General features: G+C 44.0%; 51 protein-coding genes (1 of these 51 running past the window's edge). 20 read left to right on the top strand and 31 right to left on the bottom strand.

The window, feature by feature from the left end; translation table 11 throughout:
• On the top strand, positions 1-373 hold a 373-nt coding region (locus tag GJS45_RS23870), incomplete at its 5' end, for a hypothetical protein (RefSeq protein WP_235954916.1).
• Positions 374-674: 301 nt separating this feature from the next.
• Here the strand turns inward: GJS45_RS23870 and GJS45_RS21565 are convergent.
• Positions 675-1,616, bottom strand: coding sequence for a 3-keto-disaccharide hydrolase (locus GJS45_RS21565; RefSeq protein ID WP_162343963.1), 942 nt, complete (start codon positions 1,614-1,616; stop codon positions 675-677).
• Between the two features lie 91 nt (positions 1,617-1,707).
• On the bottom strand, positions 1,708-2,283 hold the full coding sequence (locus GJS45_RS21570; protein WP_162343964.1) for a hypothetical protein: 576 nt from the start codon (positions 2,281-2,283) through the stop codon (positions 1,708-1,710).
• Positions 2,284-2,505: 222 nt separating this feature from the next.
• Here GJS45_RS21570 and hisH point away from each other — a divergent pair, with 222 nt between their 5' ends.
• From hisH to GJS45_RS21605, 7 genes are all read left to right on the top strand, one after another.
• The gene (gene hisH, locus GJS45_RS21575; protein ID WP_162343965.1) at positions 2,506-3,090 is read left to right on the top strand and encodes an imidazole glycerol phosphate synthase subunit HisH; all 585 of its coding nucleotides are present in this window, start codon (positions 2,506-2,508) and stop codon (positions 3,088-3,090) included.
• Positions 3,090-3,812 carry a 1-(5-phosphoribosyl)-5-[(5-phosphoribosylamino)methylideneamino]imidazole-4-carboxamide isomerase gene (gene hisA, locus GJS45_RS21580; protein WP_162343966.1) on the top strand — a complete coding sequence of 241 codons (723 nt, stop codon included), beginning with the start codon at positions 3,090-3,092 and terminating at the stop codon, positions 3,810-3,812. Before hisH ends, hisA begins: the two co-directional genes overlap by 1 nt.
• Before the next feature lies 1 nt (position 3,813).
• A complete protein-coding gene (gene hisF, locus GJS45_RS21585) occupies positions 3,814-4,569 on the top strand; it encodes an imidazole glycerol phosphate synthase subunit HisF (RefSeq protein ID WP_162343967.1) in 756 nt (251 codons plus the stop codon).
• A gap of 55 nt (positions 4,570-4,624) precedes the next feature.
• Positions 4,625-5,230 (top strand): bifunctional phosphoribosyl-AMP cyclohydrolase/phosphoribosyl-ATP diphosphatase HisIE, encoded by a 606-nt coding sequence (gene hisIE, locus GJS45_RS21590; protein WP_162343968.1) that lies wholly within the window; start codon positions 4,625-4,627, stop codon positions 5,228-5,230.
• Between the two features lie 5 nt (positions 5,231-5,235).
• Entirely contained in the window at positions 5,236-5,646 is a 411-nt protein-coding gene (locus GJS45_RS21595) for a gamma-glutamylcyclotransferase family protein (protein ID WP_162343969.1), read from the top strand.
• Between the two features lie 86 nt (positions 5,647-5,732).
• Positions 5,733-6,269, top strand: coding sequence for an SRPBCC family protein (locus GJS45_RS21600; RefSeq protein ID WP_162343970.1), 537 nt, complete (start codon positions 5,733-5,735; stop codon positions 6,267-6,269).
• Positions 6,270-6,486: 217 nt separating this feature from the next.
• Positions 6,487-6,996 carry a fasciclin domain-containing protein gene (locus GJS45_RS21605; RefSeq protein WP_162343971.1) on the top strand — a complete coding sequence of 170 codons (510 nt, stop codon included), beginning with the start codon at positions 6,487-6,489 and terminating at the stop codon, positions 6,994-6,996.
• Positions 6,997-7,006: 10 nt separating this feature from the next.
• On the opposite strand, the gene GJS45_RS21610 is transcribed toward GJS45_RS21605, so the two are convergent.
• The 8 genes from GJS45_RS21610 to GJS45_RS21645 form a co-directional block, all read right to left on the bottom strand.
• On the bottom strand, positions 7,007-7,762 hold the full coding sequence (locus GJS45_RS21610) for a 2-phosphosulfolactate phosphatase (RefSeq protein WP_162343972.1): 756 nt from the start codon (positions 7,760-7,762) through the stop codon (positions 7,007-7,009).
• Complete coding sequence (gene gcvT, locus GJS45_RS21615) at positions 7,759-8,853, bottom strand: glycine cleavage system aminomethyltransferase GcvT (RefSeq protein ID WP_162343973.1); 1,095 nt, start codon at positions 8,851-8,853, stop codon at positions 7,759-7,761. The genes GJS45_RS21610 and gcvT overlap by 4 nt, the downstream gene beginning before the upstream one ends.
• 190 nt (positions 8,854-9,043) lie before the next feature.
• The gene (locus tag GJS45_RS21620) at positions 9,044-10,426 is read right to left on the bottom strand and encodes a RagB/SusD family nutrient uptake outer membrane protein (RefSeq protein ID WP_162343974.1); all 1,383 of its coding nucleotides are present in this window, start codon (positions 10,424-10,426) and stop codon (positions 9,044-9,046) included.
• Positions 10,427-10,438: 12 nt separating this feature from the next.
• Entirely contained in the window at positions 10,439-13,507 is a 3,069-nt protein-coding gene (locus tag GJS45_RS21625; RefSeq protein ID WP_162343975.1) for a SusC/RagA family TonB-linked outer membrane protein, read from the bottom strand.
• 287 nt (positions 13,508-13,794) lie between these two features.
• On the bottom strand, positions 13,795-16,137 hold the full coding sequence (locus GJS45_RS21630) for an outer membrane beta-barrel family protein (RefSeq protein ID WP_162343976.1): 2,343 nt from the start codon (positions 16,135-16,137) through the stop codon (positions 13,795-13,797).
• Between the two features lie 42 nt (positions 16,138-16,179).
• The gene (locus tag GJS45_RS21635) at positions 16,180-17,436 is read right to left on the bottom strand and encodes a sensor histidine kinase (RefSeq protein WP_162343977.1); all 1,257 of its coding nucleotides are present in this window, start codon (positions 17,434-17,436) and stop codon (positions 16,180-16,182) included.
• Entirely contained in the window at positions 17,433-18,116 is a 684-nt protein-coding gene (locus GJS45_RS21640) for a response regulator transcription factor (protein WP_162343978.1), read from the bottom strand. Before GJS45_RS21640 ends, GJS45_RS21635 begins: the two co-directional genes overlap by 4 nt.
• Positions 18,117-18,264: 148 nt before the next feature.
• On the bottom strand, positions 18,265-18,591 hold the full coding sequence (locus GJS45_RS21645) for a HesB/IscA family protein (RefSeq protein ID WP_162343979.1): 327 nt from the start codon (positions 18,589-18,591) through the stop codon (positions 18,265-18,267).
• Between the two features lie 340 nt (positions 18,592-18,931).
• On the opposite strand from GJS45_RS21645, the gene thiL reads away from it, so the two are divergent.
• Entirely contained in the window at positions 18,932-19,963 is a 1,032-nt protein-coding gene (gene thiL / locus GJS45_RS21650; protein ID WP_162343980.1) for a thiamine-phosphate kinase, read from the top strand.
• Positions 19,964-19,987: 24 nt separating this feature from the next.
• On the opposite strand, the gene GJS45_RS21655 is transcribed toward thiL, so the two are convergent.
• Together GJS45_RS21655 and rlmD are read right to left on the bottom strand one after the other, a co-directional pair.
• A complete protein-coding gene (locus GJS45_RS21655) occupies positions 19,988-20,365 on the bottom strand; it encodes a hypothetical protein (protein ID WP_162344043.1) in 378 nt (125 codons plus the stop codon).
• Positions 20,355-21,773, bottom strand: coding sequence for a 23S rRNA (uracil(1939)-C(5))-methyltransferase RlmD (rlmD, locus tag GJS45_RS21660; RefSeq protein WP_162343981.1), 1,419 nt, complete (start codon positions 21,771-21,773; stop codon positions 20,355-20,357). The genes GJS45_RS21655 and rlmD overlap by 11 nt, the downstream gene beginning before the upstream one ends.
• An 88-nt stretch (positions 21,774-21,861) precedes the next feature.
• On the opposite strand from rlmD, the gene GJS45_RS21665 reads away from it, so the two are divergent.
• Positions 21,862-22,674, top strand: coding sequence for an SDR family oxidoreductase (locus tag GJS45_RS21665; protein WP_162343982.1), 813 nt, complete (start codon positions 21,862-21,864; stop codon positions 22,672-22,674).
• A 6-nt stretch (positions 22,675-22,680) separates the two neighbouring features.
• A complete protein-coding gene (locus GJS45_RS21670; RefSeq protein ID WP_162343983.1) occupies positions 22,681-26,679 on the top strand; it encodes an AAA domain-containing protein in 3,999 nt (1,332 codons plus the stop codon).
• A gap of 65 nt (positions 26,680-26,744) precedes the next feature.
• Here the strand turns inward: GJS45_RS21670 and GJS45_RS21675 are convergent, their stop codons facing one another.
• Genes GJS45_RS21675 through recQ form a run of 4 tightly spaced genes read right to left on the bottom strand, consistent with a single transcriptional unit; the run spans position 26,745 to position 32,129 of the window.
• Positions 26,745-27,227, bottom strand: a complete 483-nt coding sequence (locus GJS45_RS21675; protein WP_162343984.1) for a gliding motility lipoprotein GldH — start codon at positions 27,225-27,227, stop codon at positions 26,745-26,747.
• A complete protein-coding gene (locus GJS45_RS21680; RefSeq protein ID WP_162343985.1) occupies positions 27,217-28,593 on the bottom strand; it encodes a PSP1 domain-containing protein in 1,377 nt (458 codons plus the stop codon). The genes GJS45_RS21675 and GJS45_RS21680 overlap by 11 nt, the downstream gene beginning before the upstream one ends.
• 51 nt (positions 28,594-28,644) lie before the next feature.
• Positions 28,645-29,940 carry a phosphoribosylamine--glycine ligase gene (purD, locus tag GJS45_RS21685; RefSeq protein WP_162343986.1) on the bottom strand — a complete coding sequence of 432 codons (1,296 nt, stop codon included), beginning with the start codon at positions 29,938-29,940 and terminating at the stop codon, positions 28,645-28,647.
• Positions 29,941-29,951: 11 nt separating this feature from the next.
• Complete coding sequence (recQ, locus tag GJS45_RS21690) at positions 29,952-32,129, bottom strand: DNA helicase RecQ (protein WP_162343987.1); 2,178 nt, start codon at positions 32,127-32,129, stop codon at positions 29,952-29,954.
• A 98-nt stretch (positions 32,130-32,227) separates the two neighbouring features.
• Here recQ and GJS45_RS21695 point away from each other — a divergent pair, with 98 nt between their 5' ends.
• Both GJS45_RS21695 and GJS45_RS21700 read left to right on the top strand, forming a co-directional pair.
• Entirely contained in the window at positions 32,228-33,196 is a 969-nt protein-coding gene (locus GJS45_RS21695; protein WP_162343988.1) for a KpsF/GutQ family sugar-phosphate isomerase, read from the top strand.
• Between the two features lie 2 nt (positions 33,197-33,198).
• On the top strand, positions 33,199-34,275 hold the full coding sequence (locus GJS45_RS21700) for a mannose-1-phosphate guanylyltransferase (protein WP_162343989.1): 1,077 nt from the start codon (positions 33,199-33,201) through the stop codon (positions 34,273-34,275).
• Positions 34,276-34,397: 122 nt separating this feature from the next.
• Here the strand turns inward: GJS45_RS21700 and murQ are convergent, their stop codons facing one another.
• The 7 genes from murQ to GJS45_RS21735 form a co-directional block, all read right to left on the bottom strand.
• On the bottom strand, positions 34,398-35,231 hold the full coding sequence (murQ, locus tag GJS45_RS21705; protein ID WP_162343990.1) for an N-acetylmuramic acid 6-phosphate etherase: 834 nt from the start codon (positions 35,229-35,231) through the stop codon (positions 34,398-34,400).
• A complete protein-coding gene (locus GJS45_RS21710) occupies positions 35,228-36,070 on the bottom strand; it encodes an N-acetylglucosamine kinase (protein WP_162343991.1) in 843 nt (280 codons plus the stop codon). Before GJS45_RS21710 ends, murQ begins: the two co-directional genes overlap by 4 nt.
• Entirely contained in the window at positions 36,071-36,298 is a 228-nt protein-coding gene (locus tag GJS45_RS21715) for a cytochrome b5 domain-containing protein (RefSeq protein ID WP_162343992.1), read from the bottom strand.
• A 51-nt stretch (positions 36,299-36,349) separates the two neighbouring features.
• Positions 36,350-37,507 (bottom strand): formimidoylglutamase, encoded by a 1,158-nt coding sequence (locus GJS45_RS21720; RefSeq protein WP_162343993.1) that lies wholly within the window; start codon positions 37,505-37,507, stop codon positions 36,350-36,352.
• Between the two features lie 86 nt (positions 37,508-37,593).
• The gene (gene nqrF, locus GJS45_RS21725) at positions 37,594-38,898 is read right to left on the bottom strand and encodes an NADH:ubiquinone reductase (Na(+)-transporting) subunit F (RefSeq protein WP_162343994.1); all 1,305 of its coding nucleotides are present in this window, start codon (positions 38,896-38,898) and stop codon (positions 37,594-37,596) included.
• A gap of 126 nt (positions 38,899-39,024) precedes the next feature.
• Positions 39,025-39,867: an acetyl-CoA carboxylase, carboxyltransferase subunit beta gene (accD, locus tag GJS45_RS21730; RefSeq protein ID WP_162343995.1), complete on the bottom strand. Its 843-nt coding sequence runs from the start codon at positions 39,865-39,867 to the stop codon at positions 39,025-39,027.
• 103 nt (positions 39,868-39,970) lie between these two features.
• Positions 39,971-41,023: a mechanosensitive ion channel family protein gene (locus GJS45_RS21735; RefSeq protein ID WP_162343996.1), complete on the bottom strand. Its 1,053-nt coding sequence runs from the start codon at positions 41,021-41,023 to the stop codon at positions 39,971-39,973.
• 165 nt (positions 41,024-41,188) lie between these two features.
• Here GJS45_RS21735 and GJS45_RS21740 point away from each other — a divergent pair, with 165 nt between their 5' ends.
• Positions 41,189-42,820 (top strand): carbon starvation CstA family protein, encoded by a 1,632-nt coding sequence (locus GJS45_RS21740; protein WP_162343997.1) that lies wholly within the window; start codon positions 41,189-41,191, stop codon positions 42,818-42,820.
• A gap of 64 nt (positions 42,821-42,884) precedes the next feature.
• Here GJS45_RS21740 and GJS45_RS21745 read toward each other — a convergent pair whose 3' ends face one another.
• The gene (locus tag GJS45_RS21745; protein WP_162343998.1) at positions 42,885-43,466 is read right to left on the bottom strand and encodes a porin family protein; all 582 of its coding nucleotides are present in this window, start codon (positions 43,464-43,466) and stop codon (positions 42,885-42,887) included.
• 214 nt (positions 43,467-43,680) lie between these two features.
• On the opposite strand from GJS45_RS21745, the gene GJS45_RS21750 reads away from it, so the two are divergent.
• A complete protein-coding gene (locus tag GJS45_RS21750) occupies positions 43,681-44,448 on the top strand; it encodes a hypothetical protein (protein ID WP_162343999.1) in 768 nt (255 codons plus the stop codon).
• A 29-nt stretch (positions 44,449-44,477) separates the two neighbouring features.
• On the opposite strand, the gene GJS45_RS21755 is transcribed toward GJS45_RS21750, so the two are convergent.
• The 4 genes from GJS45_RS21755 to carB form a co-directional block, all read right to left on the bottom strand.
• Positions 44,478-45,605 (bottom strand): hypothetical protein, encoded by a 1,128-nt coding sequence (locus tag GJS45_RS21755; RefSeq protein ID WP_162344000.1) that lies wholly within the window; start codon positions 45,603-45,605, stop codon positions 44,478-44,480.
• A 179-nt stretch (positions 45,606-45,784) separates the two neighbouring features.
• Positions 45,785-46,351, bottom strand: a complete 567-nt coding sequence (locus tag GJS45_RS21760; RefSeq protein ID WP_162344001.1) for a hypothetical protein — start codon at positions 46,349-46,351, stop codon at positions 45,785-45,787.
• 85 nt (positions 46,352-46,436) lie between these two features.
• Complete coding sequence (locus tag GJS45_RS21765) at positions 46,437-46,700, bottom strand: DUF4834 domain-containing protein (protein WP_394366606.1); 264 nt, start codon at positions 46,698-46,700, stop codon at positions 46,437-46,439.
• A 188-nt stretch (positions 46,701-46,888) separates the two neighbouring features.
• Entirely contained in the window at positions 46,889-49,708 is a 2,820-nt protein-coding gene (gene carB, locus GJS45_RS21770; protein WP_162344003.1) for a carbamoyl-phosphate synthase large subunit, read from the bottom strand.
• A 262-nt stretch (positions 49,709-49,970) separates the two neighbouring features.
• Here carB and GJS45_RS21775 point away from each other — a divergent pair, with 262 nt between their 5' ends.
• Complete coding sequence (locus tag GJS45_RS21775; RefSeq protein ID WP_162344004.1) at positions 49,971-50,579, top strand: DUF4202 domain-containing protein; 609 nt, start codon at positions 49,971-49,973, stop codon at positions 50,577-50,579.
• Here GJS45_RS21775 and GJS45_RS21780 read toward each other — a convergent pair whose 3' ends face one another.
• From GJS45_RS21780 to GJS45_RS21790, 3 genes are all read right to left on the bottom strand, one after another.
• Entirely contained in the window at positions 50,580-51,521 is a 942-nt protein-coding gene (locus GJS45_RS21780; protein ID WP_162344005.1) for a sugar phosphate isomerase/epimerase family protein, read from the bottom strand. It abuts the gene before it with no gap.
• Positions 51,522-51,708: 187 nt separating this feature from the next.
• The gene (locus tag GJS45_RS21785) at positions 51,709-51,996 is read right to left on the bottom strand and encodes a hypothetical protein (RefSeq protein WP_162344006.1); all 288 of its coding nucleotides are present in this window, start codon (positions 51,994-51,996) and stop codon (positions 51,709-51,711) included.
• Positions 51,993-53,735 carry a helix-hairpin-helix domain-containing protein gene (locus GJS45_RS21790; protein WP_317165118.1) on the bottom strand — a complete coding sequence of 581 codons (1,743 nt, stop codon included), beginning with the start codon at positions 53,733-53,735 and terminating at the stop codon, positions 51,993-51,995. The genes GJS45_RS21785 and GJS45_RS21790 overlap by 4 nt, the downstream gene beginning before the upstream one ends.
• A 287-nt stretch (positions 53,736-54,022) precedes the next feature.
• Between GJS45_RS21790 and GJS45_RS21795 the strand changes: the two genes are divergently transcribed.
• The 4 genes from GJS45_RS21795 to GJS45_RS21810 form a co-directional block, all read left to right on the top strand.
• Complete coding sequence (locus GJS45_RS21795) at positions 54,023-55,612, top strand: transcriptional regulator (RefSeq protein ID WP_162344007.1); 1,590 nt, start codon at positions 54,023-54,025, stop codon at positions 55,610-55,612.
• A 50-nt stretch (positions 55,613-55,662) separates the two neighbouring features.
• Complete coding sequence (gene pyrR, locus GJS45_RS21800) at positions 55,663-56,208, top strand: bifunctional pyr operon transcriptional regulator/uracil phosphoribosyltransferase PyrR (protein WP_162344008.1); 546 nt, start codon at positions 55,663-55,665, stop codon at positions 56,206-56,208.
• A 7-nt stretch (positions 56,209-56,215) separates the two neighbouring features.
• On the top strand, positions 56,216-57,139 hold the full coding sequence (locus tag GJS45_RS21805) for an aspartate carbamoyltransferase catalytic subunit (protein WP_162344009.1): 924 nt from the start codon (positions 56,216-56,218) through the stop codon (positions 57,137-57,139).
• A 91-nt stretch (positions 57,140-57,230) separates the two neighbouring features.
• Positions 57,231-57,671 carry the 5' portion of a cystathionine beta-synthase gene (locus GJS45_RS21810; RefSeq protein ID WP_162344010.1) on the top strand. The gene runs 927 nt beyond the window's last position, so 441 of the gene's 1,368 nt are visible here — the first part of the coding sequence; the start codon lies at positions 57,231-57,233; its stop codon lies off the right edge, out of view.

The following is a 57,671-nucleotide window of genomic DNA, read 5'->3' on the forward strand; positions in this document are numbered from 1 at the left end:
ACCTGAGGAAAATTGTCTTTTATTAAAAGGGGCTTCCCATCCCGATCCGCGGCGGATAAGCCCTGCAGCGCCGATGGTACTGGTGCGCCGCGGCGCACGGGAGAGTAGAGCCTGTCCCGACTCGTCGGGATCGCCGCCTCATTTATTCAAAAGCCCTTTGGTTTATTCCACAAGGGCTTTTTTTATGCCCAAAGCTGCAGAAATGTTCACCACAGATTACTCGGATCCGCACAGATATTTTGAGGCTCAAAAAACTTATATATTCTTATATAACTTACATGGTTCTTTTTTTAACCATATAAGGGCATTGAAGGGGTCAGGAAAATTCTTATATGCTCTTATATGCCTGATATGGTTCCTTGTTTATTGCTGAAGAAAGTGTGCACCACAGATACCACCGATCCGCACAGATAGTTTAAGGATCAGGGAGCGCCTAATATGTTCTTAAGTACCTTATATGGATTTCTTTTTTTTAACCATATAAGGGATATAAGGACATTGAAGGGGGGTAGGGAAAATCTTATATGCTCTTAAGTACCTTATATGGATTTCTTTTTTTTAGCCATATAAGGGAATATAAGTAGAGGCATCCGGTAGAAACGGATGCCCCTGCGTGGTAAAAAAAGCCCCAGGGCGTTTACCGAGGGGCTTGTTAATGAGTAAGGGATTGCAACTTATCTGGCAGGCGTAACTTCTACTTTTCGAAATTCAATCGCTCCATGATCTCCCTGAAGCATTAGTGGTCCCGGCTGGCCTTCGTTACTGTCTAGAGCATCTCCGGTAATCCCCGGAATAATCTGATCACAAATGATTTCCTTACCGTTTGCAATGATGGTTACTCGTCGCCCTATCAGTGTAATGTCAAACGTCTGCCAAACCCCCGGGGATTTAACCACCATTTCGTTGGGAGTTAAAAACCCATATACACCTCCAAAATAGATGGAAGAGGGAGGGGTGCCTTTGTTATCCTCAATTTGCACTTCGTAACGACCTCTCAGGTAAACCCCACTGTTACTACCCTCGGGATAGCGAAACTCAACATGGAGTTTGAAGTCTTCAAATTTCTGATCTGAAATGAGATTCGCTCCGGCTTCTTTGCTGGTCAGTACTCCATTAATTACTTCCCATTGGTTTGGAGCATTATCGGCATGCCATCCATCCAGATTTGTCCCATTAAATAATTCAATGGTCTTTCCCCATTTTGGTGTGGCATCTTTCAGTAGTAATGGTGCTTTTACAGCTGTAAAGGAGTGGGTTTTACCCATGCTGCTGACGATGCTTCCGGAAAGGCGCTCCCCTTCCAGGTTCCCTTCAAATACCATATCAAGGTCAGAATCATCCCACTGGGGCGGAATGGCAAAATGTACTTTTCCCTGATCGAAATGAACCTGAGAAATGGGCCTTGCACTTCCATTGTGGGCCACAAAATAGCCTACGAGTGTACGGAGACCTGAAAGTTTGACCTCCAGCCAGGAAGGCACTTCCTTTCCATCCATCGTAACTGTGATGTCCCAGCGTCCGAGTAGGTCTTCCTGCTCCTGAGCTTTTAGATTAGGGCTTGCTAGCAGGGAGCAAAAAATAAAAAACACTCCTAATTGGATTTGAAATTTTTTCATATGTTGATATTTGATGGTTAATAATTTTATAAAATTACTGGTTTTTTACTTGCTAATAAAGAGTAGGTACAAATAATGCCCTGATACCTGTTCAGGGAGTAAGGAAAAGAAGCTGAAGTCCACAAATCAATCCCAGAAATGCTCCCCAAATCAATTCTCCAGATCGATGTCTGCCCAGTTGCCAACGGGACCAGGCAATAAGCGGGAGTAGGGTAAAAAGGAAAATGGCCAACCCCAAATTAAGCGGAGAAATAGCGACTGAAATATAGGCAGCGATGGCCAGGTGCAGTGATACTTTAATACGGAAATTGAGCAAAAAGCCAAGGAATATCAGTTGCAGTAGGATCGTACCGCCGGTGAGGATCTCTTCGGGTAGCTTGCTGGCCCATAAAAATAGGGTAATGACCGTAGCTAAAAACAACATCCAGCGGTAAAGGGAATACCTTTGCCGTCGGATAGAAACATCAAAATTGCTGTAGTATCCTTTTCGGGTATGGTATGCGTTCCAGATAATTAAAGGGAAAATCCCAAGGAAGAGGATTCCCGTTAGGGTCCAGATCGCCTTTACAGGTTCGAGTATGGAGAAAAGGGTATACCCTAAAAAGGCCACCAGCAGGCTGATGGGATGGGCAATTCGGGAAATATACAGTGCCAGTCGGTATCTCAATGGATGGGGTAGTCAGTGGCGTAAATTTCCGGTATTATTTTCACTATTGATATCCTATTTCGGATTATTTCCTTTTAATACCAAGCGGTTCAAATAAAGGCGATAAAATCCTTACACCGATAGCCAGCCAAAATTTCCCGATAAGCTTTCCCTCTACGGGTAAAAGGGTTAATTTAGCGGATTCTAAAAAAACACCAGGTAATCCGTAAAGGAACGATAGAAATGGATGTAGCAGTGATCAAATACAATGCAGGTAATGTGCAGTCGGTATTGTATGCCATGGAGCGGCTGGGAGCCAATGCAATACTCACGGATGATTGGGAAACGATTAAGAAATCAGATAAAGTTATTTTTCCCGGACAGGGTGAGGCAAGCACTGCCATGAAATACCTAAAAGAAAGAAAGTTGGATCAGCTTATCAGCAGCCTGGATCAACCTTTTTTTGGGATTTGTCTGGGGTTGCAGTTACTATGTGAACATTCGGAGGAATACGATACCACCTGTCTGGGGGTGTTTCCGATCCGCGTCAAAAAATTTCCACCCAATGAAAAAGTCCCCCACATTGGATGGAATAACCTTCAGCAGTTAAAGTCTCCCCTGTTGGAGGGGTTAACGGATTCGTCCTATGTGTATTATGTACATAGTTACTATGCAGAAGTAGATCCCAGGTATACCATTGCCACCACTCATTACATGCATGATTTTTCCGCCTTACTTCACAAGGATAATTATTATGCCATGCAGGCGCATCCTGAGAAAAGTAGCGAGGTGGGGGAAACTATTCTAACCAATTTTCTGAATTTATAATGGAAATTATTCCAGCAATTGATATCATAGACGGGAAGTGTGTTCGCCTCACGCAGGGGGATTATGCCCGCAAAAAAGAGTACGCCTCCGATCCGGTTGAAGTGGCCAAAAAATTTGAGGAGGCAGGAATTCGCCGGTTGCACCTGGTGGATCTGGACGGCGCGAAGCAAAAAAAAATAGTCAATAAGGAGGTCTTGGAGGGCATCTGTAACGCCACTTCATTGCAGGTGGATTTCGGTGGCGGCATTCAGTCTGATGAAGATTTGGAAATGGCCTTTCGCTTGGGAGCCAAACAGGTGACGGGAGGAAGCATTGCAGTGAAAAATCCAACGTTATTTACGAATTGGTTACACATCCATGGAGGCGAGCGGTTGATTTTGGGAGCAGATGCCAAAAATAGAAAAATAGCCATTTCCGGATGGCAGGAGACTACCGCCATGGATTTAATGGGTTTCATCCGCGAATACGCCAAAAAAGGTGTAAAATACGTCATTTGTACAGATGTGGCGAAAGATGGCCTGCTACAGGGACCATCTCTTGAATTATACCAAGAAATCATGGAGGAAATTCCGGAAATAGAACTTATTGCCAGTGGGGGAGTGGCCTCGGTAAAGGATTTAGAGGATTTAGAGGAGGCCGGAGTCTACGGTGTCATTGTGGGTAAGGCTTTTTACGAAGGTAAAATTAGTTTATCCGAACTCAGGACATTTATAAGAAATTAATATGTTGACCAAAAGAATCATACCCTGCCTGGATGTCATGAATGGCCGTACCGTTAAAGGGGTCAATTTTGTTCAACTTAGAGATGCGGGAGATCCGGTGGAGCTGGGCAGCATCTATGCACAAGAAGGAGCCGATGAGTTGGTATATCTGGATATAACGGCCACCGTAGAGAAGAGAAAAACCCTGGTGGACCTTGTGACCAGGGTGGCGAAAACGGTCAATATACCGTTTACCGTAGGGGGAGGAATTTCCAACGTGGATGATGTCAAAGCCCTACTTAACGCAGGAGCTGATAAGATCAGTATCAATTCTGCCGCAGTGAAAAACCCCAAAGCGGTGGACGAGATGGCCAGGGAATTTGGCAGTCAGTGTATCGTAGTAGCAATTGATACGAAAAATATTGACGGAATTGATTTCGTGCATACGCATGGCGGAAGAAAGCCCACGGTTTTGCAGACCCGGGAATGGGCCAAAGAAGTTACCGACAGGGGTGCGGGGGAAATTTTACTGACTTCTATGGATCATGATGGTGTCAAAAATGGGTTTGCCAATGAGATTACAGCAGACTTATCTTCCTTACTTGCGATTCCCATCATTGCTTCCGGGGGAGCGGGAAAAATGGAACATTTTAAAGAAGTATTTACGGCAGGAAAAGCAGATGCAGCTCTTGCGGCCAGTATTTTTCATTTTAAGGAAATCTCCATTCCTGAATTAAAGAGGTACCTGGAAAACGAGGGGCTGAGTATAAGAAAGTAGTCTATGTATATTCAGAATAATCTAATAAATGGGAGTTGGGATAAAAAATAAGCCAATGGATACGTTAGCAGTAGATTTTGATAAAGTGAATGGGTTGGTACCTGCCATCGTGCAGGATGAAAACTCGAAGGAGGTGCTTATGCTGGGATACATGAATCAAGAGGCGCTGGACCATTCCCTGGAAAGCGGAAAGGTAACCTTCTTCAGCCGGACCAAGCAAAGGCTTTGGACCAAAGGAGAAACCTCCGGAAACTTTTTATTGATTCGTAAAATTGAACTCGACTGTGATAAAGATACCCTGCTGATACAGGCAAGCCCTCAGGGTCCGGTGTGCCACAAGGGGGACGATACCTGTTTTGCTCATCAAAATCAAAGCAAATCCTTTTTTATCGACGAGTTGCGGAAAGTAATAAAAGACCGGAAAAACAATCCGTCCAACAAATCCTATACGGCTTCCTTGTTTGCATCTGGAATCAATAAAGTAGCACAAAAAGTTGGTGAAGAAGCGGTGGAGATTGTTATAGAAGCCAAAGATGATAACAAAGAGCTGTTTTTAGGCGAAGCTGCCGACCTATTGTTTCATTACCTGGTATTGCTGGAAGCGAAGGGTTATGAACTGGACGAAGTAATGGAAGTACTGATCAGCAGGCACCAAAAATAACTAGCATGGCTGCTCCCGCAACCTTGTTTGTATATGGCACACTTAGAAAGGGATTTGACCATCCCATGTCTAAAATTCTGGCTGATTCAGCCAAGTACATGGGAAAAGGAACCTTTCAGGGAATACTATTTGACAGAGGACCTTATCCCGCAGCGGTAGTCTCCAACGACAAAGACTGCCTGGTTCATGGTGATGTTTATAAGCTACAAAAGCCAATCAAGGTGCTGGAACTAATGGATGAATACGAAGGAGTAGGAGAGCTACTGGAAACGGGCGTTACTTTTGAAAGGAAGCAAGTAAAAATTCAGCTGGAGGACGGTTCGAAACGGTTGGCCTGGGTTTATTTGCATTGCGGATATACGGATCATTTCATTCCTATTGAAGGTGGAGATTATTTACACTTCAAAAAATCGTGATTTTTTTGAAACGGAAGGTAAAAATCTCATTATTTTATTGACTTTCAGGTGTTTGTAGCGTATTTTAACTGAAAAATTCGGGCTCAATGAAAATAGTTAAGATTATTCTAATTGTTCTGCTGGCAGTGATCGCCATTCCATTGGTATTAGCCTTGATTGTTCCGAAGGAGTATTCTGTGGAGCGAGAGGTGCTTATTGATAAGCCCCGACAGGAAGTCTATGACTACATTAAGTATCTGAAACACCAGGATAATTTTTCCTCCTGGTCTCAAATGGATCCGGAAATGAAGAAAACCTTTTCCGGAACGGACGGGCAGGTCGGCTTTGTATCTGCATGGGAAAGCGAAAACCCAGATGTAGGAGTGGGGGAACAAGAAATTATTGATATGGAAGAAGGTCGCAGGATAGAATATGCCCTCCGTTTTAAAGAACCTTTTGAAGCGTCAGATAAAGCTTATTTTCAATTGGAGTCTGTTGATGCAGATCAGACTAAAGTAGTTTGGGGATTTGAAGGTTACATGGCTTATCCTATGAATAGCATGTTGTTGGTAATGGATATGGAAAGCCTGATCGGAAACGATTTTTCGGAGGGTCTCGACCGGCTAAAAGCCATTTTGGAGTAAGACTCAATCGTTAAACAACTTGTTTCTGTTATATTTTTTGATCCTAAATTTATTTTTTATTTAAAAAAGTTAGTTTATTGGATTGAATGTTGGTATGTGGTGTATCAACTCCATTATTGTGTTTATCAAATTTTTTATTTCATTTTTCCTTTAAACTATTTCAAACAATTTGGTTTGGTACGGGTTCCTCTACCATAAACTACTAAATCAACACACCATGAAAAAATTAATGAGTATTTTCCTAATGGCCACTTTTATTGTGGTCAGTTCATTTGCTAACGATGACAAAAAAGATCCGATCCCGGCTGTGGCAGATAAGGATATTGTGGACTTAGCAGCCGGAACAGATTTCTTGTCTACTCTGGTGGCTGCTGTTAAAGCCGGAGGTCTGGTAGACGTGTTGAAAGGCGATGGCCCTTTTACCGTTTTCGCGCCTACTGACGAAGCGTTTGCTAACTTACCTGAAGGTACGTTGGAAAGTTTGTTGAAGCCTGAAAACAAAGATCAGCTGGTAAAAATCCTTACCTATCACGTTGTTCCAGGTTCTATCAAATCTTCGGATTTGAAAAATGGGATGGAAGTAGAAACGGTCCAGGGTCAAAAAGTCAAGGTAATGTTGGCAGATGGAAAAGCCATGATTAATGATGCAACCGTCACTGCGGCGGATATTGAAGCAACCAATGGAATGGTTCACGTCATTGATACGGTTATTCTTCCGGAAATGTAAATTTAGAATCTTATAAATTGAGGCTGTTCCTTTGATGGGACAGCCTTTTTTTATTGTTTCTGCCAGGTTTCACTTTCAGGTAACCCTTATCCAGGTAGATTACGGAATGATAAGTATTCAAATTCAGGCAAAAATCAATGTCTTTTTCTAATTGGTGATTTTGCAGCCTTTTGGTATGGGATGCTTTTTGTAAAAAACCGGTCAAATCCTGCTTCGCTTTTTGAAAAAGTGCTTCCATGGCCAGGGTGGCATCGCAATCGTGCTTCCAGCCCAATTCCAGCGAAAGAGCCCCTGCAAAAAGGGAGTCTTCAAGATTAAATCTGCCTTTCCAACCTGCGCAGAGGACCAGAACGTCATTGGTGGTACTTTTTAAATAATCTACCGTAGCTTGCAGGTTCAGGAAAGCACCGATAAGAATTTCATTGCAGTCACTTTCAGCCAGAGAAATGGCCCTCGTACCGTTGGTAGTGGTCATGGCTAGTTTTTTTCCGGCGAAGGCATTATCAAGAAAAGAAAGTGGGCTGTTCCCCAGATCAAACCCTTCCGCTTGCTTTCCATCTCGTTCTCCAGCAATTAGCCAATCCTGGTCTTTGTAGTTTCGGCATTCATCCAGCTCTTTTAGGGGTTTGATACACTGTATCCCATTTGAAAGGGCAGTGACCATGGTAGAGCTTGCCCTGAAAATATCTACCACCACTACTGTTTTTCCCTCTAAATCATGAAGGTGTATCAGGTCAGGACTGATGCAGGTTTCTATTTTCTTCATTTTGCAAGTAACGGGAATTTTTTAACGGTGGCTTTAATTCGTTTTCTACGAACTTCAATTTCAACCGGTGTTCCCGGTTTGGAATAGGCCATGTCTACATACCCCATTCCTATACCCATGCCCATACTAGGAGAAAGACTTCCCGAAGTTACCACTCCTACTGCATCAGCATCTGAATTTAAAATCGAATATCCAGACCGGGGGATACCCTTTTCCGAAAGGATGAACCCGACCAACTTTCTGTTGACTCCCTCCAGCTTTTGCTTTTTAAGTGCCTCGTGGTTAATAAAATCTTTGGTGAATTTGGTGATCCACCCCAATCCGGCTTCTATGGGCGAGGTCTCGTCCGTAATGTCATTTCCATAAAGGCAGAAACCCATCTCCAGGCGAAGGGTATCCCTCGCTCCAAGCCCGATGGGTTGGATTCCCAAGTGCTTTCCAGTTTCAAAAATCGCTTGCCAGACCTTATGGGCATCCTTGTTTTTTACGTATAATTCAAAGCCTCCTGCCCCGGTATAGCCGGTAGCAGATAGGATTACATCTTCAGCTCCCGCAAATTGACCGGTTTGGAAATGATAAAACGGCAAGTCGGCAAGAGGAATGGATGTGAGCGGCTGCAGGGCCTCAGTAGCTTTAGGACCTTGCACCGCAAATAGGGAATAGTCATCCGAGCCATCTTCCATGATGGCTCCCATGGTATTGTGTTTTTGGATCCAATCCCAATCTTTACTGATGTTGGAAGCATTGACGACCAGCATGTAGCTGGTTTCATCCAGTTTATAAACCAACAGGTCATCCACTATTCCTCCGGTTTCGTTGGGAAGGCAGGAATATTGTGCCTGCCCGATGGAAAGTTTGGAAGCATCGTTAGAGGTAACTTTCTGGATCAAGTCCAGTGCATTCGGTCCCTTAATGAAAAATTCACCCATATGCGAAACATCAAATACGCCGACATTTTCTCTTACCGCCAGGTGTTCGGCAATATCAGAATGGTACCTTACCGGCATGTAAAATCCGGCGAAAGGAATCATTTTCGCACCCAATGATTCATGGATATCATGTAACGTAATCTTTTTTATCAATTCGGACATTAGTTGGCGATTTGGAAAGCCTAAAGGTAAGCAAAGTCCGGAGTTTTTCAGAAACAGGATACAAAAAAAGACCACTTCCCTAGGAGAGTGGCCTTTACTGGTTTTATTGTGAAAATACCCTGGAACGAATTATCCTCAGGTTACTTCCAGCGGGCATGAACCCGTATCCTAATTTGTCTTTTGCAGAGACTTATCCTCCATAACCTGGGTTTTGAACCAATTCAGGATTGGCATCCATTTCCCTTTGAGGAACTGGGAGCACCATTCTGGGGTCATCGTAGCTGTATTGCAAGGAACTGGTATTGTTGTCCTGTATTTCTCCACGAGTTCTTTTTATGTCATGGATAAAGTGTCCCTCATGAGCCAATTCCAGTTTTCGCTCCAGCAGGATAGCTTCCAGGCTCAGACTGGATTTAGGAGTTAAACTCACCCGGGTTCGAATCCGATTAATGTCCTCAAGTGGCGTGGCCCCAATAGCGGTCCCTTCGCGGAAATTTGCTTCTGCTCTGGTGAGGTACATTTCGGCCAGGCGAATTACTTTTACGTTGCGGAATTGGTCTCTCCATTTATCGGTACGTCTTTCGCCCGCTCTGACGACAAACTGTTCCAGCCTTTCATCTTCTTCCTCGTATTGATTGATGTGTGCGTCCAAAATGGTGATATCGCCATCCCTGCCACCAAAATCCGGTGTGGAATAAAACAGGTGCATGTTATTTTCCGGATCCTGGGCATTCACCTGAATGGTAAATAAATCTTCCTGCGTATCCGCCTCATTATTAAATGCTTCCATGTAGTTATTCACCAAACTTTTTCCATTTTCCGTCGCTTTGGTGATGGCCCGATCGGCTGCATCTCTGGCATCACCAAAGCGTTCCATCTGTAAGTAAACTCTTGAGAGTAGTGCAGAAGCTACATAGTTTCGGGCAAAAAAGCCATTACTCTCAGGGAGAAGTTCTTCCGCGGTAGTCAAATCATTCAACACTTGTTGATACACCTCCTCTACGGTATTTCGGGGCACCAGGTCCTCTTCGGTCACTTCTCTGGTTGGATTCATTACCAGCGGTACTGCAAGGTTTGTATCGGTATTACCTGCTGTATAGGGAAGTCCGTAAAGTTTAGCTAATTCAAAATAAATAGCCCCTCTGATAAATAAGGCTTCCCCTTGTATCCTGTCCCGGTCTTCCTCATTCACCAGGTTTATAACCTCCAAGATATTATTGACGGTATTAATGGCACCGTATGCCCGAAGCCAGGTGTCGGTGACGAATGAATTGTTGGTGAAAATGCTCTTGTTGTAAACCTCTCTGGGTTGATTAAAAGTACCCTCCCATCGTATTTCATTGTTTGCACCAAGCATTTCTGCGTAGAGGATCGTTCTTCCTCCCCAAAGGTCCTCATTTCTAAGGTCTGCGTAGGCCCCTATCAAAACACGCTTGATATTAGCATCGCTATTCAGGGCAATTTCCTGATCCACACTTTGAGCAGGTTTCAGATCTAACTGATCCGTACATGAACTGATTATTCCGATTGCGCTTACGATAAACGAAAGCTGTAATATATAGTTAAATTTCATTGTTCTCCGTTATTAAAATCCTACATTAAGGCCTAAAGAAAACGTTTTGGCTTGCGGGGCAGAATAAAAATCATTTCCCTGGAAAACGTTCGAATCTGAAGTAGTGCTTCCCAAATAATCCGCGTTTACCTCCGGATCCCAGCCCATATAGTCAGTAAAGGTTAACAGGTTTTGTGCCATCAAAAAGATCCGGGCACTATTGATATTCATTTTCTCTATCAAATTGGAGGGAAGGTTGTAGCCCAGGGAAAGCGTTTTCAAGCGGACATAGCTTCCGTCTGAAATATATCGGCTGGAAGCATTACAGCCATTGCATTCACCAAGCCGGGCTTGCGGTATATTGGTGATGTCTCCGGGATTCTGCCACCGGTCGAATTGGATGGCGGTACTATTGTCAAACCAATCGCCATTGGCGGCATAAAAACCGCCGCCCCCTTCGTAGATATCGTTTCCAAATACCCCCTGAAAGAGAAACGAAAGTTGGATATTTTTATAGGTAATATCATTGGTGATGCCCGCAATAAAATCAGGGTTAGGATCTCCAACAACCATTCTGGGTGCTTCATTGAAATCGTTCGTTGTTTCAGTCAGTTCCTCATTGTTGTAATAAAGCGCGTCGCCATTCGCTGGATCTACGCCAGCATACCGAGCTCCGTAAAATACCCCGATCGATTCCCCAATAAATATTCCATTTAAGAACCGGGAAGAGGAGGGAGGGATGGAATTTTGTCCCTCAGAAAGTTCACGGACCCGATTGATATTTCGCGCAAAATTAAGGGAGGTATTCCAGCTGAAGTTTTGATCGGCATAATTTGCGGAATTCAATACTACTTCAAATCCGTAATTTTGCATTTTCCCGATATTTTGTCTTTGAGTTGCGAATCCGGTAGTGCCAGGAATCGGAACTAAAAGCAATAAATCACTGGTTTGCTTATCGTAGAAGTCTAATTCGCCTGTTAATCGATCGTTAAACAAACCAAATTCAATTCCGACGTTAAATTGCGCGGTGGTTTCCCAGGTTAGGTTTGGATTTGGAATCTGGGTAGGTTGCAGACCGGGTTGCAATCCGTAGGATACCGGACCGAAGAGGCCCAGGTGATCGAAGTTGCCGATTTCGGCATTTCCGGTTAACCCATACGAAGTTCGTAATTTCAGTAGACTGAGTCCTTCCTTCCCTTTCAAAAACTCCTCCTCCGTTAGGATCCAGCCGAGGGATCCAGCAGGAAAGAATCCGTATTGATTGTTTTCTCCAAATCGGGAGGAGGCATCGTAACGGGCACTAAGTGTCATCAGGTAGCGATTGTCCAGCTTGTAATTGATCCTGGAGAAATAGGATAGAAATGTAAAGTTGGTGAAAGTAGAGGTGCCTTCCACAATTTCTGCAGCCGATTCAAGGGTTTTTAGCTCATCCAAGGGAAATTCCTGTCCATCCACCCGGGTGTAGTCCTCTTCGGATTTTTGAAAAGACATTCCCGCTACGGCTTCAATTTGATGCCTTTCTTCAAAGGTATTGGAATAGGTGAAGTAGTTATTGGTGTTGTAATTGAAAATTCTCACCCACCGGGAAGTACCAAAACCATTGGTACCCTGCCCTGTGATGGTACGGGATCCAAAAAAACGATCGTCGTTTTGATTGATGATATCTACCGCAAAATCAGACCGGAACTTCAAATTTTCAGAAAAAGAATATTCTCCGAAAATGTTATTAATATTCCGATAACTCGTAGATAGCCAGTTGGCATTTTCTGAGTCGATCAGGTTATTATAGTAGGTGGTGGTGGGGCGGTCGTAAAGGGCTCCGTTTTCATCCCGTATGGGGGTAATGGGCGCGAGTGCTACCAGTTGAATGGGATTATTGAACTGGTTATCCTCCGGTAATCGGGTAGTTTCGGTTCTGGCCAAACTGAAATTCGCTCCTATGGTGAAACGATCCGATATTTTATGATCCAGGTTTAGCCTGCCGGAAATACGCTCAAATTTATTCCGGATCATGATGCCATCTTGTTTGTCATAGGAGGTGGAAAAGTAAAACCGGGTAGACTCGTTGCCGCCATTTGCGGAAAAGTTCACATTGGTAGTCCCGGCATCCGGGTTGAAAGCCTGTTCCTGCCAATTTGTATTCACCGTCCCATCCCGCCAATCGGTATGTCCCGCATAGCGATCCAGGCGATTTTCTACAAATTCAAGATCCGAATCCGCGTAATCGTCCGGATTGTTAATGGGATCCAAACCATTTGCAAGATCGTTGTTGTATCCGGATTCCCGCATCAGTTCCACGTATTGAGACGCATTTAGAAATTCATTTTTCCGGGTAGGACTACTTACCCCTCGCTGAATCCCCACGTTAAATTTGGTCTTACCAGCGGTACCACTTTTGGTGGTTATCAACACCACTCCATTGGAAGCCCTGGCTCCATAGATCGCTGCAGCAGAGGCATCTTTCAACACTTCAAAGGATTCGATGTCGTTGAAATTAATGTCGGCCATTGGATTGCTTTTTCCGATCGTTCCAGCGGAGGTGACCGGAATCCCATCAATGACGTAAAGCGGTTCATTTCCGCCAGAAATGGACGTGGTACCTCGCACTCTTATTTTGACTCCTTCTCCTACCTTACCACTTGAGGATTCCACAAATACTCCGGACATTCTGCCCTGGATGGCTTCCTGAAAGGTAGGTACCGGAACATTCGCAATCTCCGAGCCTTTTAAAGAGGCGACGTTGCCCGTCAAATCTCCGCGGGTAACGCTTCCATAGCCGACGACCACTACTTCTCCCAGCGTTTTGGCATCCGGTAGCAGGGTGATGTCTATCGTGCTTTGGTTTCCTACCGCCACTTCCTGGTTTAAAAAGCCAATGTAGGAGAATACCAGGGTTTCTTCATTGGCGACATTGATGGAATAACTTCCGTCTATGTCAGTTACTGTTCCCCGGTTTGTTCCTTGAACGCGGACATTTACCCCTGGTAAGGTCATGTTATCCTCACCGGAAATAACCGTGCCCGAAATGGTTTTATTTTGGGACCACCCTGCCATTGGCAAAGCCAATAAGAGTGTCACCAAAAAGAGTACACTTTTTTTCATACTATTAATAGATTAGGTTTTTTAACACTTTTAGGCCAGTTTGGGTGAACTGCTCACAAACACAGAATAATCAGCTGTTGTAATTAATTGCCAAACAGTAAATTGGCATGTGATTAATGTGCAAAGTTAAATTAAAATTGTCAAATAAATAAATCAGGTGTTATTTGCTTACTGTTTTACAAAAAAATAATCTATTTTTCAAGACATTGGTTTTGTTTTTGCCATAAACAAAAAAAAACCGAGCTTCTCTGAAACCCGGATTTCCATCCATTTTTAACCTAATTAAATTAAAATCGATACCTGCCACTTACCATGACGAAGCGGGATTCTCTTTTAGCATAAAAGGTTTGTCTGAAGGTGTTGGTTAGGCTATTTCCTGCAAACCTTCGTGTATCAAATACGTCCCGAAGGCTTATTGAAAGGGCTCCTTTATTCTCCCAAAAGCTTTTTTGAACATTTACGTCCATGTAATATTGAGATAGATCCTTCCCCTGGGCCTCTATTTCCGCAGATTCATAATTACCTACAAGCTGCAGACTAAATCCTCTGGGAAGCTCGAAGCTGTTCATTAACTTCGAATTCCAGGCAAAGCCCTGGTTGACAAATTCCTCCCCGATGTTCGAGCCATCTACTCGTATTTGGAAAGCAGTCACACTTCCATTGATGTTCCACCAAGGACTGATATCGGTAATACCTATAAACTCCACCCCGTAAGATGATGCCGTATTAAGGTTCGCAGGTTGGGAATAAGAGATTCCGTTTTCGATAATGGTAACAAAATCCAACTGCCCATCCACGTGTCGGTAAAATAGATTGGTCGTCAGGCTAGAATTTTCAAAGTTGGCCAGGTGTCCGAATTCAAGTGAATGGATCATTTCGGGCTGCAAATTGGGGTTTCCTCGTCGCACACTAAGGGAGTCAGTGATATCCGGAAAGGGATTTAGCCTCCAGGAAGTGGGCCGGTCTATCCTCCTGCTATACGAGAATTTCAAGGAATTCTCTTCATTTAACTTATATAAGGTTTGCAAACTGGGGAACAAATTAAAATAGTTCTGCTGATTCGATTCCCCTGTGTTGGCCAAATAGGTATCTACATAGGTATATTCCCCCCGCAAACCTGCTGTGTATTCAAAACGCTTTGACGAACCCGAGTAAATCAAATAGCCAGCGTGAATCTGATCGTTGTACACAAAGCGATTACTAATATCCGGGTCGGGAACAAAGTCCTGGATGTTTTCTTCAAAGCGGGTATAAATGTAATCGTTATCAAATTTCCGAATGGTGGACTTCAGCCCTGCCTCTACCTTTGCTCCCGAAGCAAGGGGAGTAGTATAATCCGTCTGAATGACGGTTGTGTATCGTTTTTCATCTGTGAATGCCCGCTCTCTACCATTTAGATTTTCTTCCAGAGGCTCTGAGGTATTCCTGAATATATCAATTCTCTGTATTTTATATTGATTTCGATAGGAATTGCTTGCCATTACTTTGAAACTCTTGTCGGGACTGTCAAAGGTTCGTTCATAGATCAAGGCGTTGTCTATGCCATCATCCGCCTCGGTTTCCCGGTTTCTTCGAACATATTCCAGCACCAGATCGTTGGATTCAACATCCCTCAGATCAGCGTATAAGGTATTCACCTGACTATCGTCACTGGATTGAAAAAAGCCCTCGTAACTGATGATGTTATTTCCAAAGTAATAATCGCCTCCAAAATTGAGATTATGACCGAGGTTTTCACTCGTAGAATTGGTGTTTTGATTGAGTATTTCGCCGTCCTCAAATATTTCCCGTTCGGTTCGCCGCTCCCCAATGGAACGCCACCTTCGGAAGTTGTAACCGCCAAAAACATTGTACTTCAGTGTGCGGTGGTTTATATTGACACCTGCGTTCATCCTACCTCTGGTGCCATAGGTTAACTCCCCATTTCCATGGGTGCCTAAGCTCTGACCCTTTTTCAAAATAATATCGATTACCCCGGCCTCTGCTTCCGCATCATACCTGGCGTTGGGATTGTTGATAATTTTTATCTGTTCGATTGCACTAGCGGGAATTTGATCCAGGTTTTGAGTTAGTGAGGAATTTCTCCCATTGATCAGGACATTTGTCCCTGAGCTTCCTCTCAGGGTAATGGCTCCATCCTCCGAGACACTGACTGATGGGGTATTTCTTAGAATATCCAGCAGGGTGCCACCTAAATTTGACAAATTTTGACTGGGGTTGATGGTAAGCCCCTCTGCATCGGATCGAATCGGAAACTTGGACGATTGGACGACTACTTCTTCCAGATCTTGATTTTCCGGAATCAATTCGATTGGGTCCAATACCCGGTTTTGTTGGAGGTTAATTGTTACTTCCTTTTCATCGAATCCAATTAGAAAAAAGCGAAGAATGTAATCTCCGGTGGGGGCACGTAGGGTAAATTCTCCTTCATCGTTGGAATCGGAAAAGGTAAGCGGTCGTTCTTCACCCGGTTTGTAGAGGGCAACTTGCACAAAGGAAAGCGGATCATTGCTCCCCCCGTCTATCAGACTTCCCTTTACTGAGAATTCTCCGGTTTGTCCATACCCTTTCCCGGCAAGAGCCAGGAAAAGGATACAGAGACTTAGATAATATAGTTGGTTTAATTTCATGGTCGTTACTGTTATGATACAAGTATAAGCAGACAATCTGATTCAATTTTGAAGTTGAATACTTACCCGGTGTTCTTCTTTAATAAATTGATAGTCGAGGATAAAACCATGAATCCTACATATTTGTTGAACAATAGATAATCCCAAGCCAATGGACTCACTGTTTGGGTTTCCTTTTTTGAACCTATCCAAGTATTCAGTAACGTTGGCTTTGGGTGTTTTTCCTTTGTTTCTGAAAGTCAGATGGTTAGGGGTTGCTTCAATCTTTATATAACCCGGCTTTTCATTGTGCTTAATGGCATTACTAAGCAGGTTTTCGATCAGCATCTCGGCCATGTGTGGGTGCATCTCGATTTTTATGCCCGGTTCTATATGGTGATGAAGGGCGATGTTTTTTATAACTACCAATTCTTCATACCCAGCGATGGAATTTTTTAGCAAACCAGATAAATCCACCAACTGGTTTCCTTCAAACTCCTGGTTTTCCAATTTGGCTAGGGTTGCTAACGAATTTACAATTTTACTCATCTTTTGAGTGGATTGGTAAGCCGCTGCTATCCACCTAGCCTGTTGGTCGGTAATGGGGCTATTCAACAAGAGCTCCAGCTTACCAGATGTAATTGCGATGGGTGTTTGTATCTCATGCGAAAGGTTTTCCGAAAATTCCTTCACAATTTTATAATCACCCAGCATGCGTTCAGACATTCTATTGAGAAACTCGTGCAATTTTTCAAATTCTTCTATTCGGCTAGGTTCAAAAACCAGCGGTTGATTCTCTTTAAAAGTAAATTCTCTAATTTTAGTCAAGCTGGAATGAAAGGGTTGAAGGATTTTTTTAGAAACCAGCCTGCTGGTAACGGCAATAAAGATCAATAGCAATAAAAATATGGCAACCATGGTCTGTACAACGGTTTCGGTAATATCGTCAGACTCAACCATGATGTCGTACATAGACATGTAGTAATGCTTGCCATTTATCAGGTAGGACCTACCTGCTTTAACTTGCCGTTCCACCTGTTCCAAAGGTTGGTGCCAAGCCAGCGTGTCACCCAATTGAAAGGGAATCAGTGCTTGGTCCGATGGAAGTTCCTTAATTTCAAGCCTTTCCTTACTCAGACTGGAAGGGTTATCCATGGACTCCATTTTCCGCGCATAGCGGTCGAGGTGTCTCTCCAGTTCCCTACCTTGCTCAAAGTCAATCTCTGACTCCAGTTTATAAAAAATAAGTATTCCCCCGATTAAAAATACAATAACCGATATTCCTAAATACCATATGGTAAACTGGTTAATTAACTTCATTCTTTCGCCGTATTGAACTTATAGCCGATGCCATAGACGGTTTCGATATAATCGGTACCGCCCGCCAGGCAGATTTTTTTCCGGAGGTTTTTTATGTGTTGGTATACAAAATCAAAATTGGCCAGGTCATCGGTATAATCTCCCCATAGGTGCTGGACAATGGCCTGCCTTCCCAGTACACGGTTTTTGTTGGTAAGGAAAAATACCAACAAGTCAAATTCTTTTTTGGTGAGATCAAGAAGGTTTTGATTTACTGTCACTTCCAGGTTTTCGGGATTTACCTGAATTTCATTAAAAATCAATTTATCCGAGCCCCCGAGTTGATTTCTTCTGTACAGTACCTTTAAGCGAGCATGTAGCTCGGCCAAATGAAAGGGTTTTGTCATGTAATCATCTGCACCTAAATCGAGTCCGTCCAATTTATCTTGGAGGGAATTTTTGGCCGAAATGATTAAAATATTACTGCTATCTTGATTTTTTTTAATAAAATCAATCAGGTCCAGTCCATTTCCATCCGGAAGCATGATGTCCAGTATAATACAGTCGTAGGGGTAAACGAGTAGTCTGTCCTGAGCATCGAAACAATTATCGCAGGACTCGCATACAATCCCTTCGGATTCCAGAAATTCCCGAATATTATTCGAGAGTTCCAACTGATCCTCAATAAGCAGAATTTTCATCGATCGAATTTCGTCTTCATTTTTGAAGCAAATTTGAAGTGTCTAATGCCTCTGTAGGTATATGGTATCGGATAAAAGCAATAAAAAATCCCAAAACAAGAAGGGATATCATCCTGTTTTGGGATTAATGGCTACCGGTTAGGCTGGCCTAAATGGAGAAACTTTCCCCGCAACCACAGGTTCTGGAGGCATTGGGATTTACAAATTGAAATCCTTTTCCATTCAAACCGTCAGTAAATTCCAAGGTAGTTCCCGCCAGGTAAAGTAAACTCTTCCTGTCTACAATTATCTTTACACCATTATCTTCGAATACATGGTCTGTTTCTGAAGTACTGCCGTCAAAACCCAAGTCGTACATGAGTCCCGAACAGCCGCCTCCTTTCACAGAAACCCGGATATTTTCTTCCTCTTTTCTATTCTCTTCCTGCTTCAATTCTAGGATTCGATCCCTGGCTTTTTCTGAAACGATGATCATCTCTTTTCAAATTTAAATTGGCGTGCTCATTTAATAATAGTAAACCGAGTGAGCCCAAAATTAATTCCATCACGGTCCATTACAAAGGTAATAAAATCCGGATACAATGTGAATCGCTCTGATTGTCATTTTAGCTTGTATGGAAGAGGGTACAGCCCTGGAAATTCGGAGACGGACCCGCTGGTTTTGATGCCCGTATGAAAGTGATTTGAAACCGTTGTCGCATACCCCTGAAACCAAGATGCACTGGCATCATTGGTTCGGCTGCAAATTAATCGTATTTTTACATTTTGAAAATTAGGCTGAGGTATTTAAATCAGCAGGTCAGCAATAAGACTGTATGGATAAAGAACAAAGAACGGAAATAGAAACAATCGGGGAATTTGGATTAATTGATTTAATCCGTAAAAAAACCTCCCTGAAACACCCAGGGTCATTAAAAGGAATTGGTGACGATGCGGCGGTGTTGGGTCCAACGGATTTGGTTCGTGTGGTGACTACGGACATGCTCTTGGAGGGAGTACATTTTGACTTGTCCTATATTCCGCTCAAGCATCTTGGCTTTAAGGCAGTGGCCGTAAATGTCAGTGATGTAGCGGCCATGAATGCCCTTCCCACCCAAGTTACCATTAGTATCGCCCTTTCTAACCGGTTTTCGGTGGAGGCAGTGGAAACCTTCTACGAGGGGGTTAATCTGGCGGCCGAACATTACAACATCGATGTAGTAGGAGGAGATACCACCGCTTCCAGATCAGGTCTGGTCATCAGCATTACCGCTATAGGGGAAGCTAAAAAAGAGCAAATTAGTTATAGATCAGGAGCAAAGGTTAACGACATCATTTGTGTCACCGGAGATTTGGGAGGGGCATTTATGGGGCTCCAGGTATTGGAAAGAGAAAAGCAGGTTTTCTTATCAGACCCCAACATGCAGCCCAAACTGGATGCCTACCCGTACATTACCGGCAGGCAATTGAAACCGGATGCGCGAATGGATATCATTCACGAACTGCGTGAACTGGGTCTGGTGCCTAGCAGCATGATGGATATCTCCGATGGGTTGGCTTCCGAACTGTTTCACATTTGCAAGGCATCAGATGTAGGGGTAGCGATATATGAAGATAAGCTGCCGATAGATAAGCAAACCTACGATACCGCCCTGGAGTTTAACCTGGATCCCATTACTTGTGTGCTGAATGGGGGAGAGGATTACGAACTCCTGTTTACGATTGATCAGAAAGACTTCCCCAAATTGGAGAAGCATCCCGATATCCACTTTATTGGCCATGTGACGGCTCCCGATGAGGGCAAACTCTTAATTACGAAAAGCCAAACGGCTGTTCCACTAAAAGCACAGGGGTGGAAGCATTTTTGACCCGTATAACCCAGCGAATGGAAGTCATTCGTTAGGGTAAGGGATGTACAGAAAATTGGTGAAGGTCTCATCAACCACGAACAGGCAGCAAAACTCATCAGGATCCTTGTAGGTGGCTTTAAACTGTTCCAAAGCATCCTCTTGAATCAATTTTCGTTGGATAAACTCATCCAGATAGGTAATGTAATAATTCCAGTCTATGGGCTTTTCCCTGTTACTGAGAAAAAGCTGCCCAATGGGTTGTTCTTCCTTGCTGATCGGGAAAATGGGGTATTCAGAAAAGCCCCTTTTTCTCACCTGGTAGGAAGCTTCTTTCAAATTCTCACAGATTTTGATAAAATCACTACTGATGGTTCCGAGATACTTCCCATTGAGTTCCGGATCGTTATCGTTACTGATCATCATTGCTTTTTAATTCTAGTAATACTACGTTTTCTACATGATAGGTTTGCGGAAACATGTCTACCGGCTGAATCCGTTGTACGTGATACTTTCTCGAGAGCAGGGCAATGTCCCTTGCCTGAGTGGCCGGATTACAACTCACGTACACGATTTTCGGAGCTGCTAACCGAAGCAGCATTTCGACCACGTCCTCGTGCATTCCCGCCCGGGGAGGGTCGGTAATAACCACATCCGGTTTCTGATGTTGGCTCACAAAGGTTTCGTTAAGAACCGCTTTCATATCGCCAGCATAGAACAGCGTATTGGTGATGCCATTGAGCAGGGCATTTTCTTTTGCATCGGCTATCGCAGGTTCCACGTATTCAATGCCGATGACCTGCTGCGCATTTCCGGCTACAAAATTTGCAATGGTGCCTGTTCCGGTATATAAATCATAAACCGTTTCTTCTCCCGTTAATCCAGCAAATTCCCTGGCAACCTGATATAAACGATAGGCCTGCTGGGAGTTGGTTTGGTAGAACGATTTTGGCCCGATTTTAAACCGAAGCCCTTCCATGGTTTCTTCGATATGGTCTTTCCCAGCGTACACCTGTACATCCAAGTCCTGAAAAGTTTCGTTTTTCTTGAGATTGACGATGTACAATAAAGAGGTGATCCCTGGAATATTTTCTTTTAAAAAGCGCATGACTTTTTCGATTCCATCCCGGTCATCCTCGCCAAACTGAACAATAACCATCACCTGGTCTTCCTGTGCGGTGCGAATAATGAGATTTCTTAAAAGACCTGTCTGACCGATAATGTCATAAAAAGAAAGGTTTTCTTCCAGGGCGAAATCCCTCAGGCCATTTCGGATTTCATTTGAAAGCGATCCCTGCAGGTAGCAATGTTTTATATCCACGATCTTGTCAAATCGCTTGGGAATGTGGAAACCCAGGGCGTTTCGTTCAAATTCCTCTCCCGAATCGATTTCTTCGCGGGTCAGCCAACGGTTGTTGGAAAAAGTAAAGTCCAGCTTATTCCGGTAATAGCGAGTGTTCCCGGCACCAATAATGGGCATTACCTCAGGCAAGGGAACTTTTGCTATGCGTTGGAATTGGTCCACCACCTGCTGTCGTTTGTAGGCCATTTGGAGTTCGTACGAAATATGTTGCCATTTACAGCCTCCACAAGTGCCAAAATGCTCACAAAAAGGAATGACCCTGTCTGGAGAATGTTCGTGAATGTGAATGGCCTCAGCTTCCATAAAACTACTTCTTCCGCGGGTTACCCGGGCATCCACCAGGTCACCGGGTGCCACATTGCTCACAAATACCACTTTTCCCTCATGATGTCCGACACATTTTCCTTCTGTCGCTATTCGCTCTATTTTAAGGTTATGAAGAACCTTATTTTTCATTTTCCTTGACATAGGTTGCAAAATTAGTCAATTTCGATCAAAGGGATTTACTTTGGATCGCTTGCTTTCATCTTTTTGAGTAACTTGAAACATAAATTTAATGGATGTAAAAAATAAAGTGGTCGTCGTTACGGGTGCTACTTCAGGAATTGGTACTGCTTGTGCCCGGACTTTTGGTAAAGCAGGTGCCCGAATATGGATCACCGGGCGAAGTCAGGTAAAATTAGATGCTACCCTGGTAATGCTTCAGAAAGAAGGCATTACCTGCGCCGGAGCGGTCTGCGATGCCGGCGACCCAGCTCAAAACGAGCAAATGGTACAAGACGTTTGTCAAAAATTTGGGGGAGTGGATGTATTGATCAACAATGCCGGGATCAGTATGAGGGCACTTTTCAGGGACCTTGATTTAGAGGTATTTCACCAGGTGATGGCTAGTAACTTCTGGGGGACCGTTTATGCCACCAAATACTGTATGGAAGAAATCATAAAGAATAAAGGTGCCATTATAGGCGTGTCGTCCATCAATGGTTTCAGGGGAACTCCAGCCAGGACGGCTTACACCGCCAGTAAATTTGCCATGAACGGGTTTCTGGAAGCCCTTCGGACGGAAGTAATGAAGCTGGGTGTACATGTTTTGGTCGTTTGTCCGGGGTTCACCGCTTCCAATATCCGTAATAACGCCCTTACGGCTGATGGAAGTCCTCAGAAAGAATCTCCCAGGGATGAAGAGAAAATGATGACGGCCGAGCAGGTGGCCGAGTCCATTTTGAAAGCGTTGATCAAAAGAAAAAGAGATTTGGTGCTGACCAGGCAAGGAAAACTGGCCTCATTTTTGAATAAATGGGTACCAGGAATCATGGATCAGGTGGTGTACAATCACATGGCAAAAGAAAAGGATTCACCCTTCAAATAAAAACGGATGCTTAAGGATGTTTTTAAGGTATACCTGAACCGTTTGGTTGATCTCTCATCGAATAACCGGTCCATTTTTCTTCCAAAAATCATCCAGTATCAGATGATTGATCTGAAAGATTTTCATTTTTTGAATAATCACCCTTCTTTTTTTTATATCACTGAATTGCTCGGTAGGAAGCGGAGCATACCGCTGATTCAGGTATTGGACTCAAGAGATAAAAACGTAAATCAGCTTTCGCTTCGCTTAAAACGCTTGCAGCATCAGGTTCGCTTTGCCGTCGAGGAAACAGGAGAAAAAAGCCTGTTCGTAGGTTGGCCTTTTGTGGAAGGTAAATTGGGAAATGAGCAACTGATCCGCTGCCCCTTGATTTTTTTCCCGGTCGATTTGGTGCTGGAAGATAAAACATGGTACCTGAAGAAGAGTGTCGGAGAATTACCGTTTCTGAACCCTTCTTTTCTCTTGGCCTATAGCCAGTCTCTTGGCAAACCGTTTGACAAGGAATGGCTGGAGCTTTCCATGGAAGATTTCAGCAAGGATCCCATGGGTTTCCGTACAGATCTTTATCACTATCTGAAAAATCAGGTCGAATTAAACTTCAATCGCGAAATCTATCAGGATAAGTTGGCGTTTTTCCCCGATCAGAATCGGGAGTATTTTGAGCAAACGTTTGACACGGGAATTCTTCGTCTTCAACCTTACGCGGTGGTGGGACAATTTTCGCAGAAAAGTTCTTTTCTGATGGACGACTATGAGCAGTTGATGCGAAGCGTCAGTCATACGGATTTGGAGGAATTATTTTCCGATAAATTCGGGAACCCGGAAAGCTCCCTGCATCAAGCACAGGAAAACAACCTGTACACCACCTTTCCCATGGATGCCAGCCAGGAAGAAGTGATCAAGCATGTAAAATCTGGAAATTCCTGTGTGGTACAAGGGCCTCCAGGTACCGGCAAATCACAACTTATCTGTAATTTGGTCGCTGACTTTACGTCCCGGGGGAAAAAAGTGCTGGTGGTTTCTCAAAAACGAGCCGCATTAGATGTGGTCTATGAGAGGTTGGCATCCCAGGGAATGGCTAATTTTACCGCTTTGATCCATGATTACCGCGGAGACCGAAAAGAACTTTACAAGAAAATTGCTCATCAGATCAGTTCGCTTGAAAATTACCAGGCCTTAAACCGGTCCCTGGATGCCATCCAGTTGGAGCGTACATTTAGCCAAATGTGCCGGAATATAGAGAAGTATTCCGATTTTTTTGACGAATACAAACAGGCACTTTTTGACCTGAAAGATTGTGGTGCTCCGGTTAAAGAACTGTACCTGACCTCCGACTATGGGGAGGAAGGAATAGATTTGACCCAGTTTTACAGGTTTTTCAAGCTGGATGAACAGGATGCGTTTTTGAGTGATTTCGAACAGTACCAATACTACTACCGAAAATTTCAGGTCGCTTCTTCATTCTGGCTCCACCGGGTTAATTTCGCTGAAATGGGTCCTGAGGCTGTGCGGGGAGTTTCCGGGACTTTTCAGGAACTCTCCTCGGTAAAACAGACAGCCAAAAAAGACCTGGATTCCATGCTCGCCGATACGTTTGAATACGGACTTATTTATCAATCTTTTCAGCAAAAAGAAAAGATTGAAACCTTAATGAAAACCATCAACAGTCCGGAGATTTTTGAAAAATTTAAAGTCTTCATGAGCAAAGACCCGGCTGAGCTGGACAGGCTGTGGTTGGAAAATAAAGTGGATATGGTTCGCAAGCTACTTTCAGAGGAGGGAGTGGAATGGGAAATCGGAGATAATGAGGTGGAAGAAGTGCTAAATAAAGCGGTTCAGGCAAGCAAACAGGTAGAATCCTGGTATGGCAGAATGGCGGTAAGTCTGGATGGGAAAAAATATAAAGAGGTACTTTCGCTGCTCGAAAAAAATGACCTGAAACGGGAAAAGAAGGATATCCGGCTTTTAATTCACAAACTGGAGAACCGGATGAATCTGAATCATCAATACACCTTGCTGGCGCAAAAGACCTGGATAAAGCTTCCGGAAAAACCATTTTCCATTCATTCATTTAACCAAATGGCCACCGTACTGGTGAAAGCAATGAACGCCCGATTTATCATGCAGGAGTTAGGGGTGTTGGCATCTTACTTTTTTAAACCGCAATTTTCGTATTCTCATTTCCAAAACCTGTTAGAGGGAGTAACGATCATCAATGATTGGGTGGAGGCACATTTTGATACCTGGAGAAAGTACCTTAGTGAAATCCAGATCAAGCATTTATTGAGTTCAGCAGATGAGGAAAAACTTAATGAGGTAAAGAAAGGCCTTGCCAAAGACGTGGATGAATTGATCCGATTTGACCGGCTGAGAAGTCAGATGGAAGAGGATGCTAAAAAAGTAGCCGAGAAAATCATGGATGAATATCCGCTTGCCGAATTTAGCGAGCTAAAATCCCTCTTTCTTTCCAGTCTCAAAGTAAGTTGGGTAGGACATCTGGAGGCAAAGTACCCGGTATTGAAGGAAATAAATGGTCCTCAGATTAAGAGCTATATTACCGATTTCGAGCATTCGGTAGAGGAAAAGCTGAAAACGGCAAGGTTTATCGTGGAATTGCGTTTGCGAGAAGGGGTTTGTCAGCATCTGGAATATAATCGCCTGAATAACCTTATTACCTACAGAGAGCTGGCCCACCAGGTGGGCAAAAAACGGCAGATTTGGTCCGTAAAGAAATTAATCTCATATTATCGCGACGAAATTTTCAGATTGGTGCCCTGTTGGCTGGCTTCTCCTGAGACGGCCTCGGCCCTTTTTCCCCTGGATCAGGAGTTTGACCTGGTGATTTTTGACGAGGCTAGCCAGTGTTATTTCGAAAGAGGACTTCCGATGATGCTTCGTGGCAAGCAGGTGGTCGTAGCGGGGGATCGGCATCAGCTGCAGCCCTACGACCTTTACCAGACCCGATTCCAAGCGGAGGAGGAGGAACGCATGGAACTGGAAATTGATGCGCTGCTGGACATGGCCTCCAAGTATTTCCCTACCTTTCATTTAAGCACCCATTACCGGAGTGCTACTTTGCCGTTGATTCATTTTTCCAATGAGCACTTTTATGAAGCGAAACTCTACATGTTGCCCGACAGGAAGGTGATAAACAGCGGTCACAAGGGCATACAACTGATCGAAGTCGAAGGTGTATGGGAAAATCAAACGAATCAGGCAGAGGCGGAGGAAGTACTGAATCAGATTCATATTTTGAGGGCCAAATTTCCATTGGAAAGCATTGGAGTTATTACTTTCAATTACTATCAGATGCTATTGATTATTGGATTGATTGAAGGGGATGAAAACCTCTCAGATGCTTCGCGGATACGGGTAAAAAATATAGAGAATGTGCAGGGAGATGAATTTGATCGGGTCGTTTTTTCTACCGGTTATGCAAAAAATCCCGAGGGAAAATTCACGGCCAATTTTGGGCTATTGTCCAGAAAAGGAGGAGAGAACAGGCTTAATGTAGCCATTACAAGAGCCAGAAAGGAAAATATCCTGATAACAAGCCTACGAACCGGATACTTCAATGAACGCCACTTGCAAAACCCTGGAATCCGATTGCTTCGGGAATACATCCGCTACGCCGGTGCCATACAGGAGGGAGAAATGCCAGAGACTACGCTGCAGGTGCCGGGATATAACCGCAGTTGGTCCTTGAAGGATCGACTTATGGGGACCTATGGTAATCATGAAGTGGGGGAAAACCCCTACCTGCGGGTGATGGACCTCGAGGTCCGGGAAGGCCAAAAAGCAGTAGCAGCTATTCTCACGGATGATCAGCGCTTCTTTTCTTCAAAGTCTGCTAAGGAAGCCTTTGTATACCATCCCCAGCTATTGACTTCCCGGAACTGGAATATCGTGTTTCTTTTTAGCCGGCAATATTGGTTGGACAAGGAGGATCTACTGCAGACCAAAATTTCTCAAGGGAGTTTCTCCGGGGAAGACTCTTCCAGCTGATACGGAAATCACTCCACTGTCATGGCTTGGAGGGATCTCTTGGTTTTTCCGAATCCAGGGTTTTACTACTGCGCTGTTCCTCCGGTTATTTTTATTCCAACCGACTCTATCCCTATTAGAGAATCTTTTCTCATATACTGGATTAAATGGAGGCTAGATCCAATGGGAACCTCCTGTCCGGGAAGGGTGTCGTATACGGTCCTTCTGTTTCCAAATCCTTTCCCCAGCGGAACCCCCGTTTTGGAGTCAAACAGTCCTACATTTAACAGTGAGTCCATTAAAACCGTTTGAAGGCTATCTTTGAGAAGGTACCTGACGTAAAGGTTATGGTATTCATAGTTGTCGTTGTACCGTATCCCTACCGAGGCGGTGACTGGAGCGGTTGTTTCCAGGGAATCGACTACAAACGAAACGGTATCCGTCACTATCCAGCGCTGCGAGCTAATATCCTGAAATGACTCGTACAGCCGGTCCTGATTGCAGCCAATTGAGACCGGCAGGGTCAAAAGTAACATCCATAGGATTTGCCTTCTTTCGTTACTTCTCATCAGCGGACCCTTTGTCGGGTTTGTTTTGTCCCCCCCTGTTTCGGTTAGGATTTGGTTTTCTTTTTCGATTACGCGGGTTATTTCCGGCTGCCTTTGAATCAGAACCTCCCGGTTTTTCCTGAGATTGTGAAGGTTTTTCCGGGGAATTTCGGCTTTTATTTCCACGCTTTGGGTTTCGATTGTTTCGACGGGGTTTATTTGGTGGAGTCCCCCCCTCTCCAGCCGACTGTTCCGGGTTGTTAGGGTTGGGTTTTCGGTTTTTCGGTTTTCGTTTCTTTTTTCTTTTGCCCTGTGAGAATTTTTTGTCTAATAACTCTAAATCTTCATTGGTTTTATTCTGGTCATATTCTCCTTCAAATGCCTTATCTTGTTTTAGGCTAAAGGGCGTAATCCCCTTTTCGTTTTGTTCTAGGATTAGCTGTACGCGATCACAGTCTATGGAATGCCAGTTATTGTCGTCGTTATAACTAAACCACATTAACCTTCTGAAGATATCTGTTTTTTGGAGTTTGGCGGGGCCTGCTTCGGTGAGCAGGGGCTTCTCAATTTTTGGAATATCCTTCAAGGCCATCAAATAGCTATCCAGCTCAAAATTAAGACAGCACTTCAACCGGCCACACTGTCCGGAAAGCTTGCTGGGGTTCAGCGACAGGTTTTGGTACCTGGCCGCAGAAGTCGTCACGCTTTTGAAATCATGGATCCAGGTAGAGCAACATAGCTCCCTGCCGCAGACACCGATCCCTCCCAATCTGCCAGCCTCTTGCCTAAGGCTTATCTGCCGCATTTCGACTCGGATTTTAAACTCGGATGCCAGCAGTTTTATCAATTCCCGGAAATCAACCCGGTCATCGGCAGAATAATAAAAAGTAGCCTTGGAATTATCTGCCTGGTACTCCACATCAGAAAGCTTCATAGCAAGCTTGATTTCATCGATAATCTGCTTACTCCGGTAGATGGTGGGGATTTCCCTGTTTTTTGCCTCCTGCCATTTTTCCAGGTCTTTTTGGGTGGCCACCCGGTAAATAGCCGTGATGGTATCGTCATTTTTGACTTTCCTTTTTTGCATCTGTAGCCGGACTAGTTCGCCCTGAAGGGATACATAGCCGATGTGATGTCCATTTGGTACATCCACAACAACGGGGTCACCCGTAGTCAGCTGCAAAAGGTTGGTGTTTCTAAAATAATCCTTTCTTCCTCCTTTAAATTTTACTTCGACAACATCGAATTTATCTACTTCTGGTATTCCCATGTGGGAAAGCCAGTCGAACGTATTCATTTTATTGCAATCCTCTGTACCACAGCTTCCGTTATTCTGGCATCCGCCACCGGCATTGGCATCGGTACTGCAATTGGTGCATCCTGACATAATTCTATCTATTTATAGGGAGTTTCCTCCTCGTGAAAATAGGGAGTCAATTCAATTTCCGAGTTCCAGAATGTCCTGTCCGATATCCCTCCGGAAATTGACCATTTCCCAACTAATTTGGTTTACCCGCTCATAGGCGCTTCCAATGGCTTCTTCTGTGGTTTCACCTAATCCGGTTATTCCCAATACCCTTCCTCCATTTGTAGCCACCGCTCCGGAGCCTGTAGCTAGCGTCCCTGCATGGAAAGTAATGGTTTGGTCAGGCCCTGGTTTTTCCAATCCGGAAATGATTTTACCCTTTTCGTAAGCACCAGGGTATCCGCCAGCGACCATGACAACCGTAGCTGTTTTGGCGGAAGCGGTTTGAAGTTTATAATGATCTAATTTTTTTTCCGCAATGGCTTGCAATAATTCCACGAAATCACTTTCTATTCTTGGAAGAACGGCCTGCGTCTCCGGATCGCCCATGCGTACATTGTATTCGATGACGTAGGGCTCGCCTTTCATATTCATAAGCCCGATAAACAGAAATCCTCTGAAATCGATACCCGCTTTCTTTAGCCCTTTTATGGTGGGTTGGACGACTTTTTCTTCCACCTTTTTCATAAAACCGGCATCGGCGAAAGGTACGGGGCTTATGGCACCCATACCGCCGGTATTGGGGCCGGTATCCTTTTCTCCTATGCGTTTATAATCTTTAGCTTCCGGAAGAATCTTGTAATTTTCCCCATCAGTGGCTACGAAAACAGAAAGTTCAATGCCTTCCAGGAAGGTTTCCACCACTACCTTGGAGGAAGCTTCTCCGAATTTATGACCCACAAGCATCTCCTTTAAGCTGGCCTCAGCCTCAGAAAGGCTGGCACATATCAATACCCCTTTTCCAGCCGCTAATCCATCGGCTTTGAGGACTATGGGCAGGTTTTGAGTTTTCAGGTAGTTGATTCCCTCTTGCAGGCGGTCCTCTGTGAACGTGGCGTAAGAAGCGGTAGGAATACCATTCTCCCTCATGAATTCTTTGGAAAAATCTTTGCTTCCTTCCAATTGTGCCCCTGCTTTGCCAGGCCCAACGATGGGAATGCCAGCTGTTTTTGGATCCCCAGCTAAAAAGTCGCGCAAACCGTTTACCAAAGGCTGCTCGGGACCGACAACCAATAAATGTACCTCCTGTTCCTGACAAAAATTACTGATGCCAGGGAAGTCATCGACAGCAATGGAAATATTTTGTCCAAGCGCATGCGTTCCTGCATTTCCCGGGGCAATCCATAACGTTTTACAATGTGCACTTTTATTTATTTTCCAGGCAAAGGCGTGTTCCCTGCCACCGCTTCCTAAAAGCAATATGTTCATGTATGTATCTGTTAATTGGCGTGATCTGAGATGAATTTGATTCGGTATACCCTTACTTCCTCCTCTGAGAAGTCTTCGTCTTCCAATTCTGCCATGGCTTCCCGAATTTTATCAGATTCTGCCGTCATAAAATAATCATGGAGTGCTTCTTCTCTCTCGTCATCCATGATATTTTGTATGTAATAATTGATATTCAATTTGGTACCGCTGTAGATGATTTGCTCAATCTCGTGAAGCAATTCATTCATGCTAATATTTAAATTAGAGGCGATCTCATCCAAATCTATTTTTCGGTCGATTTGTTGAATGATCGTAATTTTCACCTTGGATCGGGTGCCGGATGTTTTTACCACCACATCGGAGGCGGTAATGATTTCGTTTTCGTCTACGTAATTCTCGATTAGTCGTAGAAAACTGGCCCCGAATTTAGTGACTTTACCCATTCCCACGCCATTGATCTGAGCAAGTTCCTCTTTACTCGTGGGATAGACCGTCGCCATTTCTTCCAGGGATGGATCCTGAAAAACCACGTATGGTGGCAGGTTTTTGGCTTTTGCTACCTTTTTCCGTTCAGCTTTCAGCAGTTCGAAAAGCTTCTCATCATAGGCTTTCCCCATACTATTCATTTCCTCAGCGGATACGGTTTCCGCCATCTCTTCGAAGTTATGGTTCTTACTCAGTTTGACAGGGTAAGGGGCTTTTAAATAGGGTTCACTCTTTTTGGAAAGCAAAATGATGCCGTAATTTTCAATATCTTTTTCGAGTAATCCAAAAATCATCGCCTGGCGAATGACCGTTTTCCAGTGGATCTCATCCTTATCCTTTCCGACTCCAAAAGTGGAAAGTTTATCGTGATCGTAGCTCTTGATGTATTCATCAATTTCACCCCGAATAAGCCCGACGATATGATCCATGCTAAATCGCTGATTGGTTTCCTTTACGGCTTCAATGGCGATGGTGATGTCCTCCTGTCCATCAAAGGTTTCCTTGGTTTTTTTACAATTGTCGCAAAAACCACAATCTTTATCCAGCGTTTCCCCGAAATAATGGAGCAGGAAGCGTCGTCTGCAAACCGAACTTTCGGCATAGGCCGCCATCTCCTGCAGCAGTACTTTTGCGTTTTCCCGCTCGTTGACAGGTTTATCCTTATTGAATTTCTCCAACTTCATGATGTCCTCATAGCGGTAAAACATGAGGCAATGCCCTTCCAGCCCATCCCTGCCGGCTCTCCCGGTTTCCTGGTAGTAGCCTTCCAGTGATTTGGGCACATCGTAGTGGATCACGTATCGGACATCGGGTTTATCAATGCCCATACCAAATGCAATGGTAGCGACAATGACATCCACTTCTTCATTAAGAAAATCATCTTGATTTTTTACCCTCACATGTCCATCCAGACCGGCATGATAGGGGGAAGCTTTGATTCCATTTACCTGTAATAGCTCGGCAATTTCTGCTACTTTTTTTCTGCTCAGGCAATAAATAATTCCAGACTTCCCTTTTTGGGATTTGATGTATTTGATGATTTCTTTTTTGGCCTCATTTTTTACTTTCGGCCGTACCTCGTAATACAGGTTGGTTCGGTTGAAGGAAGATTTAAAAAGATCTGCCTCTTCCATTTGAAGGTTTCGCTGAATATCCTGCTGAACCTTAGGCGTGGCCGTGGCTGTCAGGGCAATAACCGGTAAATTATCTCCTATCTGAGAAATGATGGATTTGATTTTTCGGTATTCAGGCCTGAAATCATGACCCCATTCTGAAATGCAATGGGCCTCATCGATCGCTACAAAACTGATGGAGGCATTTTTTAGAAATTGCACATTTTCTTCCTTTGTAAGGGATTCAGGTGCCACATAGAGTAGTTTGGTAAGCCCTGCAGAGACTTCACGTTTTACCCGGTTGGATTCCGATTTACTTAAGGTCGAATTAAGAAAGTGGGCATTTATACCAAAGGTGTTGAGTTGATCCACCTGGTTTTTCATCAATGCTATCAAGGGGGAAATGACGATAGCGGTACCGTCTTTGGAAACAGCGGGCAGTTGGTAGCAGAGAGATTTCCCTGCTCCTGTTGGCATGATTACAAATGTATTATTTCCCTTGAGTATGTTTTCAACGATGAGTTGTTGGTTTCCTCGAAACTGATTGAAACCAAATATTTTTTTTAGATTATCTTTTACTGCGTTATCCACTACACGAATAGTTTAATGAGTTGCTACATGCCAATCATTAAAGTTTAAGGTAAATCTTTTCTACCTTTATACAAAAATAACAATTAACAACTCTAAAATTGAATTTACTAAAAAATATTAAAAACAAGGCAATTAAAGTGCTTCAAAACGAAGCCGATGCGCTATTAAATCTGATCCCTCATATTGGGGGTGATTTTGAGGCCTGCGTGCAGGATTTATTGCAGGCATCCGGTAGGGTGGTGGTCACCGGAATTGGGAAAAGTGCCATTGTGTCAAACAAAATTGTGGCGACGTTGAATTCTACAGGGACTCCTTCTTTATTTATGCATGCAGCCGATGCAATTCATGGTGATTTAGGTATGATAAAAAAAGAAGATTTTGTAATATGCGTATCCCAAAGTGGTAGTACACCGGAGATAAAAGTCTTGGTCCCTCTACTTAAGCAGCTGGGAAATAAGTTGATAGCACTGGTGGGTAACCGGGACAGCTACCTGGCGAAACAAGCAGATTATGTTTTATTTACCGGGATCGAGGAGGAAGCCTGTCCCAATAATCTGGCACCGACCACCAGTACCACGGTTCAGATGGCCATGGGCGATGCACTGGCTGTGTGCCTGCTTTCTGCCAGGGGGTTTACGGCCGAATCTTTTGCCCGGTTTCATCCTGGTGGAGCCTTGGGCAAACAACTTTACCTGAAGGTAGGAGACCTGATGGACACGTCCCTGCTTCCTTTGGTAAGTGAAGACGCTTCCCTTAAGGAAGTGATTGTTGAAATAAGCAGCAAACGTCTTGGGGCTACCGCTGTGGTGAATAAGCAGGGACGGTTGGTAGGTATCGTGACAGATGGGGACTTAAGGAGAATGCTTCAAATGAATCCGGATCTTTCCCAAATCCTTGCGGGAAGTATTATGTCCAAAGAACCGAAGACGATTGGAGAGGAGGAATATGCCGTAAAAGCCCTTGGTTTGATGCGCTCGTATAATATCACGCAACTGGTCGTGACGAAAGGTGATGAAGTCGTTGGCTTCATTCATATACATGATTTAATGAAGGAAGGTATTGTATAACTATGGAAGTAGAGGATAGGTACATTGTTATTTTAGCCGGGGGTATTGGCATCAAGTTTTGGCCTACCAGTCGGTATCACAAACCCAAGCAATTTTTGGATTTGCTAGGGACCGGGCGTTCGTTATTGCAAATGACCTTTGACCGGTTCAGACCCTATTACGATAATAGTCAGTTTATCGTTGTTACCAATACCCGATACCTGCCGCTGGTAAAAGAGCAACTTCCGGAACTGTCAGACGAGCAGCTGCTGGTGGAGCCTTTAAGGCGGGACACTGCCGTATCCATTGCGCTGGCTAGCTATAAAATAAAAAAATTAAACCCCAATGCCCGGGTGTTGATTAGTCCCTCAGACCAAGTGATTTTTAATGAGAAAGCATTTTTTGAAGCCATCGAATTAGCCATGGAAGGGGCCATGGAGTCAGGAAATTTAGTCACGTTGGGCATCCGGCCCAACCGTCCGGATACCAGTTATGGATACATTCAGTATTTTCCGGAAGAAGGAAAAACCGTAAAAAAAGTGAAAACCTTTACGGAAAAGCCAGACCTTTCCCTGGCTACTACTTTTCTGGAAAGTGGCGATTTTGTTTGGAATTCAGGGACGTTCATTTGGAAGAATGAGAGTATCATCGCATCCTTTGAAATGCATCTTCCAGAAATAGCGGAAGTCTTTGAAGAAGGGGAGATGTATTTTTGTACCGAAAATGAGCGAGCATTTTTGAAAAAAGCCTATAGCTTAATCAAAAATATTTCCATAGACCATGGGGTCTTGGAAAAATCGGATGAGGTATTCACCGTTTTGGGAGATTTCGGATGGTCCGATTTGGGATCCTGGCAAAATCTTTACGAGGTAAGTAAAAAAGACGAGAAGAAAAACACGGTACTGGGAGAAGCACTACTCTACGATACCGAAAACTGCTTCATCAAGTTGCCCAAAGACAAGTTGTTGGTGGTGCAGGGCTTAAAGGACTATTTGATAAGTGATAGCGATAACGTATTATTGATTTGCAAATTAGGTGATGAAGGGAAATTCCGTGAATTTGTCACAGATGCAAAGAAAATTGATGAGCGCTTTATTTAAAGTAGAACGGGGCAAGGCTTACTGCGACCGGCAAATTCACAGCATACGAAATTCCTTTCCGGTAAATTGAAAAGGACCACTCAATAGGATCCTTCGCTAAATTTCAGCTTTCAGGGAAAATTTCAATTTACGCTGCCAGCATTATCCCCTGATTCTTTTTCGAAAGCGGCTACTGCATTTCTGACCGAGCCATGCTGATGCAGCATTTCGTTTGCTTTCTTTTCGTTTAGTCCGGTAGCTTCCATGATCATGCGGGTGCCTCTCTGCACTAATTTCTTATTCGAAAGCTGCATGTCCACCATTTTGTTACCTTTTACCTTACCCAATTTGATCATGACACTGGTAGAAATCATGTTGAGAGCTAATTTTTGGCCTGTTCCCGACTTCATTCGGGTACTGCCGGTAACAAACTCCGGACCGACCACGACTTCTACCGGGAAAGAAACGGATTTGGCAAGCGGACTTCCTTCGTTACAAGTAATACAACCTGTTAGCAAGCCCGCAGCACCTGCCGCTATTACCCCACCGATGACATAAGGAGTGGTACCTGAGGCAGCAATGCCAATGACTGAATCTTGTTCATTAAACCCGTGCTTTTGAATATCTTTCCAGGCTTGATCGGGATCGTCTTCGGCATTTTCAACGGCTTTTCGGATGGCATGATCTCCCCCTGCGATCAGGCCAATGACCAGGTCATGAGGTACTCCATAGGTAGGTGGACACTCGGAGGCATCCAAAATCCCCAACCTTCCGCTGGTGCCCGCGCCTATGTATATCAATCGCCCTCCCTTTTGCATGCGAGACACAATGGCTTCAATCAAGGCTTCTAGTTGCGGTAGGGCTTTAAGTACGGCCAAGGGAACGGTTTGATCCTCTTTATTCATATTGGTCAGCAATTCGTTGACCGACATGTTTTCCAGGTGATCGTAAAACGATGGGCTTTCGGTAGTGCTCATATCTTTTTTTGATGGTATAAGGTCAAGCCTGCTATGGGGGTTTCGATAATCGTTTTTATTTGTATCTGCAGGTCTTCACCCACTTTTCGGAGTACGTCGTGATTGTAATAGGCGATGGATCCGACGAAATTTACCGGTTTTTCCTGATAATTATCGTAACGCATCACATGGCGGTAGAAAAAGTCTTTGAAACCATCGTAGATCAGCCGGTAGCAGTAAGGGTCTGATTTATGCTGGGTGATGAAGGTGCAAAATCCAGCCATGTACCGGTTGGGAAAGGGTTTTTTGTAAACATTGTCCTGTATTTCAAATATGGACAGGTTATAAGTTTTGATGCATGCTTCACGGATGGATGCAGGCATGTCATCATAGATAAAATCCTGTAAAAAATGTTTGCCGATATAGGATCCCCCTCCTTCGTCACCTAAAAGGTAGCCTGGAGACGGACGACTCCGGGTAATCGTTTCCCCATCGTAGTCGCCACTGTTGGAGCCGGTGCCCAAAATGCACGCTATCCCGGGCTCGTGTCCGCAAGTTGCCCTGGCAGAAGCCAGCAAGTCGTGGTCCACGAATACCCTTGCTGTCGGGTACAAACTGTTGATTGCCTGGCGAACGGATTCCTGATTACTTTGTGAGGTGCAACCTGCCCCATAAAAGTGAACTTCATCGACTTGTTCCCTTAATTCCAGTAGGGGGGGAGCATTAAGGCCCGCAATCATATCCGTTTTGGTCTGGTAATAGGGATTAAACCCTATTGTTCTGAATTGGGTCACGGAACCATTCTTTTGGATTACCCGCCAATCGGTCTTACTGGAACCACTGTCTGCGATGAGGATCATTTATTTTAAGTAGCCTATAGGTTCAAATTTATCAAATACATTTGCGGTATGAGGGGCGTTATTTAATTCCTCGGTTAGGTCCTGTCCCGCCCAGTGTTCGTAGTGACGCCCATTTTTCCAAAGCTTGGAATTCCCGAGATCATAAATCTTTCCGCAGAAAGCTATCCAAATTTCGGGCTTGTCCTGACCGTTTCGTAGGGCCAGTTGGTTTTTTGAAAGGAAAATCATGAATTAACTTTCCTGCAAATATACCACAGGATCCGCACTTTTCATCATTAATCAGTAGAGTTTGAGCTGGGAGTTGACCCATCGTTCCGGGATTTCCCCCCGTTGGGCCGTTTGGTAGTCCTGATAGCTACAGGGGATGATGGTGTCCCTGTTAAACCTTTCGTTTTGGTTTTTGGGTATTTCCATCCACCATTTTCCGCTTAATTTGCTTTTGTAAAAATGCAAAATGGAGGGTTTGGAATCTAGAGAAACCGTGTATTTTATATAATCGTTGCTTTGGAAGGACAGGCTGTCTTTTCGCTGGTAAAAGCCCTCAATAAAATACCAGATCATCGTCGCAATGACAGAGGCCGTTTTTCGACGGGGATCGTCCAAATCAGAATGGTACCCATAAATACCTATAGAGCTCAATTTTTCATTCATTCCCGCAAACCAACTGATTTGACAGGCCTCTTCTGCACTCAGCCCAAAAGGTTGGGCATCTATCGCACCGGGAGCATCTGATGAATGGATGGCACAGATATCGAAACTCAGCAGGTCTGCATTCCGAATAAGCGGCTCTGTTTCTTTGAAGCTATCTCTTAATTGACCCAACCGGATATGGTCGAAATACAATTTTTCCAATGTAGTTACCAACTCCGGGTCAGTCAGAAAGCTCTGATAGCCAAGGTGGCAATAATTGAACATGTAATTGGGCTCATGCAAAATAATATCCTGCGAATGTATTTCCTGAGCTATTCCCTTGTCTTCCATGTCCATTTTAGCATCCACCGTCAGCAAGCTTACCAGTTTGTTCATGTGTTGGTAAGATTTGAACTGCCCTATATCCAAATCGTGGCTGCCCCCAATAAAGATCGGAAGGATTTGCGATTTCAAAAGAAACGCTCCGATGGTACTTAAAAGTGAAATGGTTTCCTCTCTGTTTTCACCGGTTTTAAGATTCCCCAAGTCGGCAATATTGTAGTTACTTTGCCCCTTTATTAAAGGGTATAATTTTTCACGAATATTTTCGGTACTTCCTGAAGCACCTTCCAGCTGCTCATCCCCGGTGCCGCGGTATTCCTCAATTCCAATCAGTGCGACATGAGTACCTTCCAGATCCGGGAAGGTCTCGGCATGGCAATGAATGTGGTAATAAAAGGCATTGTGTCCAAAGGGCTGGCGTAAAAGTCTTGCAGGAATGGGGTCGAAAAATGGCTGAAGATCCATGGATAATCGTTCGAATTGAAGGACAAAATTAGTGAAAACACATGCAAAAAAAAAGGTCCCGTTAGTAAAACGGGACCTAAATGGAGTTATCCTCCAAAGTCATCAAATCGAATGTTCTCGTTAGGTACTCCCATATCGTCGAGCATTTTCAAAACCGCTGAATTCATCAATGGAGGTCCGCAGAGGTAGTATTCAATTTCATCCGGCTCTTCGATGTCTTTCAGGTAGTTGTCATAGAGTACCTGGTGAATAAACCCGACGTATCCATCCCCTTCCTTGTCGTCAAGGGACTTTTTAACCTTCCAGTTATCTTCTGGTAGGGGTTCGGAAAGACCAATGTGGAAGTTGAAATTTGGAAAGTTTTCTTCAATATCCCTAAAATGGGGGGTGTAGAAGAGTTCTTTCTTTGATCGGCCGCCGTACCAGTAAGATACTTTTCGGTCGGTCTTTTCCGTGTGAAAGAGGTGGAAAAGATGAGAACGCAATGGTGCCATTCCTGCCCCACCTCCAATGTAGATCATTTCCCGTTGTGTAGGATTTATGTGGAACTCCCCATAAGGACCGGAAATAGTAACCTTGTCACCGGGTTTTCTTGAAAAGACGTAAGAGGAACAAATTCCAGGATTCACATCCATCCACTTGTTATTCGCTCTATCCCAGGGAGGAGTAGCAATACGGATCGTAAGCATTACTATGTTTCCCTCAGCAGGATGATTGGCCATTGAATAGGCCCTGAAGATCTCTTCGTCATTTTTCATCACCAAATCCCAGAGACCAAATTTATCCCAATCGCTCTGGTACACATCTTCAGGGTGTTCTAATTCGGGATGGGGCGTAATGTCCATATCCTTAAAGGTAACGGCAATCGGGGGAACATCAATTTGTATGTACCCTCCCGGTTCGAAGTCAAGTGTTTCCCCTTCAGGTAGTTTTACTTTAAACTCTTTAATGAACGTCGAAACGTTGTAATTTGACACCACTTCACATTCCCACTTTTTAATTCCAAAAATTTCTTCCGGAATGCGGATTTTCATGTCATTCTTTACCTTTACCTGGCAAGAAAGTCTGACGTTATTTTGCTTTTCAGCCCTGCTAAGGTGCCCTTCTTCTGTGGGCAAGACTTCACCGCCACCATCTTCTATGGTGCATTTGCACATGGCACATGTTCCTCCTCCTCCGCAAGCCGAAGGAAGAAATATCTTCTTATTTCCCAGGGTGGACAATAAGGTAGAACCGGCAGAAGCTATCAGTGGGTTTTTCTCATCGCCATTGATGATGATTTTTACATCACCCGAGGCAACCAACTTAGACTGGGCAAAAAGAAGAACTAACACCAGTAGCAAGATAATAATGGTAAATGCTACAATCGAGGTAATGATTACTGAACTCATCTAATCAAATTTTAACTTTATCAGTACGTTTAACTGGCTTTTGACTGGTACAAATATATTTATATTTCCTCAAAAGCATTGAATTATCAGGATATTTTAATCCCATGTTTCCTTTGGTATAACTAGCTAATTGCGAAGTAAGTTTAATAAAGTATACATTCTGTTTTTCAACTGACGCCTGTCGATGATAAAATCCAGAAAACCATGTTCCAACACGAACTCTGAGCTTTGAAATCCTCTGGGAAGGTCCTTTCCAATCGTTTCCCGAATGACCCTGGGACCGGCAAAACCAATCAGGGCTCCGGGCTCTGCTAAATTAAAATCTCCCAACATGGCATAAGATGCCGTAACGCCTCCTGTGGTGGGGTCTGTCATTAGGGAAATATAGGGAATACCTGCCTCATCGAGAAGCGCAAGTTTAGCCGAAGTTTTGGCCATTTGCATTAAGCTGAATCCTGCTTCCATCATTCTGGCTCCTCCGGATTTGGATATCATCAAAAAAGGCACCTTGTGCTTTAAAGAATAGTCAATGGCACGGGATATTTTTTCTCCTACCACAGAACCCATGGATCCTCCTATGAAATTGAAATCCATACAGGTAATGACCAGGTCCAAGCCGTTTAGTTTACCCACTCCGGTCCGGGCTGCATCGTTTAGATTCGTTTTGGCTATGGTATCTTTGATCCGGGTAGTATAGGGTTTGCTGTCTACAAAATTCAGAGGATCTCCGGAGGTCATGTCCTTGTCTAATTCTTTGAACTGATTGTCGTCAAAGAGAATTTCAAAATATTCCTTAGAACCTATTTTTACATGATAGTCATCATCGGGACAGACATAGGAGTTGTTTTTTAATTCACGGGTGTGGATGATATTTCCTTTCGGAGTTTTGTACCACAGACCGTCGGGGGTGTCTTTTTTCTCCTCGGTGGAAGTTTTGATTCCCGCATCTTTTCTTTTAAACCAAGCCATAAAGTTTTGTTTAAATCAGCCCAAATGAAATTGGGATTACAAATTTATGCGTATTATCCGTTAAATAAAACCAAAATCTGCATTCTCCAAAATTTCAAGGTAATCAAAGGTCCTCTTCGGGCTCGATTTTTTCGAGAAGTACCCGGCTTTTTGGAAGGGATTCAGGGAAATTTGCTTGTAGGTACGCTAACATCTTTTCTCTTACCAAACACCTGAGGTCAAAGGCGGTAGGGCTATCCCGTGCACTCATCAGGCAGCGAATTTCGATCGTTTTTTCAGTATAATCGGTAACCTGCAAAACCTGAACTTTCCCATCCCAAAGGGAACTTTCCTCTAAAATCTCTTTGAGTTTTGTTTTTAGATTCTCTACGGGAATGGTGTGGTCCAGGTAAAGGAATACCGTCCCCCAAATAGCCGCGGTGGTTCTGGTCCAGTTTTGAAAGGGGGTTTCTATAAAATAATTGATAGGAAGTACCAACCTTCGTTGATCCCATATTTTGACCACTACATAGGTAAGATTAATCTCTTCTATTTTGCCCCATTCATTTTCCACCACCACCACGTCATCAATCCGAATGGGCTGGGTGAAGGCAATTTGAAATCCAGCCAGCAAATTGGCGATGGACTTCTGGGCTGCCAAACCTACGATTATGCCCAGAATTCCAGCCGATGTGAGCAATCCCGCTCCAATCTTACGGGCCGATTCAAAATGCATCAATATGGCAGAAAGTGAAACGATCACAACCACAATGATGAATAATTTTCGGATAAACGCCACCTGCGTGAGTATCCGTCGCTCTCTCAAATTATCGTCTTTATTGGAAGTCAAATTTTCTAAAAAGGCGTGCCGCATTACATTGGAGAGCTCAATGATGATCCAGGTAAGGTTGATAATTGCCAGCACGATAAAAAAGTCCTGCTTTCCAATATGCTCCAGGTTGGGAGGGGAAAAGAAAGGCTCAATCAGCGGAAAAATGGCAATAAAGAAGCCCCATTTTAGGGCATTGGAAAACTTTAGCATGGACCGTTTGCCTTTTTCCGACTTTGGCTTGTATACCAGCTGGGCTAATTTAGGGAATAGCAGCCACAAGAAAACATGACTAAATACCAGAATGCCTAGTGCTATTCCTATAAATATAAGGGTTTCTCTTTCCATGGCGAAAATGGGGGGCTTTGTGAGGAGAATCAGGGGCAGGATTAAAATTTCCTTTCTTAAAGCTTGGCTTTCATGCCAAAAACTGATTATTTTTTTAAATTAGGGTTTATTTCTGACGAAATCAATTTTCTGATTATCTTTAAGTAATTAATCCGAATCCATACCATGCAACTCACCCATCTATTTGTTTTTTCTGCTATCATATTGACTGCTGCCTATTTTATTTACGGGAAATACGTCTTTAAAAAATTTAAGATCAACAACGATAACCTCACCCCGTCGCATCGGTTAAACGACGGGGTAGACTATGTGCCTAGTAAACCTATAGTCGTTTTGGGTCATCATTTTGCATCCATTGCAGGGGCTGGACCCATAGTCGGCCCCATCATTGCGATTACGTTTGGATGGGTGCCTGCTGTCATTTGGATTTTAATAGGGGGGATCTTCTTTGGTGCGGTTCATGATCTTGGGAGCATGGTAGCCTCGCTTAGAAATGACGGCAAATCCATCGGTGTTATCATCCAAAATAACATCGGTAAAAAGGGGAAGCGGCTGTTCATTCTCTTTAGTTTTTCGACGTTGATTTTGATTATTGCTGTTTTTGCAGATATCATCGCCAAAACCTTTGTAAGTAATCCAGGCGTGGCTTCGGCTTCAATCCTGTTTATCATCCTGGCGGTTTTATTTGGTCTGGTGACCAAATGGACCGGCAATCGAAAGAAAGCCTTTTTAATAGCCTCTGTTGTGGGGGTGTCTTTGATGTACTTTTTTGTCTACCTGGGCATGCAGATTCCCTTTGTCCTTAATTACCAGGTATGGATTTATATTCTACTTATCTATGCTTTTGTAGCCTCTGTTACGCCGGTGTCCATGCTGCTACAGCCAAGAGACTATCTTAATAGTTTTTTGTTATATGGTTTAATTCTGGCGGCTATCGTGGGGGTTTTTGTAGCCAATCCAACCATCGCCATGGATACCAAAGTATACGTGTCCGATGAAAACCTCGGGTATCTTTTTCCAGTTCTTTTCGTTACCATTGCCTGCGGTGCCATTAGTGGGTTTCATTCCTTGGTTGCCTCCGGAACCACTTCCAAACAACTTGACAAAGAGACCGATGCCAAATTGGTTGGTTTTGGGGGAATGTTGATCGAGTCGTTTTTGGCAATTATCTCGGTAGGTGCCGTTGTGGTATTGACCCGCTCGGATTACTTGTCACGGCTGGGAGCAGAAGGACCGGTACCTTTATTTGCAGACGGATTGGGAGCCATCATTTCTTCCATGGGGATATCCGAAACGTTTGCAGTAGGATTTGTGGCCTTGACCGTGTCGGCATTTGCCCTGACCACCCTGGACACCTGTACCCGTTTGGCCAGATTCACCCTTCAGGAATATTTTGAAGATGTAAAGCAGCCTGTTGGTAAGAAAATTTCTCAAAACCGATACATTTCCACCGGTGTAGTGGTGGTGCTTTCTGTTCTTTTGCTAGGCAGTGGTGGTTTTGCCACGCTCTGGCCTATCTTTGGATCCGCCAATCAACTCCTGGCGGCTTTGGCACTTCTGACCATATCCGTGTGGTTAATCAAGAAAAAGATTAACCCGACCTTTGTGACCATTCCCATGTTTTTCATGTTTACGGTGACCTTGAGTTCACTGGGGCTATTTGCCTGGCAGAATTTTCAGAAAGATGCGTATGTGCTATCCATCATTGCAGCCATTTTGTTTGTCCTTTCCTTTGCCCTTATATTCCTGGCCAAAAAAAGTTTGACGAAAGAAGCGGAAGTAAAAGAACTGGTCTAGTCGTCCGCGAATAGACCAGTTCTCATAACACTAAGTTTTATAAGAAAATGGTGGACGAAGATCATCAAAATAACCTGAACCCAAGCGAGACGATCAGCTGATTTTGTCGCTGGTCTGTTTGTACCTGGGGGAAGGTATTCACAGAATTAGATAGCGCCCCTTCGTATTTCAGATCCATCAAAAAGTTACCAATATCTACGCCGACTCCTGCCTGGTAGCCATAGGTGAATTCTTCTTTTGGCGGTATGATTTTTTGCCGGGTACCATTATCGGCTACCATGTCTCCATTGATCAGGTAACTGGCAACTGGTCCTGCCTGAAGCCGTAAAACTCCTCCCAATTTCACTCCTATCATTAAGGGGATGTCTAACCGATCGAAGGAAACGTCATAATTAAAGGAGTTGTCGGAAAAGGAGCCACCGGTATTGGTATACAGTACCTCCGGTTGAAGGAAAATAATGGGTAAATTAATCCGGGCAAATGCTCCTAAATGGTAGCCCATTTTGGAATCCTCTCCCTGGAAACCGTCCGTCACGTGTACGTCTCCTTGAGAAACACCAAATTTTGGACCGATGCTGAAAACCTGTCCCTTTACTTCTCCTAACAATAACCCGGAGAAAAGAATTGCAATTACTAAATTTTTCATCTGTTAATGCTGGTTAAAATAGTTAATGAATATTCTTGCCCTGATAACTAATTTTGTGCCATTTTTAGTATTCCTGCTTTCATTTTTTTCTAATTTTGACCTTTTAGTTTGGAAAAAGTGTGAACAATGTATGGTTTACATACGTTACGGCGTTGTTTCTCGTGACGTTGGTAATTAGCAGAAGAAAAATTCGAGCCGATTAAAATCCTATTGCATGAAATTTTTAATTAACAAGCTTGCCTTTTATGGGCTACTCATTGGGGGGCTTTATGCTTGTTCAGTGCCTGAACGAGAAGATCCTTTTGTAGGACTGGCGGCTGCCAGGTGGGATGTTGGAAAATCAGCTAACTTTTTATTATCTGATGATCGGTTTACAAATTTGGAGCTGGAAATTGTTTACATGGAAGGATATAAGCCAACGGATTACCTGATGGAATCCATGGTTGAATTCCTTCAGGAAATAACGCGCAAACCCGGAGGTATTGAAATCATAGAAAATGAAATACCTGCGGAGGGCCAGGAATACTATTCCACCCAGGATATTGGTGATTTGGAGGACCGGTATCGCGAGTGCTATAATGAGGGAAATACGTTATCGGTGTTTTTTTTAGTAGTAGACGGTTCTTTCATGCCGGATGAAGAAGGATTTTTCACCATAGGAGCTGCTTACCGAAATACAAGCATGGTTCTATTTGGAAAGAGAATTTCCGACAACTCCGGGGGATTCGGAAGACCCTCCAGAGGAACACTGGAAACTACCACTGCTTTGCACGAATTGGGTCATCTTTTGGGATTGGTAAATGTCGGAAGTGAAATGGTCACCCCACATGAGGATCAGGGAAAGGAATATCATTGTGACGATGACTCCTGTTTGATGTATTGGGCAGTAGAAACCAGCAATGTATTACGATTCACCCCACAAACCATTCCCAGGCTGGATGAAAACTGCCGAAAGGACCTACGCGCCAACGGAGGAAGGTAAATTCCCCCCGATGATTCGGGGGGAAGGGTTCAAAATTGGTTAAAAGGACTTGTTTCTTTTTTAACAAATCTCCACGCCAATCCTACATTGAGGAGGTAGTCGGCAAAAGCAGCATCCCCGTGGCGGTAATTATCAGGGGTAGTCGCCGCAATGTCCGTTACGCTTCTCGTTCGGTTTCTGTGCAAGGCTACCGGCACATTCAAGTTAATCGTAAAGTTATTGATCATGTAACTAAAACCGGGCTCGATTGAAATTACATACCCGGGTCGTCGGAATCCTTCATCTCCACCAAAAAGGTCCTTGACAGGAACTCCTTCTACCCGTCCCCCTAAAGACATCCCTAATCCGTGTACAAAGAGAGACTTAAAGATTCCGGCCCTAAAGGCAAATTGATCGGGAACCGCCATGATGGCTTCATTCGATAAAACGGGGCTTAAGGTTTCCCGAAAGGTACGAGTGCCATTCGTTGTTCGGGGATTGATGAGGTAGAAGCCATCGTAATACAGGACGAACTCTTTCCCTAAAAAGCGAAGGCCCTGGGTGTCCAAAATGAGTCCGAAACCGCCGTCTCCAGGCTGAATGGATTGATCTACCGGTCTTCTTTCCTGACTTCCAGACTCGCTTACATTATAGAAGGTGCTTTTCGCATTATAATTTCCGGTGGGTAATTTTATACTGGCTCCAATTGCCATGTTTCCATTTGTGGCTTTGTCACCACTTAAGAGCCAATAACCTGCCCCTATTCTCATATCCGCTATTCCCTGCGAGTAGCTGCTGTGCCTTTCGGTTCTGCCATGTTCGTATAAGGAACTTCTCTCATTGTAAACAAAGGGTAAGGATACCAGTCCGTAAAGCCGATTAGTAAACGCATAGCTGATGTTCAGGTCCACCGAATGGGACCAGTTAATCACTTCTGTGTTGTTGGTAACACGGTCGGGCTCTTCATGCGAACCCTTAAAATGCCTGAAAGAGCGGAAATACCGGTAGTTTGTGAGTACATTCCATTCCCCTTGTTGAAGGAGTTCTCCCTGGTTGAGGGAGTTGCCAATTCCTGAGAACTGCCGGATGGCTACGCATCCCTGGGCATTTACCCTTATCTCTGACAGAAAGAGCAAGATAATGGTGCAAGAAATAAGTAAAGAATATTTATTTTCCATTGGTTAAGTGCATTAGCGTAAAATAGTAATTTAATGATGGGCACCCACATGTGTTTCCTATCGTTTGTCGCTAGAGCTTTCAGCCAAAAGCGTTGTTGTTACCAAACAAGCAGTAGCCGGGCCTTAAGACAATTGATCGAAAGACCGGGTTTATCGGAGAGGTAAGAAGAAAGAAAATTTTATTTCAGGTGGTGTGCCAGTGGTGCAAAAAATGCATTCCAGGGTGGAGGAGTAGGTAATTGAAGGAAAATTTTATCCCAAATAGACGGAAGTAATCCTTTCCAATGGTGTTGGCTTAAATCGGGGATCGAAAAATGGGAGGAAAAAAGCGATAGGAGGTAGTCCTTGACCGAGGGTTGGCTGATTATTTTATTCTGCTCGCTTGAATTGGTGGTTTCCACCAGGGATAATACCCACTGTTTGGTATTTAATTCCAAAATGATTTTCGCCCGATCGGGTACATAAACCAGTTCGAAGGTGTCATTAATAAATCTTTTTTTGATGGCCCGATAGGCTTTTCCGTCCAGTTTGAAAGGGATATTAGCCAGCTGAAAGCCTTCTTCTTCGAATGAATAGGGGAGCTTCATCGGGATTTTCATGACCCGTTTTCCATCGAAAGATTCATGGAAGACCCTTTGCACCCAATCCTTTTCAATTTTGTATTGATACGCGGCATAGAAGGCATAGAACCCAAAATGGTAACAGGTAAAACACCCTAAGAGCAGTATGGCCACGAATTGCTTCATTCCTATCTAAAACTATCAAAAAATTGGGAATAAAGTAGGGATTTTTTTTGCGGATTAGAATAAATTCAAAAAATACGATCTGTTGTTAATCTTTTACTTCCTCATAATCGATGTAATCGCCACCAGAAATGTTTCCGGATGATCCTTTTTTCTGGTCGCCAGGCACGAAATCCACGTTTACGTTTCCGTCCTTCGGTTTATTTTTTTTTCTAGCTTCTTCCCGCTGAGCAGCCTGAACCTGATCAGCAAACTTTTTAAGTTTGCTATTCAGGAAGTAACGAAGCAGACTTGAAAATATCCAACCCAGCGCAATGAAGAATATAATAATCTTTAAAATCATGGTAACCAATTTTGAAAATCCAGTGATTGAAAAGGGACTGATACGTTATCCCCTTAATCTCCTAACGGAAATTTTCATTTCACCATTCAATATTAAAAGAAAAAAAATAGAAATACCAATTCGGTTTTCTCCCGAGCGTAGTAAAAAATAGCCCGGCCTCGGGTAAAGGAGGCCGGGATTTAGAGACGCTGCGAACATTACCTGCTCAGGTAAAGGTTTCTCTCAGCATAGATTTTAAGAAAGTAATCATCCATCAAATCATCGATAAAATAAATAGCTTCTCCCGTTGATTTCATTTCAGGTCCCAGTTCCTTGTTGACATTTGGGAATTTATGGAATGAAAAAACCGGTTCTTTGATGGCATACCCTTTTTTGATGGGGGCGAAATCGAAATCCTTCACTTTCTTCTCTCCCAGCATCACCTTAGTGGCAAAGTTAACATAGGGTTCCTGATAAGCTTTGCAGATAAAGGGAACCGTTCGGGATGCCCTGGGATTTGCTTCGATGACGTAAACTTTGTCGTTTTTTATGGCAAACTGAATATTAATCAGGCCTTTGGTTTCCAGGGCTAAAGCAATTTTCTCGGTAAAGGTTTCAATTTGCCGGATGACCAGGTCCCCGAGATTATAGGGAGGCAGTACGGCATACGAGTCGCCGGAATGGATTCCAGCTGGCTCTATGTGTTGCATGATTCCGATGATATAGACATTTTCTCCGTCGCAAATAGCGTCAGCCTCGGCCTCAATGGCACCTTCCAGGAAATGATCGAGCAGTATTTCATTATTAGGAATGTCTCGTAGCACGTTTACTACATGCTGTTCCAGCTCTTTTTCATTGATAACGATCTTCATTCCCTGGCCACCCAGCACATAAGAAGGTCTTACCAATAGGGGGAATCCTAATGTTTTGCAAAGCTCCAGTGCCTCGTCTGTGCTGTGAATGGTGCCAAATTCGGGGTAAGGAACTCCGTTTTCTTTGAGTAAAGTCGAAAATTGTCCTCGATCTTCTGCCAGGTCAAGCGCCCGGAAACTGGTGCCCAGAATGGGTATATTGTATTTATCCAGCTTTTCGGCCAACTTTAGCGCCGTTTGTCCTCCCAATTGCACAATGACACCAACGGGTTTTTCATGGAGAATGATCTCATAAATATGTTCCCAAAATACCGGCTCAAAGTAAAGCTTATCCGCAATGTCAAAGTCGGTGGAAACCGTCTCAGGGTTACAGTTTATCATGATGGTTTCATAGCCGCATTCCTTTGCTGCCAACACCCCATGGACACAGGAGTAGTCAAACTCAATTCCCTGACCTACGCGGTTAGGGCCTGAGCCCAAGACTACTACCTTTTTCTTATCAGAAACTTCGGATTCGTTTTCCTCACCGAAGCTGGAGTAGAAATAGGGGGTTTGGGCTTCAAATTCGGCAGCGCAGGTATCTACCAATTTGAATACCCGGCGAATACCCATTTCATCCCTTCTTTTGTTGAAGACCTCACTTTCCAGGCATCCCAGTAAATGGGCTATTTGCCTGTCTGCATACCCCTTATGCTTTGCTTTTTTCATCAGTTCTGCATCGATGGTCTGCAGGGTTTCTTTTCCCAGCGTGATGTCCAAATGCACCAACTCCTCAATTTGCTTCAAAAACCATTTGTCAATTTTGGTCAGATCTTGAATAGTCCGGAAGGAAATTCCAAGTTTAAAGGCATCGTAAATGTGGAATAACCTGTTCCAGCTTGGGTTGGCCAGGCTATATAGAATTTCTTCCTGATTTTTCAGTTCCTTACCATCCGCTCCAAGTCCATTTCGTTTGATTTCCAGTGATTGACAGGCCTTTTGAAGGGCTTCCTGGAAGTTGCGGCCGATGCCCATTACTTCCCCGACCGCTTTCATGGAAAGCCCCAGTTTTCTGTCGGACCCTTTAAATTTATCAAAATTCCATCGTGGAATTTTCACGATTACATAATCGATGGCTGGCTCAAAAAAGGCGGAGGTGTTTCCGGTGATAGAGTTTTTCAATTCGTCCAGATTGTACCCTATGGAGAGTTTGGCTGCTACTTTAGCAATGGGGTAGCCCGTTGCCTTAGAAGCCAGTGCGGAGGATCTGGAAACCCGGGGATTGATTTCCACACCAATGATGGTTTGGTTGTCCGGGCTCACGGCAAACTGAACATTGCATCCGCCGGCGAAATTACCAATGCCTTCCATCATGCGAATGGCCTTGTTTCTCATTTCCTGATATACCGTATCTGGAAGCGTCATGGCGGGGGCAACAGTGATTGAATCTCCGGTATGTACACCCATGGGGTCAAAGTTCTCAATAGAACAGATGACCACCATATTACCGATATTATCGCGCAATACTTCCAGCTCGTATTCTTTCCATCCAAGAATACTTTGCTCTACCAATACCTCGTGGGTAGGGGAGGCCTGCAGGCCAGCGCTAAGTGCTTTTTCAAAATTTTCCGGACCGTCAACAAACCCTCCTCCGGTGCCTCCCAGCGTATAGGAAGGTCGGATGACCAGGGGAAAACCGATTTCCTGGGCAATTTCTTTTCCCTGAAGAAAGGAAGTAGCTGTTCGCCCAATGCAAACGTCTACGTTTAACTTTTCCATCAATGCCTTGAATTTTTCCCTGTTTTCAGCAGTTTCAATGGCATCTATGTCTACGCCGATCATTTTTGTCCCGAATTTTTGCCAGATTCCTGCCTTGTCACAATCAATGGCAAGATTGAGTGCTGTCTGTCCGCCCATGGTCGGCAATACACAATCAATATCCGGATGCTCTTTCAAAATCTGAACGATGGATTTTTTCTCCAAAGGCAACAAGTAAACATTGTCAGCCGTCACCGGATCGGTCATTATGGTAGCCGGATTGGAATTAATTAGGGTTACTTTGATTCCTTCTTCCCGGAGGGAACGGGCTGCCTGGGAGCCGGCGTAATCAAATTCACAGGCCTGACCAATGATGATGGGCCCGCTTCCGATGATGAGGACATGTTTGATGCTACTGTCTTTTGGCATGCTTGATGGTTTTAGAAGTGCTTTACTTTTGGCTAAATTGGTGCAAAATTAAACAAATTTATTAAAGATGCACGGAAAACCCCCGCCCGTTTCATAAACTAATATCGCTTCACTTTGCGAAATACCGTTTAGGCCGTTACTAAATCAAATGGGTTTTCTTTTTATAATGACCCTACCAAGGTTGCCAACCCGTGAATTGCAAGGGACTGTTGTGAAATGCAGTGCTTGTTTGTACATTTATTTCTCCAACGACTAGTAAACTATGAGTGAATCTAACGAATCCCGGTTTAAAAACACCATCAAAGATATAGATGCCGTCAATGCACAGGATCCTAATCAGGAAATGGTAAACGGCAAATCCATTGCCAAAGAATTAATATACGGCATACGCATGTCCGAGATGTTGATGGAAACCTATCCGGATGCCGAGGAAAGCTTGCGAGTGGCCGCCCGATGTCAACATATTAGCCGCTGGTCGATTCCCAGGGAGGATTACCCTATGGATAGAAAAGGATACCTGCTTTGGCGAACCAAACTCAAGCAATTTCATGGAAAAATGGCAGGTGAAATCATGTTAGCAAACGGTTATTCCCAGGAGGAAATTCGTCAAGTAGATGACTATCTCAATAAAAGAAGGCTGAAAACGGATCCTGGGGTTCAGGCACTGGAGGATGTGATCTGCCTGGTGTTTTTGAAATATTACTTTGAAGCATTTCACCAAAAACACCAGCATGAAGAACCCAAACTGATTGCCATTATTCAGAAAACCTGGAATAAAATGTCTGAAAAAGGAAGGCAAAAAGCCCTTACCCTGAACCACTCCGCTGCTGCCAATAAGGTGCTTTCAAAAGCCCTGGCCGATGAAGCCTAATCAGGACATTATTTGCCGGTAGGTCATTACATCCTTTTCGATGGCAGCTAAAATTTCCTTTTTATCCATTGTAGGAGAGGAGTCTCCATGCTCTGCCCCGCCCAGATCGTATTCTACATGGAGTATTTTGGGCAGACTTCCCGTAAACCCCTCGTGTTCCATCAGTAGCTGGAAGTTTACATTTCCTTTACCCAACGGTACATTTACGGGCTGATCCTTTTTGTTGGATGGATTGCCCCAAACAAAGTCTTTGAGGTCAAAACTTCTGATTTGATCGCTTATCAGGTGAAAGACGTTTTCGTAGGACTGGTAACCCTCTACCTGGGAATGCCTCAAGTCAAACTGCACCCCGATATGATCCGGATCAATGCCCTCCAACAGGTGGTAAATTTCCCATACCGACCCTCCGATTCTTTTCCCCGCGTGGTTTTGGTAGTGTCCGGTTACACCATGTTTGGCATGGAGTTCTGCTAACCGTCGCATCTCCCCGTTAAGCCTTTTAAGCTCCCCTACAATATCTTTTGAGGTAAATGAGAGGTACCCCATCCGGTAATCCTTTATTCCCTCTCCAGCCAGTATCCGTAGAAACTCGTCCATTTGGTTCATTTGTCTCACATTCATATCGGTGGTGAGGACCGGCCTATTCAGCCCCAGGCGCTCACTTTCAGCGACAATAGCCGGTAATTTTTTTGATAATTCATCTTTATCAAAAAAACCATTTTTTCTAACCGGAAGGTCTATTCCCTCAAAACCCAGGGTCTTCACGGTATCCGGCAGCTCGCTGAGGGGGAGCCATTGAAGAACTTTGGTGAACAGGTAAAACGGTCCCGGTGCCCGCATGTGGGAGAAAGGCTGGGAGATCGCATTGGCATTAACTCCGGGCAAGATCAAACCGGATCCGGCCGCCCAAAAGATTTTTTTGATGGAAGTTCTTCTTTGCATGTTAGGTTATTTGGCTGGAACACATTTCTAAGTGGTTCAAGGTAGGGTTTTGAGAGAATTACCGCAAGAATTTTATGATAAAATGGTCTTCTTGGCGAGGCGGAAATATAAATTTCCAAACTGCTCAAATGGATTTGGATTTAAGAAATTCTCTCGGATAAAGCTGATGGCTATGCTAGAACTACGATCAAACCAAAACGAAAAATAAAAAGGCCACCCCCAGAACCAAAACCATTTTTTTTGCTTTTTCCTTTTGAGCGGGATCCAGATTTCTCGCTCTCAGGACCAATACGGACAGGCTGATTCCTAAAAGCTGAAAGGCCAATCCAATCCCCGTAAAATAACTGCCATAGGCGGTTCCGGGTAATTGCCAGGCAAGAAGCACCAATGGCACCATACAGAAAAGAATACCAGCCAACCCGGCTAAAAAGGAGCGGGTCAAATATGTTTCCGCCTTGTTTGTGGGTCCTTTCATAATTTATTTTTTTTGCGCGCTTCAAAATAGCGGGACAGTTCTTTTGCTGATTTGGTATTTAGGGTCATATCTTTGGTTAAACCGCCCTTTCTTCCTACGATTACCCCGTATTTCATATCATTGACTCCCTCATTTTCATGCGCATCCGGATTAATACTCAGCGTCACTCCTTGCCCCATCGCATACCTGACCCAACGCCAATCCAGGTCAAGGCGCCAGGGATTGGCGTTGATCTCGATGACTACCTGGTAGTGCGCACAAGCATCAATGACTGCCCGATGATCAATAGGGTAGCCTTCTCGTCGAAGTAGCAATCTTCCGGTAGGGTGTCCCAGGATGGTGGTGTGAGGATTTTGAATAGCCCTAATCAATCGCTCGGTGGCCTTTTTGGAGTCCATACTTAAACCGGAATGGATGGAAGCTACGATGTAATCAAAGCTGGCCAGTACCTCTGCGGAGTAATCCAGGCTGCCATCTGGGAGGATGTCACTTTCGATGCCTTTAAAAATTCGAAAGGGAGCGAGACTGGCGTTCAGGCGGTCTATTTCTTCGTGCTGAATTCGGATCCGGTCCTCGTCCAGCCCATTGGCATAAAAGGCAGAGCGGCTATGATCCGCGATCCCCAGGTACTCGTAACCGGCGGATTTGCAGTACGCTGCTAAATCTTCCAGTTTATTCTTACCATCACTGTAGGTCGAATGGTTGTGGAGGGGACCTTTTAAGTCCTCTAGCGTTACTAATTCGTCCAGGGAATGATCTTGCGCCCATTCCAATTCTCCGTTTCCTTCTCGCAAGTCTGCCGGAATAGGTGGCAATCCTGCACTGGCGTAAGCTTCCTCTTCTGAGGAAAAGTTTTTTTGGTAAAAATGTTCTCCCAGGGTACTGTTCCCTTCCACCGGGTGCAGCAAGTGCGCGGGGCTGGAAGTCAGTAGGAGTTTTTTCCGAATAAATTTATCTTTTTCGGCCAAAAGCAGGATTACCTGCAGTTCCATTTCTTTCCATTCGCCCTGCCAGCGAAATGGGCTGCACAGGCGGTCATCCCGGTGCAGCTCCTCTATTTTATCAATCTTTGTGAGGGTATCTTTTGGTCGGTCGGTTCCAATTAAAAAGGTCAGTTCCTCCACGATTTCGGCCATTTTACCGTAAGCTCCCACTGCGGCTACGGGTTCATTTTCCAGTGCCTTTTTCAATGCAGCCATAACGAAGGCTCCTTCGGCATCAATGTCTGCATACAGCCACTTCCCCTTATTGGCAGCATTAAATTCCAGTTTCTGAATGATGCTTTCCTGGGTTTTTGCTCCAAAACCCTTGATTTTAGCCACCTGGCCCGATTGGCAAGCCTCCATCAGTTCATGGGTAGAAGTGATTTCCAATTCCTGCCACAGGGTTTTGATCTTTTTAGGCCCCAAGCCCTTTATTTTAAGAAGTTCTAGGATTCCCGGTGGGGTCTTTTCCAGTAGTCCGTCAAGAAAGGGATGCGTTCCGCTTTCCCGGATTTGGACGATGGCTTCGGCTATGCTTTTCCCGATTCCAGGTAATTCCTGCAACTGGGCTGGATTCAGTTTTTCCAGGGATACCCCTTCCCTTTCAATTCCGGTGATAGCGGACTGGTACCCCCTGATTTTGAAGGCGTTCTCCTCGTGCAGTTCCATTAACTGCATGGTAAGCTGCAACGTTTTGACGATTTCTTTGTTATTCAAGGCTTGGTTGGTTCTGATGGCTTCGCTACAAATGTCCACAATATTTGTTTTAAAATAAAATCAATAGTCTTAACTTAAGAGGGATTTTAAAACACCAGGGAGGAGATTTCGCCTAATTTATGGATGGATTAACAATAAGCCCGTTTCTATTCTAACCTCATTGGCTTTTCACAGGTTTAACGAAATGGTTTGATTCGGAATGTGGAAAATACCAATAATAGTGAATTCAGAAGAATGGGTTTGTGTTTAACAGGATAAATAGGTTGTTGAATCCTTAGAAAATTAATAATCGCCAACGTGCTGAAATGTAGCATAAACCTACTTATATGAATAGTCGTTTTCTCGTTATTTTCCTTGCTCTCCTGTCGTGGAGCTCTTATACGATAGCTCAGGTACAGTTTACCCAACGTCTGGAAGTAGATACCCGATGGTCGGAAGACGATTTTTTTGTGTTGCCAAGGGAAAATGGAATGGTGGCGTTTCGAATGAAATCAGAAACCACTTATGGAGGTAAAAATATTTTCGAGTATGTGGTGGGCGATTTTCAGTTAAGGGCAGATTCGCCCAGGCAGATAAAGCTAGAGGGATTTTATGAACTGGTGGGATTTGACCTGGATGGGGATTTTCTGTACGTATTGTTTAATAAAGGCTCCCAATACGGTTCTGAAAAAGCCATTTTTGAGATTAATTTGGAAAACCAAACGATGCAGGAGTTAGAGCTGAATAGTATCCTGGAAATGGAATTGCAGGATTTCCTGGTCTTTAATAAACAGGCGGTTTTCATGGGCAAATATGACTACCGCCCCGTTATTCAAATTTTCGATATATTGAGTGAAGAGGTGATTACGGTACCGGGGCTATTTGAAAAAGATGCGAAAATTTTACAGATGAGAAAAGCCCCTGAGTTAAATGTGTTTGACGTGGTGATCAGCAGTCGGGATTTTTACAAAAAAAAGATCGTCTCCATTCTTACGTTTGACATCAATGGCAACAAACTACGGGAAGTTACCATCGACGAGTTGGGAGACCCCTCAATGGAAATTGTGGAGGGATTACTTACTTCCTCTCATCAATACAAACAAGCACTTATAGGGCCCTACGGATTGAGAAAAAAGGAAGCCTACCAGGGACTGTATTTTACGAAAATCAATGAATTTGGAGAATACGAAAACAAATTTTACTCCGTTTCTGATTTTGAAAATTTTTTCAACTACTTGCCGGAGAAAGCCAGGGAGCGCAAACTCAGGAGGGTAGAAAGAAACCTGGATCGAGGGAAACAGATACCCATACGAAACGTGGTAGTCACCCGGGAAATCAATAGCTCGGACGGGTACTACCTGGTTTACAACGACCATTTTATTTCCTCTTCTTCCCGTTACATTCCCAGAGACGGCATGTATGCCAGTAATTTTTACCGTCTAAATCCCATGATGGGCGGCTACGGGGGATTATACAACCCTCTTTGGATGGATCCCCGATTCAGGAGTAGTCAGGTAAGTAATCAGTACAAATACCTTGCGGCTCAGTTTATTTTATTCGATGAGGAGGGGAATATCGTTTGGGACAACAGCCTGGATCTGGATAGCGATAGCAAAACCAGACCGGTAAAATATGGGGAAATCAGCTTTGATGGAAGAAGCCTGTTTTACATGTATTTGGACGAGGAGATGTTGATGTTAAGCCAGATAAAGGATGGCGAGGTAGTTATCGAAAACGAGCCCTTTGAATTGGAATTAATCGATGAAAATGAACGAATTGCCGATACCAAAGAAAATAGCCTGCAGTTACTGTGGTGGTATGATGATTACTACTTGCTGAGTGGAAAGCAGCGAATCCGTTATCAAGGGGAAGATGGGAGAGCTGAAAGCAGGGAAGTCAACTTTTTCACAAAAATTAAAGTAGAGGATTTCATTTAAGGCGGGAAGGCTCATGCAAATAATCCCTATATTTGCTCCAAATTTCAATCATGCAGAAGAGACTTGTTCTTGACCAAACGCAGCTATCCATTACCATCAGTAGGTTTTGTCATCAATTGATAGAAAACCATGATGACTTTGAAAATACGGTACTTCTGGGGCTCCAGCCCAGGGGGGCATTGGTGCTGGATAGAATCATCCAACGCATGCAGGAAATCCAACAGGTTTCGCTGAGATATGGTCACCTGGATGCCACTTTTCACCGGGATGATTTCAGGAGAAGGGATCTTCCGCTGAAAGCAAACGAGACGAAGATCGATTTTTTGATAGAAAATAAGAAGGTGATTTTGGTAGACGATGTACTCTACAAGGGAAGATCCGTAAGGGCAGCCATGGATGCCATGATTGCCTTTGGGCGCCCACAGAAGGTAGAATTAATGGTTTTGATTGACCGGAAATATACCCGTGATTTCCCCATCAAGCCCGATTATTTTGGCCGTCAGGTCAATACACTTGAAAGTCAGTATGTGAGTGTCGAGTGGCAGTCTCAAGGATATCCTGAAGATGCCATTTGGATCACTGAAAAGGAACAATAACAGCCCTATGCAGCAGCTCAGCACCAGACATTTACTAGGGATAAAAAATCTCAACCAGGAGGATATTCAGTTGATTTTTGAAACGGCAGATAGTTTTAAAGAAGTGCTGAACCGACCTATTAAAAAAGTACCCTCGCTCCGGGACATCACCATCGCCAATGTTTTTTTTGAAAACTCAACCCGTACCAAACTGTCCTTTGAACTGGCCGAAAAAAGGCTTTCCGCCGATGTGGTCAATTTTGCTTCCGGGAGTAGTTCGGTGAAAAAGGGAGAAACGCTTATCGATACGGTAAATAATATTCTGGCTATGAAAGTGGACATGGTGGTCATGCGGCATTCCAGTCCCGGGGCACCCCATTTCCTGTCCAGGCATATCCGGGCAAATATTGTGAATGCGGGAGACGGTACGCACGAGCACCCCACCCAGGCTTTGTTGGATGCCTTTTCTATCCGGGAGAAATTAGGCGATGTGGCAGGAAAGAAAGTCGCCATTATCGGAGATATTCTTCATTCCAGAGTGGCTTTGTCCAATATTTTCTGCCTGCAAAAACTAGGAGCAGAGGTGATGGTTTGCGGACCTGCTACCCTGCTGCCGAAATACATTCGGGATCTTGGCGTTCAGGTAGAGCAGGAAGTGTTTAAAGCACTTCAGTGGTGTGATGTAGCCAATGTATTAAGGATTCAGTTAGAAAGACAACAAATAAAATATTTTCCTTCGTTAAGAGAATATTCATTATACTACGGAGTGAACAAGAAACTGCTGAACCGGCTTGATAAAGAAATCGTCATTATGCATCCCGGCCCTATCAATAGAGGAGTGGAGCTGAATTCAGACGTAGCCGATTCGGAGCATTCCATTATCCTACAACAGGTAGAAAACGGAGTAGCGATACGAATGGCAGTATTGTATCTTTTGGCCGGACTGAAGTAGTCGGTTTCATCCGGTACGGACCCTATTTATTACCTTTGAGTCTATATGGCTGGCTCTTTTTTGTTAAATTGCTTTAAAAAAATACAAGTGCATGATTTATAACTCGATCATAGATACTATTGGGAATACCCCCTTGATCCGTTTGAATAAGATTAATAAGGGAATAGCAGGGGAGATATTGGTGAAAGTGGAATATTTCAATCCCGGGAACTCTATGAAAGACCGGATGGCAATAAAAATGGTGGAGGATGCTGAAAAAGAGGGTATTCTAAAGCCTGGGGGGACCATAATTGAAGGAACCAGTGGAAACACCGGGATGGGACTGGCGCTGGCAGGCATAGCCAAAGGCTACAAATGCATATTTACGATGGCTGACAAGCAATCCAAGGAAAAAATTGATATTTTGAGAGCTGTAGGGGCGGAGGTGATTGTATGCCCGACCAATGTCGCTCCGGATGACCCAAGATCGTATTATGCCGTCGCCAGGAAACTGAATGAGGACATTCCCAACTCCTTTTATCCCAATCAGTAT

The organism is Cyclobacterium salsum (genome assembly GCF_010119245.1).
Classification (GTDB): domain Bacteria; phylum Bacteroidota; class Bacteroidia; order Cytophagales; family Cyclobacteriaceae; genus Cyclobacterium; species Cyclobacterium salsum.

Coding starts and splice junctions, on each gene's coding strand:
- GJS45_RS21565 (WP_162343963.1), bottom strand. CDS start 1,616: ATGAAAAAATTTCAAATCCAATTAGGAGTGTTTTTTATTTTTTGCTCC.
- hisH (WP_162343965.1), top strand. CDS start 2,506: ATGGATGTAGCAGTGATCAAATACAATGCAGGTAATGTGCAGTCGGTA.
- hisA (WP_162343966.1), top strand. CDS start 3,090: ATGGAAATTATTCCAGCAATTGATATCATAGACGGGAAGTGTGTTCGC.
- hisF (WP_162343967.1), top strand. CDS start 3,814: ATGTTGACCAAAAGAATCATACCCTGCCTGGATGTCATGAATGGCCGT.
- hisIE (WP_162343968.1), top strand. CDS start 4,625: ATGGATACGTTAGCAGTAGATTTTGATAAAGTGAATGGGTTGGTACCT.
- GJS45_RS21595 (WP_162343969.1), top strand. CDS start 5,236: ATGGCTGCTCCCGCAACCTTGTTTGTATATGGCACACTTAGAAAGGGA.
- GJS45_RS21600 (WP_162343970.1), top strand. CDS start 5,733: ATGAAAATAGTTAAGATTATTCTAATTGTTCTGCTGGCAGTGATCGCC.
- GJS45_RS21605 (WP_162343971.1), top strand. CDS start 6,487: ATGAAAAAATTAATGAGTATTTTCCTAATGGCCACTTTTATTGTGGTC.
- GJS45_RS21610 (WP_162343972.1), bottom strand. CDS start 7,762: ATGAAGAAAATAGAAACCTGCATCAGTCCTGACCTGATACACCTTCAT.
- gcvT (WP_162343973.1), bottom strand. CDS start 8,853: ATGTCCGAATTGATAAAAAAGATTACGTTACATGATATCCATGAATCA.
- GJS45_RS21620 (WP_162343974.1), bottom strand. CDS start 10,426: ATGAAATTTAACTATATATTACAGCTTTCGTTTATCGTAAGCGCAATC.
- GJS45_RS21625 (WP_162343975.1), bottom strand. CDS start 13,507: ATGAAAAAAAGTGTACTCTTTTTGGTGACACTCTTATTGGCTTTGCCA.
- GJS45_RS21630 (WP_162343976.1), bottom strand. CDS start 16,137: ATGAAATTAAACCAACTATATTATCTAAGTCTCTGTATCCTTTTCCTG.
- GJS45_RS21635 (WP_162343977.1), bottom strand. CDS start 17,436: ATGAAGTTAATTAACCAGTTTACCATATGGTATTTAGGAATATCGGTT.
- GJS45_RS21640 (WP_162343978.1), bottom strand. CDS start 18,116: ATGAAAATTCTGCTTATTGAGGATCAGTTGGAACTCTCGAATAATATT.
- GJS45_RS21645 (WP_162343979.1), bottom strand. CDS start 18,591: ATGATCATCGTTTCAGAAAAAGCCAGGGATCGAATCCTAGAATTGAAG.
- thiL (WP_162343980.1), top strand. CDS start 18,932: ATGGATAAAGAACAAAGAACGGAAATAGAAACAATCGGGGAATTTGGA.
- GJS45_RS21655 (WP_162344043.1), bottom strand. CDS start 20,365: ATGATCAGTAACGATAACGATCCGGAACTCAATGGGAAGTATCTCGGA.
- rlmD (WP_162343981.1), bottom strand. CDS start 21,773: ATGTCAAGGAAAATGAAAAATAAGGTTCTTCATAACCTTAAAATAGAG.
- GJS45_RS21665 (WP_162343982.1), top strand. CDS start 21,862: ATGGATGTAAAAAATAAAGTGGTCGTCGTTACGGGTGCTACTTCAGGA.
- GJS45_RS21670 (WP_162343983.1), top strand. CDS start 22,681: ATGCTTAAGGATGTTTTTAAGGTATACCTGAACCGTTTGGTTGATCTC.
- GJS45_RS21675 (WP_162343984.1), bottom strand. CDS start 27,227: ATGAGAAGTAACGAAAGAAGGCAAATCCTATGGATGTTACTTTTGACC.
- GJS45_RS21680 (WP_162343985.1), bottom strand. CDS start 28,593: ATGTCAGGATGCACCAATTGCAGTACCGATGCCAATGCCGGTGGCGGA.
- purD (WP_162343986.1), bottom strand. CDS start 29,940: ATGAACATATTGCTTTTAGGAAGCGGTGGCAGGGAACACGCCTTTGCC.
- GJS45_RS21700 (WP_162343989.1), top strand. CDS start 33,199: ATGGAAGTAGAGGATAGGTACATTGTTATTTTAGCCGGGGGTATTGGC.
- murQ (WP_162343990.1), bottom strand. CDS start 35,231: ATGAGCACTACCGAAAGCCCATCGTTTTACGATCACCTGGAAAACATG.
- GJS45_RS21710 (WP_162343991.1), bottom strand. CDS start 36,070: ATGATCCTCATCGCAGACAGTGGTTCCAGTAAGACCGATTGGCGGGTA.
- GJS45_RS21715 (WP_162343992.1), bottom strand. CDS start 36,298: ATGATTTTCCTTTCAAAAAACCAACTGGCCCTACGAAACGGTCAGGAC.
- GJS45_RS21720 (WP_162343993.1), bottom strand. CDS start 37,507: ATGGATCTTCAGCCATTTTTCGACCCCATTCCTGCAAGACTTTTACGC.
- nqrF (WP_162343994.1), bottom strand. CDS start 38,898: ATGAGTTCAGTAATCATTACCTCGATTGTAGCATTTACCATTATTATC.
- accD (WP_162343995.1), bottom strand. CDS start 39,867: ATGGCTTGGTTTAAAAGAAAAGATGCGGGAATCAAAACTTCCACCGAG.
- GJS45_RS21735 (WP_162343996.1), bottom strand. CDS start 41,023: ATGGAAAGAGAAACCCTTATATTTATAGGAATAGCACTAGGCATTCTG.
- GJS45_RS21740 (WP_162343997.1), top strand. CDS start 41,189: ATGCAACTCACCCATCTATTTGTTTTTTCTGCTATCATATTGACTGCT.
- GJS45_RS21745 (WP_162343998.1), bottom strand. CDS start 43,466: ATGAAAAATTTAGTAATTGCAATTCTTTTCTCCGGGTTATTGTTAGGA.
- GJS45_RS21750 (WP_162343999.1), top strand. CDS start 43,681: ATGAAATTTTTAATTAACAAGCTTGCCTTTTATGGGCTACTCATTGGG.
- GJS45_RS21755 (WP_162344000.1), bottom strand. CDS start 45,605: ATGGAAAATAAATATTCTTTACTTATTTCTTGCACCATTATCTTGCTC.
- GJS45_RS21760 (WP_162344001.1), bottom strand. CDS start 46,351: ATGAAGCAATTCGTGGCCATACTGCTCTTAGGGTGTTTTACCTGTTAC.
- carB (WP_162344003.1), bottom strand. CDS start 49,708: ATGCCAAAAGACAGTAGCATCAAACATGTCCTCATCATCGGAAGCGGG.
- GJS45_RS21775 (WP_162344004.1), top strand. CDS start 49,971: ATGAGTGAATCTAACGAATCCCGGTTTAAAAACACCATCAAAGATATA.
- GJS45_RS21780 (WP_162344005.1), bottom strand. CDS start 51,521: ATGCAAAGAAGAACTTCCATCAAAAAAATCTTTTGGGCGGCCGGATCC.
- GJS45_RS21785 (WP_162344006.1), bottom strand. CDS start 51,996: ATGAAAGGACCCACAAACAAGGCGGAAACATATTTGACCCGCTCCTTT.
- GJS45_RS21795 (WP_162344007.1), top strand. CDS start 54,023: ATGAATAGTCGTTTTCTCGTTATTTTCCTTGCTCTCCTGTCGTGGAGC.
- pyrR (WP_162344008.1), top strand. CDS start 55,663: ATGCAGAAGAGACTTGTTCTTGACCAAACGCAGCTATCCATTACCATC.
- GJS45_RS21805 (WP_162344009.1), top strand. CDS start 56,216: ATGCAGCAGCTCAGCACCAGACATTTACTAGGGATAAAAAATCTCAAC.